54 protein-coding genes, 10 pseudogenes and 1 riboswitch (1 of these 65 cut by a window edge) are annotated in these 55,525 nt (G+C 60.8%); of the genes and pseudogenes, 31 read left to right on the top strand and 33 right to left on the bottom strand.

Annotated features, from left to right (window positions below; all coding sequences use genetic code 11):
• Positions 1–77: 77 nt before the first annotated feature.
• Both ATB98_RS23995 and ATB98_RS24000 read right to left on the bottom strand, forming a co-directional pair.
• Positions 78–494, bottom strand: a pseudogene (locus ATB98_RS23995) (transketolase); the annotation flags it as partial.
• Between the two features lie 51 nt (positions 495–545).
• Positions 546–1,565, bottom strand: a complete 1,020-nt coding sequence (locus ATB98_RS24000; protein WP_066878257.1) for a 1-aminocyclopropane-1-carboxylate deaminase — start codon at positions 1,563–1,565, stop codon at positions 546–548.
• Between the two features lie 144 nt (positions 1,566–1,709).
• Here ATB98_RS24000 and ATB98_RS24005 point away from each other — a divergent pair, with 144 nt between their 5' ends.
• Complete coding sequence (locus ATB98_RS24005) at positions 1,710–2,186, top strand: Lrp/AsnC family transcriptional regulator (protein ID WP_066878259.1); 477 nt, start codon at positions 1,710–1,712, stop codon at positions 2,184–2,186.
• Between the two features lie 339 nt (positions 2,187–2,525).
• On the opposite strand, the gene ATB98_RS24010 is transcribed toward ATB98_RS24005, so the two are convergent.
• From ATB98_RS24010 to ATB98_RS24045, 8 genes are all read right to left on the bottom strand, one after another.
• Positions 2,526–3,974, bottom strand: a complete 1,449-nt coding sequence (locus tag ATB98_RS24010) for a M20 family metallopeptidase (RefSeq protein WP_066878261.1) — start codon at positions 3,972–3,974, stop codon at positions 2,526–2,528.
• Positions 3,975–4,113: 139 nt separating this feature from the next.
• Positions 4,114–5,658, bottom strand: coding sequence for an ABC transporter substrate-binding protein (locus ATB98_RS24015; RefSeq protein WP_066878263.1), 1,545 nt, complete (start codon positions 5,656–5,658; stop codon positions 4,114–4,116).
• 24 nt (positions 5,659–5,682) lie between these two features.
• Positions 5,683–6,546, bottom strand: coding sequence for a serine hydrolase (locus ATB98_RS24020; protein ID WP_066878265.1), 864 nt, complete (start codon positions 6,544–6,546; stop codon positions 5,683–5,685).
• A 1-nt stretch (position 6,547) separates the two neighbouring features.
• Entirely contained in the window at positions 6,548–8,176 is a 1,629-nt protein-coding gene (locus ATB98_RS24025) for an ABC transporter ATP-binding protein (protein ID WP_066878267.1), read from the bottom strand.
• Complete coding sequence (locus tag ATB98_RS24030; protein ID WP_066878269.1) at positions 8,173–8,991, bottom strand: ABC transporter permease; 819 nt, start codon at positions 8,989–8,991, stop codon at positions 8,173–8,175. Before ATB98_RS24030 ends, ATB98_RS24025 begins: the two co-directional genes overlap by 4 nt.
• The gene (locus ATB98_RS24035) at positions 8,988–9,932 is read right to left on the bottom strand and encodes an ABC transporter permease (protein WP_066878271.1); all 945 of its coding nucleotides are present in this window, start codon (positions 9,930–9,932) and stop codon (positions 8,988–8,990) included. Before ATB98_RS24035 ends, ATB98_RS24030 begins: the two co-directional genes overlap by 4 nt.
• Positions 9,933–10,109: 177 nt before the next feature.
• The gene (locus tag ATB98_RS24040; protein ID WP_066878273.1) at positions 10,110–11,015 is read right to left on the bottom strand and encodes a LysR family transcriptional regulator; all 906 of its coding nucleotides are present in this window, start codon (positions 11,013–11,015) and stop codon (positions 10,110–10,112) included.
• A gap of 37 nt (positions 11,016–11,052) precedes the next feature.
• Positions 11,053–12,027, bottom strand: a complete 975-nt coding sequence (locus ATB98_RS24045; protein WP_174551916.1) for a LysR family transcriptional regulator — start codon at positions 12,025–12,027, stop codon at positions 11,053–11,055.
• A 40-nt stretch (positions 12,028–12,067) separates the two neighbouring features.
• Between ATB98_RS24045 and ATB98_RS24050 the strand changes: the two genes are divergently transcribed.
• Positions 12,068–13,435: an MmgE/PrpD family protein gene (locus tag ATB98_RS24050; RefSeq protein WP_066878277.1), complete on the top strand. Its 1,368-nt coding sequence runs from the start codon at positions 12,068–12,070 to the stop codon at positions 13,433–13,435.
• Positions 13,436–13,572: 137 nt separating this feature from the next.
• Here the strand turns inward: ATB98_RS24050 and virB11 are convergent, their stop codons facing one another.
• From virB11 to ATB98_RS28340, 13 genes are read right to left on the bottom strand one after another with little or no spacing between them, the layout of a single operon-like run.
• Positions 13,573–14,571, bottom strand: coding sequence for a P-type DNA transfer ATPase VirB11 (virB11, locus tag ATB98_RS24055; RefSeq protein ID WP_066878279.1), 999 nt, complete (start codon positions 14,569–14,571; stop codon positions 13,573–13,575).
• Between the two features lie 10 nt (positions 14,572–14,581).
• A complete protein-coding gene (virB10, locus tag ATB98_RS24060) occupies positions 14,582–15,754 on the bottom strand; it encodes a type IV secretion system protein VirB10 (RefSeq protein WP_066878281.1) in 1,173 nt (390 codons plus the stop codon).
• A gap of 9 nt (positions 15,755–15,763) precedes the next feature.
• Positions 15,764–16,615 carry a P-type conjugative transfer protein VirB9 gene (gene virB9, locus ATB98_RS24065; protein ID WP_066878283.1) on the bottom strand — a complete coding sequence of 284 codons (852 nt, stop codon included), beginning with the start codon at positions 16,613–16,615 and terminating at the stop codon, positions 15,764–15,766.
• Positions 16,615–17,286, bottom strand: a complete 672-nt coding sequence (locus ATB98_RS24070; protein ID WP_066878285.1) for a virB8 family protein — start codon at positions 17,284–17,286, stop codon at positions 16,615–16,617. Before ATB98_RS24070 ends, virB9 begins: the two co-directional genes overlap by 1 nt.
• 4 nt (positions 17,287–17,290) lie before the next feature.
• The gene (locus ATB98_RS24075; RefSeq protein WP_066878287.1) at positions 17,291–17,566 is read right to left on the bottom strand and encodes a hypothetical protein; all 276 of its coding nucleotides are present in this window, start codon (positions 17,564–17,566) and stop codon (positions 17,291–17,293) included.
• 37 nt (positions 17,567–17,603) lie between these two features.
• Positions 17,604–18,539 carry a type IV secretion system protein gene (locus ATB98_RS24080; RefSeq protein WP_066878289.1) on the bottom strand — a complete coding sequence of 312 codons (936 nt, stop codon included), beginning with the start codon at positions 18,537–18,539 and terminating at the stop codon, positions 17,604–17,606.
• 21 nt (positions 18,540–18,560) lie between these two features.
• Entirely contained in the window at positions 18,561–18,776 is a 216-nt protein-coding gene (locus ATB98_RS24085) for an EexN family lipoprotein (RefSeq protein WP_066878291.1), read from the bottom strand.
• A complete protein-coding gene (gene virB5 / locus ATB98_RS24090; protein ID WP_066878293.1) occupies positions 18,773–19,471 on the bottom strand; it encodes a P-type DNA transfer protein VirB5 in 699 nt (232 codons plus the stop codon). Before virB5 ends, ATB98_RS24085 begins: the two co-directional genes overlap by 4 nt.
• Positions 19,471–21,852 carry a VirB4 family type IV secretion/conjugal transfer ATPase gene (locus tag ATB98_RS24095; protein WP_066878295.1) on the bottom strand — a complete coding sequence of 794 codons (2,382 nt, stop codon included), beginning with the start codon at positions 21,850–21,852 and terminating at the stop codon, positions 19,471–19,473. The genes virB5 and ATB98_RS24095 overlap by 1 nt, the downstream gene beginning before the upstream one ends.
• Positions 21,845–22,186 (bottom strand): type IV secretion system protein VirB3, encoded by a 342-nt coding sequence (locus ATB98_RS24100; RefSeq protein WP_066878298.1) that lies wholly within the window; start codon positions 22,184–22,186, stop codon positions 21,845–21,847. The genes ATB98_RS24095 and ATB98_RS24100 overlap by 8 nt, the downstream gene beginning before the upstream one ends.
• A 4-nt stretch (positions 22,187–22,190) precedes the next feature.
• On the bottom strand, positions 22,191–22,490 hold the full coding sequence (locus ATB98_RS24105) for a TrbC/VirB2 family protein (protein WP_066878299.1): 300 nt from the start codon (positions 22,488–22,490) through the stop codon (positions 22,191–22,193).
• Positions 22,487–23,155 carry a lysozyme family protein gene (locus tag ATB98_RS24110; protein WP_066878301.1) on the bottom strand — a complete coding sequence of 223 codons (669 nt, stop codon included), beginning with the start codon at positions 23,153–23,155 and terminating at the stop codon, positions 22,487–22,489. Before ATB98_RS24110 ends, ATB98_RS24105 begins: the two co-directional genes overlap by 4 nt.
• A 3-nt stretch (positions 23,156–23,158) precedes the next feature.
• Complete coding sequence (locus tag ATB98_RS28340; RefSeq protein ID WP_084435768.1) at positions 23,159–23,677, bottom strand: hypothetical protein; 519 nt, start codon at positions 23,675–23,677, stop codon at positions 23,159–23,161.
• Between the two features lie 96 nt (positions 23,678–23,773).
• Between ATB98_RS28340 and rctA the strand changes: the two genes are divergently transcribed.
• Positions 23,774–24,142 carry a conjugative transfer repressor RctA gene (gene rctA, locus ATB98_RS24115; protein WP_066878303.1) on the top strand — a complete coding sequence of 123 codons (369 nt, stop codon included), beginning with the start codon at positions 23,774–23,776 and terminating at the stop codon, positions 24,140–24,142.
• 203 nt (positions 24,143–24,345) lie between these two features.
• Here rctA and ATB98_RS29215 read toward each other — a convergent pair.
• Positions 24,346–24,496: pseudogene (locus ATB98_RS29215) on the bottom strand (integrase); the annotation flags it as partial.
• Positions 24,497–24,670: 174 nt separating this feature from the next.
• Here ATB98_RS29215 and ATB98_RS24125 point away from each other — a divergent pair.
• The 3 genes and pseudogenes from ATB98_RS24125 to ATB98_RS24130 form a co-directional block, all read left to right on the top strand.
• Positions 24,671–24,877 carry a cold-shock protein gene (locus ATB98_RS24125; protein ID WP_066878305.1) on the top strand — a complete coding sequence of 69 codons (207 nt, stop codon included), beginning with the start codon at positions 24,671–24,673 and terminating at the stop codon, positions 24,875–24,877.
• Between the two features lie 552 nt (positions 24,878–25,429).
• Positions 25,430–25,501 (top strand): annotated as a pseudogene (locus ATB98_RS30465) (type II toxin-antitoxin system RelE/ParE family toxin); the annotation flags it as partial.
• Positions 25,501–25,869 (top strand): annotated as a pseudogene (locus ATB98_RS24130) (RES family NAD+ phosphorylase); the annotation flags it as partial. The pseudogenes ATB98_RS30465 and ATB98_RS24130, both read left to right, overlap by 1 nt.
• A gap of 151 nt (positions 25,870–26,020) precedes the next feature.
• On the opposite strand, the pseudogene ATB98_RS30205 reads toward ATB98_RS24130, so the two are convergent.
• From ATB98_RS30205 to ATB98_RS24145, 4 genes and pseudogenes are all read right to left on the bottom strand, one after another.
• Positions 26,021–26,284: pseudogene (locus tag ATB98_RS30205) on the bottom strand (integrase); the annotation flags it as partial.
• A 57-nt stretch (positions 26,285–26,341) separates the two neighbouring features.
• Positions 26,342–26,728, bottom strand: coding sequence for a type II toxin-antitoxin system VapC family toxin (locus ATB98_RS24135; protein ID WP_066878309.1), 387 nt, complete (start codon positions 26,726–26,728; stop codon positions 26,342–26,344).
• A complete protein-coding gene (locus ATB98_RS24140; protein WP_066878310.1) occupies positions 26,728–26,982 on the bottom strand; it encodes a type II toxin-antitoxin system VapB family antitoxin in 255 nt (84 codons plus the stop codon). Before ATB98_RS24140 ends, ATB98_RS24135 begins: the two co-directional genes overlap by 1 nt.
• Positions 26,983–27,145: 163 nt before the next feature.
• Positions 27,146–27,535, bottom strand: a pseudogene (locus ATB98_RS24145) (recombinase family protein); the annotation flags it as partial.
• 8 nt (positions 27,536–27,543) lie between these two features.
• Here ATB98_RS24145 and ATB98_RS24150 point away from each other — a divergent pair.
• From ATB98_RS24150 to ATB98_RS24225, 18 genes and pseudogenes are all read left to right on the top strand, one after another.
• Positions 27,544–27,823, top strand: a pseudogene (locus ATB98_RS24150) (chaperone NapD).
• Positions 27,798–28,108 (top strand): annotated as a pseudogene (locus ATB98_RS30470) (twin-arginine translocation signal domain-containing protein); the annotation flags it as partial. The pseudogenes ATB98_RS24150 and ATB98_RS30470, both read left to right, overlap by 26 nt.
• Positions 28,109–28,336: pseudogene (locus ATB98_RS30475) on the top strand (nitrate reductase cytochrome c-type subunit); the annotation flags it as partial. It lies immediately after the preceding pseudogene.
• 33 nt (positions 28,337–28,369) lie between these two features.
• Positions 28,370–29,044, top strand: a complete 675-nt coding sequence (locus ATB98_RS24160; RefSeq protein ID WP_157111073.1) for a NapC/NirT family cytochrome c — start codon at positions 28,370–28,372, stop codon at positions 29,042–29,044.
• A 152-nt stretch (positions 29,045–29,196) separates the two neighbouring features.
• Complete coding sequence (gene fixL, locus ATB98_RS24165; RefSeq protein WP_066878312.1) at positions 29,197–30,714, top strand: PAS domain-containing sensor histidine kinase; 1,518 nt, start codon at positions 29,197–29,199, stop codon at positions 30,712–30,714.
• Positions 30,707–31,321, top strand: coding sequence for a response regulator FixJ (gene fixJ / locus ATB98_RS24170; protein WP_066878314.1), 615 nt, complete (start codon positions 30,707–30,709; stop codon positions 31,319–31,321). The genes fixL and fixJ overlap by 8 nt, the downstream gene beginning before the upstream one ends.
• Before the next feature lie 97 nt (positions 31,322–31,418).
• Positions 31,419–31,766 (top strand): transcriptional regulator, encoded by a 348-nt coding sequence (locus tag ATB98_RS24175; RefSeq protein WP_066878316.1) that lies wholly within the window; start codon positions 31,419–31,421, stop codon positions 31,764–31,766.
• Positions 31,767–31,845: 79 nt separating this feature from the next.
• Complete coding sequence (locus tag ATB98_RS24180; RefSeq protein ID WP_066878318.1) at positions 31,846–32,484, top strand: helix-turn-helix domain-containing protein; 639 nt, start codon at positions 31,846–31,848, stop codon at positions 32,482–32,484.
• A gap of 81 nt (positions 32,485–32,565) precedes the next feature.
• Positions 32,566–32,721, top strand: a pseudogene (locus ATB98_RS30220) (pyridoxamine 5'-phosphate oxidase family protein); the annotation flags it as partial.
• Positions 32,722–33,018: 297 nt separating this feature from the next.
• Positions 33,019–34,638, top strand: coding sequence for a cytochrome-c oxidase, cbb3-type subunit I (gene ccoN / locus ATB98_RS24185; protein WP_066878321.1), 1,620 nt, complete (start codon positions 33,019–33,021; stop codon positions 34,636–34,638).
• Positions 34,639–34,649: 11 nt separating this feature from the next.
• Entirely contained in the window at positions 34,650–35,381 is a 732-nt protein-coding gene (gene ccoO / locus ATB98_RS24190; protein ID WP_066878325.1) for a cytochrome-c oxidase, cbb3-type subunit II, read from the top strand.
• An 11-nt stretch (positions 35,382–35,392) separates the two neighbouring features.
• A complete protein-coding gene (locus tag ATB98_RS24195; protein ID WP_066878326.1) occupies positions 35,393–35,545 on the top strand; it encodes a CcoQ/FixQ family Cbb3-type cytochrome c oxidase assembly chaperone in 153 nt (50 codons plus the stop codon).
• A 3-nt stretch (positions 35,546–35,548) separates the two neighbouring features.
• Positions 35,549–36,418, top strand: coding sequence for a cytochrome-c oxidase, cbb3-type subunit III (gene ccoP / locus ATB98_RS24200; RefSeq protein WP_066878327.1), 870 nt, complete (start codon positions 35,549–35,551; stop codon positions 36,416–36,418).
• Positions 36,419–36,665: 247 nt separating this feature from the next.
• Positions 36,666–38,234 (top strand): cytochrome c oxidase accessory protein CcoG, encoded by a 1,569-nt coding sequence (gene ccoG, locus ATB98_RS24205; protein ID WP_066878329.1) that lies wholly within the window; start codon positions 36,666–36,668, stop codon positions 38,232–38,234.
• A 6-nt stretch (positions 38,235–38,240) separates the two neighbouring features.
• Positions 38,241–38,732 carry a FixH family protein gene (locus ATB98_RS24210; RefSeq protein WP_066878331.1) on the top strand — a complete coding sequence of 164 codons (492 nt, stop codon included), beginning with the start codon at positions 38,241–38,243 and terminating at the stop codon, positions 38,730–38,732.
• Positions 38,729–41,014, top strand: a complete 2,286-nt coding sequence (locus ATB98_RS24215; RefSeq protein ID WP_066878333.1) for a cation-translocating P-type ATPase — start codon at positions 38,729–38,731, stop codon at positions 41,012–41,014. The genes ATB98_RS24210 and ATB98_RS24215 overlap by 4 nt, the downstream gene beginning before the upstream one ends.
• Positions 41,011–41,166, top strand: coding sequence for a cbb3-type cytochrome oxidase assembly protein CcoS (ccoS, locus tag ATB98_RS24220; protein WP_066878335.1), 156 nt, complete (start codon positions 41,011–41,013; stop codon positions 41,164–41,166). Before ATB98_RS24215 ends, ccoS begins: the two co-directional genes overlap by 4 nt.
• 83 nt (positions 41,167–41,249) lie before the next feature.
• Positions 41,250–41,924: a Crp/Fnr family transcriptional regulator gene (locus ATB98_RS24225; protein WP_066878337.1), complete on the top strand. Its 675-nt coding sequence runs from the start codon at positions 41,250–41,252 to the stop codon at positions 41,922–41,924.
• 539 nt (positions 41,925–42,463) lie between these two features.
• On the opposite strand, the gene ATB98_RS24235 is transcribed toward ATB98_RS24225, so the two are convergent.
• The 5 genes from ATB98_RS24235 to ATB98_RS24255 all read right to left on the bottom strand — a co-directional run bounded on the left by ATB98_RS24235 (position 42,464) and on the right by ATB98_RS24255 (position 47,668).
• Positions 42,464–43,060, bottom strand: a complete 597-nt coding sequence (locus ATB98_RS24235) for a mobile mystery protein B (RefSeq protein WP_066878341.1) — start codon at positions 43,058–43,060, stop codon at positions 42,464–42,466.
• Positions 43,057–43,518 (bottom strand): mobile mystery protein A, encoded by a 462-nt coding sequence (locus ATB98_RS24240; protein WP_066878381.1) that lies wholly within the window; start codon positions 43,516–43,518, stop codon positions 43,057–43,059. The genes ATB98_RS24235 and ATB98_RS24240 overlap by 4 nt, the downstream gene beginning before the upstream one ends.
• Before the next feature lie 348 nt (positions 43,519–43,866).
• Complete coding sequence (locus ATB98_RS24245) at positions 43,867–46,038, bottom strand: malate synthase G (protein ID WP_066878343.1); 2,172 nt, start codon at positions 46,036–46,038, stop codon at positions 43,867–43,869.
• A 209-nt stretch (positions 46,039–46,247) separates the two neighbouring features.
• Positions 46,248–46,670, bottom strand: a complete 423-nt coding sequence (locus ATB98_RS24250; protein ID WP_066878345.1) for a GlcG/HbpS family heme-binding protein — start codon at positions 46,668–46,670, stop codon at positions 46,248–46,250.
• 20 nt (positions 46,671–46,690) lie between these two features.
• Positions 46,691–47,668 carry a D-2-hydroxyacid dehydrogenase gene (locus ATB98_RS24255; protein WP_234782013.1) on the bottom strand — a complete coding sequence of 326 codons (978 nt, stop codon included), beginning with the start codon at positions 47,666–47,668 and terminating at the stop codon, positions 46,691–46,693.
• 119 nt (positions 47,669–47,787) lie between these two features.
• Positions 47,788–47,876: riboswitch (glycine riboswitch) on the top strand.
• Between the two features lie 130 nt (positions 47,877–48,006).
• Between ATB98_RS24255 and ATB98_RS24260 the strand changes: the two genes are divergently transcribed.
• The 7 genes from ATB98_RS24260 to ATB98_RS24290 all read left to right on the top strand — a co-directional run.
• Positions 48,007–49,254, top strand: coding sequence for a D-amino acid dehydrogenase (locus tag ATB98_RS24260; protein WP_066878349.1), 1,248 nt, complete (start codon positions 48,007–48,009; stop codon positions 49,252–49,254).
• A gap of 272 nt (positions 49,255–49,526) precedes the next feature.
• Positions 49,527–50,633, top strand: coding sequence for an LLM class flavin-dependent oxidoreductase (locus ATB98_RS24265; RefSeq protein ID WP_066878351.1), 1,107 nt, complete (start codon positions 49,527–49,529; stop codon positions 50,631–50,633).
• Positions 50,634–50,726: 93 nt separating this feature from the next.
• On the top strand, positions 50,727–51,899 hold the full coding sequence (locus ATB98_RS24270; protein ID WP_084435773.1) for an ABC transporter substrate-binding protein: 1,173 nt from the start codon (positions 50,727–50,729) through the stop codon (positions 51,897–51,899).
• 88 nt (positions 51,900–51,987) lie between these two features.
• A complete protein-coding gene (locus ATB98_RS24275; RefSeq protein ID WP_234782015.1) occupies positions 51,988–52,914 on the top strand; it encodes an ABC transporter permease in 927 nt (308 codons plus the stop codon).
• A 5-nt stretch (positions 52,915–52,919) separates the two neighbouring features.
• Positions 52,920–53,717 (top strand): ABC transporter permease, encoded by a 798-nt coding sequence (locus tag ATB98_RS24280; protein WP_066878355.1) that lies wholly within the window; start codon positions 52,920–52,922, stop codon positions 53,715–53,717.
• A gap of 1 nt (position 53,718) precedes the next feature.
• Positions 53,719–54,798 (top strand): ABC transporter ATP-binding protein, encoded by a 1,080-nt coding sequence (locus ATB98_RS24285; protein WP_066878357.1) that lies wholly within the window; start codon positions 53,719–53,721, stop codon positions 54,796–54,798.
• A gap of 24 nt (positions 54,799–54,822) precedes the next feature.
• A protein-coding gene (locus ATB98_RS24290; RefSeq protein ID WP_066878359.1) for a GMC family oxidoreductase crosses the window boundary here: on the top strand, positions 54,823–55,525 show its 5' end (the start). Its footprint extends 914 nt past the window's final position; the window shows 703 of its 1,617 coding nt (coding positions 1–703); its start codon is at positions 54,823–54,825; the stop codon falls past the right edge of the window.

Consider the following 55,525-nt stretch of genomic DNA (forward strand, 5'->3'; position numbering starts at 1 on the left):
CGCAAACGACCCATCCAGCGCTTCAAGCGCGGCGTTCACCAGATCACGCATCACCCGAAGCGGATGATTGGCCGGAACTCGGCGCGGACGAAATCCTGCACGATCGAGGCGAGCGCGGAGATGCCGACGCCGAGGCCGACGGAGCCGGTCGAGAAATCGACGTCGTCGATATCCTTGGTCCGGCTCGGATAGCTCTGCGCGCCGCCAAACCCACGGAAGTTCATGAGCTTCTCGCGCGTCTGCCGGCCCATCAGATATTGCATCGCATGAAAAACCGGCGACGCATGCGGCTTGACAGCGACGCGATCTTCCGGCCGGAGCGCCGAGAAATAGAGCGCGGTCATGATCGATACGACCGAGGCCGAACTCGCCTGGTGCCCGCCGGTCTTGATGCCGTCGGCCTTCGGCCGAATGTGGTTCGCGTGATGGATCATCCAGTGGGAGAGCCAGAGCAGGCGCTTTTCAATGATCTTGAGATGGCTGGTGTCGGTCATCGCCGTGTTCCGAAGGAGAAGGACGAAAGGGGACAGAATTCGGCCAAGGACTCAGCCGTCCTTGTAGTAGTAGCTGTAGCCGTTCAGCGCCGGCGCGCCGCCGAGATGGGCGTAGAGAACCCGAGACCCCTCCGGGAAGAAGCCCTTGCGCATCAGGTCGATCAGTCCCTGCATGGATTTGCCCTCGTAGACCGGATCGGTGATCATCGCCTCGGTGCGGGCCGCGAGCCGGATTGCCGCATTGGTTTCCTCCGACGGGACGCCATAGGCGGGATAGGCATAATCGGGATTGATGACGATCTCGTTCTCGCGGATCGCTCGGTGGAGGCCAACCAGTTCGGCGGTGGAATCGACGATGTTGCGCACCTGCGCGCGGGTCTGCTCGAGCGTCCCCGATGCATCGATGCCGATCACCTGCTCGGCCCGATCCTGTGCCGCGAAGCCCACGATCATGCCACCCTGGGTCGATCCGGTGACGACGCAGACGATGATATAGTCGAAGGTGAAGCCGAGCTCTTTCTCCTGTGCCGCGACTTCCTCTGCAAAGCCGACGTAGCCGAGTGCGCCGTATTTGTGTACCGAGGCTCCGGCTGGGATCGGATAGGGTTTGCCGCCGGTATCCTTCACCGACTGGATCGCATCCTCCCAGCTTTTGCGGACGCCAATGTCGAAGCCGTCGTCAACCAATCGGCTGTCCGCTCCCATCAGCCGCGTCATCAGGATATTGCCGACGCGATCATAGACCGCATCGTAATGCGGCACCCACTTCTCCTGGATGACAACGCATTTCATACCGATCTTGGCGGCGGTGGCAGCAACCATGCGGGTATGGTTTGATTGCACGCCGCCGATCGACACCAGCGTATCGGCGCCGGAGGCGATCGCATCCGGCACGATATATTCGAGCTTCCTGAGCTTGTTACCGCCCATGGCGAGGCCGGAATTGCAGTCCTCCCGCTTGGCGTAGATCTGCACCTTGCCGCCGAGAGCCGCCGTCAGCCGCGGCAGATGCTCGATCGGCGTCGGGCCAAAAGTGAGTGGGTAACGTTCGAACTTCTCAAGCAGTGACATCGATCAAGGCCTCCATGCCGATTTTCGAGGCCGGAGAATAGGAGAAAATACGTGAAAGGTGTTCTCTGAATTTGTTGCCGAATTTCTCTTATTGCCTTAGATTCTCGACACGACGAAGATAATCTTCAATAAATTGGTGAGACAATGAAAGAAACTTCCACAGCAGATTTTGACAAGATCGACCTCAAGATCCTGCGCGCCTTACAATCCGACGGCCGGCTGACAAATGCCGATCTGGCGCAGCGCGTGAATGTCAGTGCCGCGACCTGCCACAGGCGGACGCAACGGCTGTTCGACGAGGGCTACATCACCGGCGTGCGGGCCGAGGTCGCGCCCGCAGCAGTCGGGCTTGGCGCGTTGGTCATGGTTGGCGTGGTGCTCGATCGCTCTACGCCGGAGAGTTTCGCGGCATTTGAGGGCGCCGCGATGGAGTTGAAAGAAGTTCTGGATTGCAACCTGGTCGCCGGCGATTTCGACTATCTCCTGAAAATCCGCGTTCGCGACATGGCGGATTTCAACAAGTTGCATGGCGAGAAGCTGATCGCGCTGCCGGGCGTCCGGCAGACGCGAACCTTCTTCGTGATGAAGGAAGTCAAGGAAAGCGCGCGGTTGCCGTTCTGAACGATTAACGATAGGTGCGGTGTTGCTGATCCTTGCCGATCACGTTTCCGGCTCCCATGCTGAATATCGCTGAATTTTTCGGCCTGTTCGGGCTGACATTCGGGACTGGGCTGGCATTGAATCGAGTTCTCGCGCACGCGACTGACGATCATTCCGGGTTATTTGCACGACAATCTCGCTCCAGGGACCGGAGATGGCGAGAGTGATCAAGACGTTCCTCACGCGCCCCCTCGCAAACGACACAGTTCGGACCCAAACAGCCCGCCGAGATCGCCGCTTTCGTGCAGTCGATTGAGCATCCCTCGCCCTGAATCGAATCGAATCGCGGACCCTAGAAGTTCACCGGCTATGAACTGATGCGGGCATCACATCGTCGGGAATTGGGCACACATAGGCTTTTCCGCTGGTCTTTTCCTGCCATTCGGCTCTCGCCGCTGCCAGGAGGTCGGATGACGACATCAACGCGAGGCCCGTGGCCGCAAGCGCCTTGGCCGCATGCGCCATGGCCTTATGCGCGGCCGGGCTTTTTCCCTGTGCAACGACCTGCCAGGTATGGGGATTGGTGCCGATCGTCCAGGCTGGCGTCCAGCATTGCGCGGTCGGCGTCACCCAGCTGACATCGCCGACATCGGTTGATCCTGCCCGGAAATGCGATTTTCCTTCGAACTCCCGCAAACCCGTATGCAAGGGCATAGAGCCGTCGAGCTTGCCATTGGAGAACACGTCGCCCCTGATCTGATAAAGGCGGATGCTGCTGCTGATCGCTTCCTGCGTGAAGGTGTCCTGGATCTTTCTGGCGAAGGCAATGTCGGCCTCGTCGAAGGCTATCGGCCCGAGTGCGACCATGTTCTCGTGCATTGCCGTTTCGAGCGTGATGTTGGGAAGCAGGTTCGTCGAGGCCGTGTCGAACACGATCTCCACCTCGGTTTCGGTCATCATGGCTGCGCCGCGCGCAACCTTTTCCACTCGCCCGGCAAGCTCGAGCGCCTGCGGCATATCGGGCGCCCTGAGCAGATAGAGAACCTCGGCTTTGGCCTGTACGACGTTTGCGGCCGTGCCGCCGCTATCCGTGATCGCGTAGTGAACGCGGCAATCCTGCGGCATGTGTTCGCGCAGGAAATTGACACCGACATTCATGAGTTCGACAGCGTCGAGCGCGGAACGGCCGAGATGGGCGCTGTTGGCGGCATGTGCGGCGATGCCCCTGAAGCGATAGTAATATTCGAGAACGGCAAGATTGTTTGTCGAACGGACACCGTTGAACGGAGCTGGATGCCAGGTCAGGGCGGCATCGACGTCATCGAATGCGCCAGCGCGAACCATGAAGGTCTTGCCGGAACCGCCCTCCTCTCCCGGGCAGCCATAATAGCGCAGTGTGCCGGGCAGGTTGTTCTCCTTAATGTGGCGGGCAAGTGCAATCACCGCCATAAGCGATCCGACGCCAAGCAGATTGTGCCCGCAGCCATGGCCGGTCGCCCCCACCGTCACGGGGTGGGGCTCGGCCACGTTTGCCGTTTGGCTCATTCCAGCCAGGGCATCGTATTCACCGAGGAAAGCGATCACCGGTTTCCCGTAGCCGAATTCGCCGATGAAGGCGGTTTCCATGTCCGCGACGCCTCGGCGCACGGCAAAGCCGTTTTCCTCGAGCGTCCTTGCCAGCAGTTGCGACGAACGCCGCTCCTCGAACTTCAGCTCCGCGAAATCCCAGATACTATCGCTGAGAGCACTATAATCCGGCTTCATCTTTTCGATCGTCGCGGCAATCGAGTTGATCGCGTCGAGATTCATGGGCATTTCCTCGCTGTTCCCCCTGCCGCCGCAGGGACGAGTGGTACCGAACCCGGCAGGTCTGCCTGTCGGATCTCATGTCGGTTGTCGAAGCGGAATGGCCGCGCCCGAGGCGATCGGGCCGCGCGGCAACTCAGGCTCAATCGTCGAGCGAGACTTCCCAAAGGCGGGTATTCGATTGCCAGACGGGCTGGCCCTTCAGTTCCTTGGTGGCGCCCCAGACATCGACCGCGTCATAGAGGAAGATGCCCGGCATTTCCTTGAGCATCATCGTATGAAACTCATCGAAGATCGCCTGACGCTTCGTCCGGTCGGACTCCGCATAGGCGGCCTTCATCAACTCGACAGCTTTCGGATCGTCCCACATCAAGGAAGCGTTCTTGTCCTTGCTGCCGACATAGAAGCCGTACATCAAAGCCGGATCGAGCCGCGGCGCGACCGATTGCGAGATGACCTGATAGTTGCCGGACCGGCGGCGATCCACCTGCGTCGCATAGTCGAGCACCTCGATCTGCACATTGAGGCCCACCTGCTGCATCATGGCCTGCGCCATCACCGCGGCCGGGAAGCTTGGCACGTTGCTGCGCTTGTTGGCGATGATCGTAATCGGCTCGCCCTTGTAGCCAGCTTCCGTCAGCTCTTTCTTCGCGGCTTCGACGTCGTAGGGAAGACGCTCCTTCTGGACGGCGTCGAAATAGAGCGAGTCTTGCGAAATCATCGAACCATTCGCCGTGCCGGTGCCGTTTGATGCCGCCTCGACGAGCTGATCGAGATCGAGAGCCATCGCCATTGCGCGGCGAACGCCGGGCTTGCCGAGGACCGGATCGCGGGTCTGAATGTAGAACAGGTTCTTGCCGTTGTTGCGCGCCACGATCAATTGCAGGGTATCGCTTGCCTTGAATTCAGGAATGAGATCCGGTGAAATCTCCGCCGCATCGAGCACGCCCGACTGCAGGCCGGCCTTGACCGTCGACGCATCGGGAATAACCATGAATTTGATGCCGTCCACGAGCGGGCGCTTGGAGCCGACCATGCCGTCGGTTTTACCGTCGTTTTGAGGCGAGACATAGTCGTCGAACTTGGCGAGGTGGATGTATTCGCCCTTCTTCCATTCGTCCCATTTGAACGGGCCGGTGCCAATCGGCTTGATGAAGCTTCCGTCTGCGCCGACCGATTCCGGGGAGATCATGCCCGTGTAACCGCATTCGGGGCGCGACATCAGGCCGAGGAAAACTGCGGACGGCTTTTCCAACGTTATGATGACGGTCGAAGCGTCGGCTACCTTGACCTCCGTGATATGCACGTTGCGGCTGCCATCGAAATCCGCAAGGCAGGTCCATTTCGTTTCGGGCTTGAGATAGCGGTTCCAGTTCCACACGACGTCATCGGCGGTCATTTTCTTGCCGTTGTGGAATTTCACGTCGTCGCGCAGTTTGAAGCTGTAGGTCAGCCCATCTGCCGAGACTTCGAAGCTCTTTGCCAGCAGCGGCTTGACCTCGCCATTGTTGGCGTAGCCGACGAGCCCTTCGACGATGTGCAGAATGACGCCATCGGTATTGCCGTCGCGATTGACGCCCGGATTGTTGCTGCGCAGATCCGAGCTTTGAGCCACGACGATGTCGCGGGCGTTCGCCACACCGGTCATCGCCATCAACATGGTGCCTGCAAGAAGAAGCTTATGCATTGTTCTACCCTCTTTTATGTATTGTTAGGATTGGAGTTCATCCCAGCAGGCACGCGAAAGCCTGCCGATGGTTTCGAGCGCGACTGTGTAGCCGGGGGTTCCATCCGGCATCTCCTGCGGCACGCCGTCGGTATAGGCGGCGATGATGTAGAAGGGGGAACCGTCGCGATAGACGATACCCGCATTCATGCGGCCGCGCTTTCCAGTGCCGCCCTTATGAGCGACGACAGCCCCGAACGGCAGTCTCGATGGGATGGCATAGCGCAGGATCTGATTCCTCAGGGTCTGAAGCGCATAGGCGCACAGCGCCTGAGAGCAGCCGAGGCGGTCCGCCGCTTTCTGTGAATTCTGCGCGTCAAGAATGGTCTGCAATAGATAGACCTGATCGCGCGCGGTCGTCGTGGTGACGGCCTTCAACGAATGGTCGGGCGACAGCGCCAAGGGAGGGATCAGGAAACGATGGTTGGTGCCCGTCATGCCGATCGACTTGCAATAACTGTCGACCTCTTCGAGGGTCAGCCTTTCGAAGACCATCTTAGTGCAGACATTATCGCTCAGCACCATCATACCGGTGATGGCATCGCGCAGCGAGATGACGATACCCGGCGTCAGATAGCGGAACATGCCGCTCGCCACTTCCTCGGCGAAACGCTTTTCGTAGGTGATCCGTTCGTCCAGATCCAGGCGGCCGTGATGCGCGGCCTTCAAGGCTGCCATCATGATCGAGGTCTTTCGGGTGCTGGCGGAGGGTGTTTCCTCATCCGCGCCCCTGCCGACCGCTTCGCCGCTTGCCAGTGCGCGTACCATGAAGCGCGTTACGAAGGGCTGCGCATCGCAGATCGCGTTCAAACGCTCCGCGAGCTTTCCGGGTTCAATCACGGTCGTCATGTCAGTTCTCCAGGCGCCATTTTAGGGTCACGCCGCCCTGCGCATTGTGGTCGAGGGCGGGGATGGCCGAGAGAAGCCTTTGCGTATAGGCCTCCTTCGGGCTGTCGAAAACCGTATTGCGGTCGCCCTCTTCGATGATCCGGCCGTCCTGCATGACGACGACGCGATCGGCCACCTGTTCAACGACGCCGAGATCGTGGCTGATGAACAGGCAGGAAAACCCGTAGCGTTTTTGCAAATCGGACAGGAGTTCGAGCACCTGCGCCCGGACCGTCACGTCAAGCGCCGATACCGGCTCGTCGGCGATCAGGAATTTCGGGCGGCGCGCAATGGCACGGGCGATCGCCACGCGCTGGCGCTGGCCGCCCGAAAGCTCATGCGGGTATCGACCGGCATAATCGAACCCAAGGCCGACTTCCTCCAGTGTCTCCAGGGCGCGCTTCCGCTTTGCCGCAGCGTCAAGGTCGGGAAGGAGCCGCAGCGCTTCTTCCACAAGCGCGACTATGGTCATGCGCGGATTGAGCGAGGAATAAGGATCCTGAAACACCATTTGACAGTTCAGCCGATAGTCCATCCAGTCATCGTTGCGGCTGCGTCCGCCGAACCGGATATTGCCTTCGCTCTCCCGGACCAACCCGGCGATGGTGCGGCCGAGCGTGGTCTTGCCAGAACCCGAACCTCCCACCAGAGCAACGACCTCGCCCTCGTGGATATCGATGCTGACGCCATGCAGCGCTCGCTTTGGCGTTGTCTTCTTCATCAGTGACCGGCGACCGCCATAGTCGACGACGATATCGCGCGCCGAGACCATCGGCGCCTTGGTCCTATCGATCGTTCGCGTCGGTCCTCGAAACGGCAGGGAGGAAAGCAATTTCTTTGTATAGGCACGCTGCGGTGCGTCGAGCAGATCCGCGGTTCTCCCTTCTTCGACGATAACGCCCTTTTCCATGACGACGATGCGGTGCGTGTAGCGAGCAACCATCGGCAAATCGTGACTGATCAGCAGCACGGCAGTGCCCTCCGCCTGCGTCAGTTCCACCATCAATTCCATGACATCGCGCTGGATCACGGCATCGAGCGCGGTCGTCGGCTCGTCGGCGATCAAGAGCGCCGGTTTCAAGAGCATGACGGATGCCAGCATGATGCGCTGGCGCATGCCGCCCGAAAACTCATGCGGATAGGAAGTGAGCGCCCCGGCAGGATCGCGGATACCGACCCGGTTCAGCATGGCAAGGATCCGGCCCCGCCGTTCTTCCTGCGAAAGCTTCGTATGAAGCTGCAGTCCCTCCTCGAGCTGGCGACCGATGGTCATCGACGGATTGAGCGAGGTCATCGGTTCCTGGAAGACGACCCCGATTTCTCCTCCACGCAACCGACGCAATTGCGGGACCTTCATCGAGAGCGCGTCACGTCCCTTATAGGCGACCGAGCCGCCAATCACTCTGATGGGCGCCGGCAGTAGCGAGATCAGGGCGCGCGTTGCCAGCGTCTTGCCCGATCCGCTTTCCCCGACGATGCCAAAAATCTCGCCCGCCGCGATGTCAAAGCTGACGTTCTTGACGACCTCGACACCGGTCCTGGCGACCTGGAGCGACAGATTGCGGACGCTCAGAAGTGGTTCATTGGTCATTTCAGCCCCCTCATGCGCGGATCAAGTTTGTCCCGAAGAGCATCGCCCAGAAGATTGATACCGAGGAGCGTCAGGGCGATCGCAAGTCCGGGAAAGAGACCGAGCCAAACTGCCTGCTCGATGAACGGCCGCCCGGCGGCAAGCATGTTGCCCCAGGTCGGCGCCGGTGGCGGAACGCCGAGACCGAGAAAGCTGAGGGCACTTTCCGAAAGGATCGCCCAGCCGAACATCGAGGTCGCAAGCACGGTTATCGGGGCGACGCAGTTGGGAAGGATATGGCGGAACATGGTGTAGAGCTCGCCATTACCCATCACCTTGGAAGCCTCGATGAATTCCCGTTCGCGCAGCGACAGGACGGCGCCGCGAACGACACGAGCCATGGAGGGAGAATAGGCAATGCCCAGCGCGAAGATGATCCCATATTGGTTGGCGCCGAAGACGGCGAGCAATCCAAGCGCCAGAAGGATCCCCGGAAAGGCGAGAAGTGCATTATTGACAGCCATGATGACTGCATCGATCCAACCGCGGGCGTAACCGCTGACGAGGCCGATCAGCGTGCCGCAGACCGTTGCGAAGGTGACGGTCAAGGTGCCGATCCAGACGCTCGCCCGAGCGCCGACAAGCAGGCGGCTAAGAACGTCGCGACCGAATTCGTCGGTTCCGAGCCAGTGGGCGCTGCTCGGTGCTTCCAGCCGCGCCGTGAAGCCGAGCTTCATCGGATCATACGGGCTCCAGAAGAGGCCGAGGGCAGCCGAGAGGAGCAGTGCGGCAATCAGAATGCTGCCGATCAAGCCATTGAACGTGAAGTTTTTCATTCGGCGACAACCCGCGGATCGAACAAGGGATAGAGCAGGTCGACGACCAAATTGACCAGCACATAGGAAAGCGAAACGAACAGGAGACATCCCTGGATGACGGGGTAATCTCGAGCAAAAATGCTATCGACCATCAGACGACCGAGACCCGGGATGGTGAAGACCGTCTCGATGACGGCAATGCCGCCGAGCAGATTGCCAAGGATGAGGCCGATGACCGTCCAGGTCGGACCGAAGGCATTCTTGAAGGCGTGCCGCCAAAGGACGGCACTTTCGGATAGACCTTTCGCCCGGGCGTGGGTGATGTAGTCGAGACGCAGGACTTCCAGCGTCGAGGCGCGTGCCATGCGGATTAAGACACCCATCTCGTGAATGACCAGGGTCATAATCGGCAGCACGAGGTAGAGCAGACCACCGGTGAGATTGCTGCCGACCGAAACATAGCCCAGGACAGGCAACCAACTGAGTTTCAGACCAAACCACAGCAGCAAAAGGAGCCCGAGCCAGAATGTAGGGATCGACAGGAGGATTGTGGCCGTACCGACCAGCGCCAGGTCGGTCAGGCTGTTCTGCCGCCAGGCGGCGATGACGCCGGCCGGCACGGCGATGAGGCTCGCCAGAAGGACGGCGACGACGACGATTTCGGCGCTAACCAGGAAGCGCGACACGACGAGCGGCAGAACCGCCTCGTCATTGACGATAGAGCGGCCGAAATCACCCTGCACGACATTACCGGTCCAGATGAGGAACTGTTCCGGGAGCGATTTGTCGAGGCCCAGTTCGGAGTGCATCGCCGCGATCTGATCTGGCTGCGCCATGTCACCCAGCATGAGGGCCGCCGGATCGCCGGGTATGAAGCGGATCAGCGCGAAAACCGTCACCGAAACGAGCACGATCGTCGGCAATGCCATCAAAAGGCGGTTCAGAACGAATTTCAGCATTTTTGTTCCCCGCGAGTGGCAACGGACAGTACCCGGTGCCATCGGTTTCGTTGCGCAGACTATGATCGAATGAAGAAATATCCGCAATATTATGCAGTTTTGTCATAAGTCTATGCGGAATAACGCAGCAACCAAAGCGAGCGTGATTAAACCAAGAATCAGGCTAGTAAGCTGTTCTTAAAAACATTTCTGGGAAAGCTGAATCTGCCGCTTCAAGGCGTCGCTGAGCGCATGGGCGGCTATCGAGAGCGGAGTACCAATCGCCCTCGCCAATCCGAATTCCTGTGTCGTGCGCGGCACGAAAGGACGATGAACTACCGGCAGGTGGCGATAGAGATTCGCATAGAAACTGCTGATGATTGTAACGCCGAGGCCATGCGCGACGTAGGAACAGGCGGAACTATTGGTATGCGTCTCGATCTTGACGATCTGCTTGACGCCTGCCCGCTGGAATGTCTGGTCGAGTGCCATGCGGTTCGGCCGTTGGCGGCCAATTAGAATGAGCGGCACGTCCCGCAGATTCTTCACCGTGATTTCCTCCAGCTCCGCAAGCGGATGATCCTTCGGGACGACGCACACGTTTTCTCCGGTCGCGACGCGCTCGACCTCGATACCCGATCCGCTCTCGCCTTCCATGCGCAGAAAGCCGAAATCAATCACCCTCTGCTCGACCAGCTTGTTGATGGCGGTCGTCGTCTCGAAAAAGGTTTCGATCCGTACGCCGGGAAAATCGCGGATATAGTCGGCCAGCATTGCCGGCGCGAAATGCTCCCACATGCTGCTCGGCAGGCCGACGCGGACAATCTCCGGGCCGGCGGCACCGCTTCTCAGGTCCTCCGCGTGGCTCGACATGCGATCGACCGCCAGCAGTATGTTCTCGGCATGGCGAGCAAGAAGCAAGGCCTCGGGGGTTGGGACGAGACGGCCTTTGTCGCGCACGAAAAGCGACATCGAAAGATCCGCCTCGAGCTGCTGGAGCAGGCGGCTGACGCCGGACTGGCTGAGACCCATCGCCTTCGCAGTGGCAATCGTCGACCCCGTCGCCAGAAGTGTGCGCAGGACTTCCAGTTGCTTGATATTCATGCGCTTGCGGTCCCCCGGAACGGCACGAGCAGCGTCGTCATGCCCAGTCCGAAATGCTTTGAAGAAAAAGGCTGACGGCCCTGGGCAGCGGAGATTTCTCTCCGCTGATCAGAGCATAGGCAACCGGCAGCTCCGGTTCGAGCGGAATGAATCGCAGCGGGGGCGTGGCATATTCACGAGCGATGATCTCGCCGACCAGCGCAATGCCCAGCCCCTGCGCCGCAAGCGCACAGGCGCTCGCGACCGAATGCGCCTCGAGCAAGGGGCGTTGGCGGATGCCGGCCTTGTAGAACAAGGCCTCAAGCTCGTGGCGAACCGGTCGCTCCCTGTTCAGCATGATCAGATCCTGACCCTTCAGATCCCCGACCGACAATAGCTCGCTCCCCGCCTTGGGATGATCTTTATGCAGGGCGCAAATGATCCGCGACGACAGGACCTTCTCCTGTTTCAATCCCGGGCTCATCAATGGTAGACGCGCGAAACCGAGATCAGCCTCGCCGTCGGCCACCATCCGTTCTATGGCTAGATAACTGCCGGATGCGACTTCGACGCGCATCGGACCGTTCGCTGCGAGAAAGTTTTTCACCAGCTTCGGAATGCGCGTGGATGAAAGACTGGCAGGAAAGGCTAGCCGCAGCATGATCTCGCGCGATCGGCCGCTCTCGAGTTCCATCGCCGCGGTTTTCAAGGCGCGTAGCCGGTCGGAAATGGCACGGATTTCCGGGCCGAGCTGTAGCCCTTCACGGGTCGGTTGAAGCCTGTTCTTTTCCCGTTCGAAAAGCCGGACGCCGAGATAGTCCTCCAATTGCTGCAACAGCCGACTGGCATTAGATTGCGATATCCCGAGTTCGGCAGCGGCGGCGATCGTCGATCCGGTTGCGGCGATGGCGTCATAGGCCTCGATATGTTTCAAGCTGATCGCCGCACTGCTGTCGCGTGCCATTCCATCCCCGATATCGATAGTCCTATCCGCAAACCGCATAAGATTGCGAGCTTGCAGAAAGTTGAACATTTTCCGCGAAGAAACCAAACTCACGGAAGGACTTTCGTCAATGGCCACCATTCTCCGGAAGATCGCAGAACAGCTCCTGTCTCGAACGACGTTCTCAAACCTTGCCATGGACCGGGCAAGGGATGCTGCAGTGGACACCATCGGCTGCATGATCGCCGGCAGGAACGATGAAAGCGTCGCCGCACTCACTCGCGCCTTCGGCGCGGAAATCGCCCAAGGCGGTGAAGCGCGCCTCGTCACCGGCGGCTCCGCCTCGTCGTCGCTTGCCGCGCTCATCAACGCAACGGCGGCTCATGCACTTGATTTCGATGACAATTTCCATCCGGCGAGGGCGCACGCTTCCGCAGTGCTGGTCCCGGCGCTGCTGGCGGTTCTGACGAGCGGCAAGGTCACGAGCGGAAGACGATTTCTCGAGGCCTATCTGGCGGGGCTGGAAGCGCAGGCAGCGGTCGGTTTTGGCGTCAACCCCTCTCACTACAACAGGGGCTGGCACGCGACTGCGACGGTCGGGAGCATCGGGGCCGCGGCTGGCGTGGCACGGCTTCTAGGCGCCGACGAAGAGCGCATGGCTGCCGCCATGAGCCTCGCGACGAGCTTCGCCTGCGGCCCGAAAGGGCAATTCGGTACCACCGCCAAGCCGCTGCACGCGGGGATCGCCGCGCGCAATGCCGTGGATGCGGCGCGTATGGCCTTTGCGGGCATGAGCGGGAGACCGGATATTCTCGAGCGACCGCAAGGCTTCCTCGATCTTTTCGGGGGTGATGAGGCCAGCGGCTGGGAAGGTCTGACATTCGAGGAGAAGCATATCATCGAGAGCCGGGGAACGGTGACCAAGCGCCATCCCTGCTGCGCCTCGACCCACCGCGCGATTGACGCACTTCTGGATCTGAAGCAGGAGCATGAGCTTGCGGCAGATGACATTGCCCTGATCGAGACCAAAGTCGGCCTATCGGCTGCCCGCAACCTCGCCTATCCCGACCCCACGGACGAGATGCAGGCCCGCTTCTCGATGCAATATTGCCTCGCCACAGCTTTCATCAAAGGCTCCCTTAGCCTTTCGGATTTTACGCGACAGGAGATCGAGCGGCCGGAAATCCGGGAATTTATGCCACGCATCGAAATGCAGTCCTATTCGGCCGAAGAGGAGAGAGGCGTGGAGCGCCTCCCGCATATCGTCATGGTCACGATGCGCGACGGCCGCATTTACAGGAAGTCCCGCCTGCACGCGAAGGGATCGCTCGAAGCACCGATGAGTTATCACGAACGCAAAGCTAAGTTCACGGATTGCTTACGCTGGGCAGATCGGCCCAGTTCCGAAGCCTCTTTCCAACGGCTTTGCGCCCTGGCAGATTCTGAAACCCTGTCTTGTGACAACGCATTCTGGAACTTGATCTCAGATGGCCGCTGATCCTGAAAAAGGATTAACGTCGAACCCCTGATATCATCAGGCCTCCTGTGTCTGACGTGCGAGGGTTGCATGCGTGAAAGCTTTGCTTCGTCGTATACGTATTATGAATTCACCACGTTTCCATTGCGATGAGGCACCTATCTGTGTCTCGGCTCGAAAGAAATTTCCGTCACACGAAACCGCCCATCGATGCGTCTGCATTGCACGACAACGTCAATCGCGACCTTCAGAAGATCTCGAATATCATCCCGCTCCAGATCCCGACCGCCTTCCGATTCTTTCACGAGGAGGGTCAATTGCTCAAACGCCAGCTCCGCCGAGTCCGCATGCACAGTCGTGATCGAGCCCGGATGCCCGGAATTGACATTGCGGACGTAATAAAAAGCCGTCCCGTCGCGCAGTTCCTGTAGTAGGATTCGATCGGGACGCATACGCAGGCAGGATTCTAGGAGTTCCTTCGCGCCGACCTTGGCGCGCCCCTGCCCTCCCTTGGAATAGAGCAGCCGCACATGATTCGATTGCGGGATGACGAGCTCCGGCGTGTCTTCGATCGAAATGATCCGCTCACGATCCGGAATATGGCGAATGAGCGCTTTGGAGAGGGTGGTCTTGCCCGAACCCGTCGCCCCGGAAATTATGATGTTTTTGCGCGCCAGCACCGCCTCGCGCAGAAAGTCCGCATAGGCGCCCTTTCGATGCAGATCGATAAGTCTACAGTCCGCTGCGCCGATCCCATCGCTGGCGGGCGTCGCGTCAGCGAATAGCCCACCCTTCTCCAGGTCCTCCAGACTCAGCGTCACCGACGAGGGTTTTCGGATGGTGACGCTGACCATGTTCCTGGTCGTGGCAGGTGGGATGACGATTTGCACCCGTTCGTCCCCAGGCAGCGTTGCCGACAGGATCGGTCGGGTTTCATCGATGGATTGATGGGAAAAGCTGGCCACGGCCCGGGCAAGGCGTATCAGCTTTTCGAAGGTAAGCTCCGGCAGATCATGGGTACGCCAACCGCCGGCGCCTTCCGTCAGCACCTGCCCGGGCCGATTGACGATCACTTCGTAGAGCGACGGGTCATCGAGGAACGGCGCGAACGGCGAGAGCAGTTCACGAACGACCGTCGCGTCGGAACCTTCGGTCATCGCCCTTACCCTATTTCGTCACGAGCGTCGCTTGTGGGCGGAAATCCCCCAACACCGCCCGGTCCAGGACCTTGTTTCTCGGTTCGGTCACCCGCAATCCATAAACACCGGAAAAGTCGAGATCGCGGGCCACGAAGATCGAGACGAGTTCGCCCTGGTGCTTCGAGAGTGTCGGCGGAATATTGATCGATTGTTCGACTGCGATCGCTGCGGCCTGCTGACCGGCGCGTGTGGTGTTCTCAGCGTCAACGTCGCTGTTCTGCAGGCGGCTGCTGGCATAGCTTGTAGCGTCGCCGACGATGGAAAGGAGAAGCGCACTTCCGAACCGCTCCCACCAGTGGGTATCGACATAGCCGTCGACGCCCGCCCGGCCGAGCGCATCTGTCGCCGGCGAGGCCAATATGACGATGACGCCATTCGGAGTTTTCGCACGGTTCCAGAGCACGAAGAGCCGTTTTTGTCCACGCTGGATCCCGCCGCGGTATTCGCCGACCACTTGCGTGCCTTTCTCCATCAGCACGACCCGGCCATTGTCCGAGAGGACGTCACGGTTGATCACGCAGCTTGTGAAGCCGGGCTGATCGGATGCCATGGCAGTCTCCAGGACACAGGGTATCGAGGTTCCCATCGCAACGATGAAATTCCGATTGCCGAGCGTGCCGGCGCGCGAGCCCTCAAGCTTCGTCGGCCTGAGCAGCCCGTCGAACCGCTGTTCGTCGGCGTCGGCCGTATTCTGACCCATCATGTTTCCAGCGAGCGGCAGGAAATTGCTGTCCGTCGAGATGGCAGAATTTTGGGTGTCACGGCGCGACCTCGCGTTTCTCGCTTCGCCGCTGTAGGCCATGACGGGCGCCCGGCGCGCCGAGTCGAGCAGCGGATCTTCCGCCTTCACCTCTTCTGTGACGACGGGCGTCGGCAGCTTCACTTCCGGTAGCGGCTGCACCGGTTCCACTTTCTCCTTGGGCGGTTCGAAGTTCGTCGTCTGTCGGATGACGACCCGCTCCGGCTGGGGATTTTCCTGTCGTTTGCCTTCCCCGCTCATCGACCACAGGGCGAAGGCGACAAAGGCAACGACGGCCAGCGCCACCGCGCCGCGCTTCAGGACGGGATTGTTGTCGACTTTCCTGCCGGGAACCGTTTCGGCCCGCTCGCCGGGAACCCGGCTTTCGTCTTCCTGAATCATGACAACTCCCTACTGTGCCGTGACTTCGGTCTTCACGACACGCTCTACCAACGGCGAGGTCGTGTCGGTATCAGGATTGATGCCGAAGCGGTCGTAGGCTTCGTTGAAGACGCAGAGCACGTCCCCACCGCTCCGCAGAATGAACTTTCGACTGATCGCGTGGACGAGGACAAGGTTGCCGTCGACGGACTTCGGAACCAGGCTCTCGCTGCCGTCCGAGTTCTCGATGTAGATGGCTGGCATTTCCTGGTTGCCAATGAAGGCAAAGGTCGTGACCTTGCCATTGTCGTAGACCGATTGCGGCTCCAGCGCCTGCGCCCCTTGCGCCGAATAGCGCCAGTTCCGCGGTCCATAGGCCTCATGAATGGCCAGCACGCTGTCGGCTTCCTTCGCCTGGGCAGCGAGCGCGCGCGCCGCCGCGGCATGGCGCTGACGCTCGGCCTCATCGGCCGGATAGCGATACTTGACGTAAAAGTAGGTGTTCTGGCCCGCCTCCACGTTGCCATCCCGTACGGTCAGTTCCATCTGGTAGCTTCGGGTAGAACCATCGCGCCGGGTGGTCACGACGGAGATGTTGGTGACCGGCTGAATCTCCCGCGGTTTGAGAAACAGGATGTTGCCGGCGGGCGCCACCTCCCAGGCAACGCTGTTGCCGAGCGCGACATGCGCGATCTCCTCGTCAGCAGCGAACTCCACCTGTACCGAGGAGCGCAGCGAGCCGATGATGCGGGTGATGTTGTAGGGCTGGTAGTCGACGAAACGCACACGGCTGTCCTGCGATGCGCCGCGCGGAATTTCGAGGGCAAGCGCCATGGAGGCGGTGGCCGCAAGGAGGAGGGTGGCGATGAAGACAGTCCGCATCAGTTGATGGCCTCCGGATCGGCCCGGTATTCGCTGACCGCAAAACCGAGAGGGTTCACCAGCCGATCCGTCGACGACATCGGTGCGTTCACATAGGAGAAGGTGAGCGTCGCAACCCAATGGGTTGTCCGGACGTCTTCCCCGCGGGTGACCGTGCGCATGTACCGAACGGAGACGACATGCGGATTGATCAGCGAGATCGAGGCGACGCTGATGCGCGCGGTGGCATTCCGCCCATAGGTGTTCTGCGGCGACTCCGGATTGCTGCCGCGAAAGGTGGCCGAAAACCGGGCCTGCTCCGGCTGGGTGGACAGAAGCGCGACGGTGCGGAAATTCTCCTCCGCCTCGCTCCAGACATAGCCTTCCCGGGCACGGACGTATTTCGCGGCGAAATATTTGGTCACAGCCTCATCATAGGTGCCGGCCGTTGAGGTCAACGCCGAGACGACATCGACGATGCCCGTCGACTTGTCGACCCGCACGACGAACGGCTCCACCGTCTTCAGCGGGGTGAGGCCGGCGACGGCGAATATCGAAGCGCCCGCAAGAATGCCGCCTATGATGGCAACGGACCAGGCGATGCGCATCGAGCGTTCAACCTGGATCATGCGATCCTGATCGAAACGCCGCGCTTTCTCGAAATATGACTTGAGTTCGTCCCCGGAGACCATGGCGTCAACCCTTGCAAGAACGATAGGATGCATCGATGTCGAGATGGGCAAAGGCGGGAGGTTCCCTGCCCTCTTCGAAGTAAGCCATGGCGACCGACTGAGACGCTGCCGGCCGCGCATCGGCCTGTTTCTGGTTGAGGTTGCTATTGTCTTCCCAATGCCACATCGAGCGATTGAGAGGACGGCGCGAATAGCCGTCGCATTTCGGGAGAGGATAGGTCAGTGAAGCGCAACCGCTTAAGGCGGCGGCCATGCAAAGCAGCGGAATTGTTCTGATCATTCCGGGAGAGCCTTTTTTCTTGTTCGTGCGAAAAGCGTCATGATCCGGAGCCTTTCGAGCTGAAGGTTCGACCAACGGCGCGGACACCGCGTCCGGCCGCACGGACGGTATGGGATGCTGCCCAAGCGAGCGTGCTTTCGTGGGCGTCGCGTGCGGCGCCGTAGCCGTAGGTCAACGACGCCCCGCCGACGGCGAGCGCCGACGCGATGCCCGGAAGCTGGTAGAAGACATAGAGGGCGGCGAGGCAGATGGCGCAAAGCGCGATCGGCCGCATCAGCACGTCGCTGTATCCCTCGATCGCCGTGAAGGTTGTGTCGATGCAGGTTATCAGCAGCGAGCCGACGGCGACGACGAGAACCTGGAGGATTACGAAGTTCGCAAGCTGCCCGATCCAGGCCTCGGTGAAACGCCGCGTCGACTGGAACATGGCGAGCGCCACGAAGATCGGACCGATCGCGAGCACGATTGCCAACGCCAGCCTGGCATAGAGCGAGACGATGTAGCCTATGGCGGCGACAATGAAGCTTGCGCCGATCACGAGCATGCCGCTGGTGCCGCTGACGATGTCAATAGGCCAGGAGGCGCGCGCCCAGATCTCTTTGGCACACTGTTGCCCCTTGTCGAGCAGGCTGTCGAAGGTCGAGGCGCTCGGCGCCCTGCCGGTGTTCAGCGCCTGCGAGATTTCGCGTGGAAGCACGTCGAAGAAGATGTTGGTGACATAGGTCTGATATTCGCTGGCGTTCTCTACCAGCATCACGATCATGGCGAGCTTGATCGCGTGGAAGGCGAAATCGAGCATCGGTTCCTGAACCGAGCCGCGAAGAACGAGATAGCCATAGAGGACCACGTAAAGGGTGACCGCCGCCGTCAGGGGCCCCGAGGCCCACTCGGCAATGTTCGACGTTCCCGAGGAGATGAAGTTCTCGAGTGGTGCCTTGAACTGCCCGTCGATAAAGGCGAAGACTTGATACACGGTTTTGACTCCGAGCGTTTTTTACATTCGTTCAAGGCGGGCCCTGAAATCCGCGGCCGCAGCGTTTTGGCAATTTGGAGTTTTACCCAACTCACCCGAATTGCGGCGGCATTCGCCGATCACGTCGGCAAGCAGCGCTTTGTCGGCCATCAGTTCATCGACGGTATGGACGCGCTCGGCTTCCTGCGAGCAAGCGGCCAGAACGATGAGAAAAACAGAAAGAAAACGCAGCCTCATTGCAGTGCGGCTCCCATGGCATCCATGCGCTGGCGCCAGTCCTCGGCCTTGCGCTGCTCATCGACCTGAGCCTGCGCCTGCTGCACCATGCGCAAGCCTTCCATCCGCAACACATCGGTCTGTAGGAAGGCGTGCTCGGCCTGAAGCCGCGCCTGCAGGTCGGCGATGTCCTTGGCGTCGCTCGCCGTCGAGATTTTCTCGCGCAGCTGGTCGATACCGTCGATCCGCTTGGTCGCGGCGTCATAAATCTGCTGACCGAGGCTCATCTGGCCGGCGTTCTTGTTCTGGATGCGCGAAAGCTCCTGCGCGTAGAAGTCGTCGGTGCCCGTCCGATAGGTCGAATTGCTTTCAAGGAATTTCGACGCGGAGTCGTTGAAGACACCGGTGCCGTTGCCCTTGAACAGTCCCTCGATCGCGCTGAAGTCCGCCGGCAGCGCTTGGCGAATGGCCGGATCGTTCAAGACGCTCGCAACGTCCGCCATGTCGGTCAGCTTGTTGAGCGAACCGTAGAGCTGCTGCGCCTGCTCGATCTGCTGATTGAGCGCGTCGAGCTGTGCCTTCAACTGCGCGATGCTCTCGATCTGCTTGGCGATCGCGGTCTGGTCAATCACCGGGATCCCCTGCCCCACCGCACTGCCTGCGGAAAGGATCAGCGCAGCGGCGAGCGCCGCGCCGTGAAGTCGATAGGAAGCCATCAGCTCGCACTCCTTCTTTTCTGGAAAACGGGAAGCCAATCCTTGGGATCGTTGCCAACCTCGGCGCGGATCGCCTCAGCAAGCTCGACATTGGCGGTTCGGCCGGAGAGAATGGCGAGCTCGTCATCGAAGCCGCTGAGGTTGAGCTCGGCGACGACGCTGTTGTGGCCCTGCTTCAGGACGAACCGCCGGCTCTCGACCGAGAGCTCGCGTGCGACCAGCTCGAACTCGCGCTCCGTCAGCTTGAAGCCATCGACATAGTCGGCATGGTTGCCGCGGGCGTTCGGCAGGAAGATCTGCGTCGGGCATTGCTCGATGATCGTATGGGCGATCGGCGAGACGATTGCATCCCGTGGGCTCTGCGTCGCAAAGAGCATGAGTCCATTCTGCTTGCGGATCGTCTTCAGCTTGTTCTGGGCGAGGTCCCGGAACCCTTCGTCCTGGAGCGCCTTCCAGAACTCATCGATAACGATGATGATCCGTCGGCCGTCGATCAATTGCTCGACGCGATGGAAGAGGTAGGCCATCAGAGGCGCGCGGATTTCCTCATTGTCGAGAAAGTCGGTCATGTCGTAGCCGATAAACTTGCCGCCGACGCCGAATTCGCCGAAACCGATATCCTCGATGACGTTGTCAAACACCCAACCGAGCGGTCCGTCCCTTTCCCACCGCCGCAGCCTTGCCGCGATGCCTTCCGGGTCGGTGTTGTTGAGAAAGGTCCTGAGCGCGCCGATCGTCCGGCGCTCCGCCGGCAGGTCGGCGAGGCCGTCGATGGCGGCGGCGATGTCGCGGAGATCGGTCACGCTCAGCTCTCGCGTCGCCGAGCCGACAAGCTTGCCGACCCAGCGCGTCAGGAACACCTTGTTCTCCGGCGTGAGGTCGAGGGCCTTCAGGGGAGCGCAGCCCGTCGGCACACCGTTCTTGAGCGGCAGATAGGTGCCGCCGGCAGCGCGCACGTAGAGATCGGCCCCCCTGTCCTTGTCGAAGAACACGACGTGCGGGTCGTGCTTCTCGAGCTGCGACAGCATGAAATTTAAGAGCACGGTCTTGCCGGCGCCGGACGGCCCGCAGACGAAGGTATTGCCGAGATCGCCGTAATGGAAGTTGAAGTAGTACGGTGACCCCGACGCTGTCTTGAGCAGGGCGACTGCGGAGCCCCATTCATTGCTGTCCTTCTGGCCAAGCGGATAGGAGTGGAAGGGCGACAAAGCGGCGAAGTTCCGCGATGTGATCGCGCCAGACCTGGCGCGATAGCGGAAGTTGCCCGGCAGCTGCGCCCACCATGCCGCATCGAGACCGAGATCCTCGCGCGCGACGACAGCGCCGCCGCTGGTCAGGCTGGCGCGTGCCTTGGCGAGATTGTCGGTCAGTTCCTTTACTGAGGGGGCAAAGACGGACAGTGTCAGGTGGTGTTCGCCGAGCACGAACCAGTTGGACTCCAGATCGTCCATCGCCCCATCAAGCTCCTCGATCTGCGAGGCCGCCTTGTCGCCGCTGCTGACCATCTGGTTCTGCTTGCGGCCCATGATGACGCGGGCATCGGCCTTCGAGACGAAGGAGAAGGATTGCGCCAGGATGAGCTCGAAAGGACTGGTGAGCACGCTATCGAGCATGCCTGTCCTGGTGCGGGCCGGGTATTCCTTGAAACTGAGGATGCCGGCGTAGCGGCTTGTCGCTTCATGGCGGATCTCGACAGTCTCGCGACCGACGATGACCCGGTCCGAGTAGATCGCCGAGGCAAGGCGGCCCTCGGTCAGCGGGATCGGCTCGCGCCGGCCTCCGACGAGCTGATGCAGCACTTCGCTCGGCTCCGAGAACATGAGGTCATCGTGCTTGTAGAGGGACAACACGCGGGGCTCGAAGCGTTCCAACGCCGCAGTGATATCGATGACCTTGTCGCGAAGCTGCTTGAGGGCTTCCTCATCGAGTTCGGCCCCGGCCCGGCGCGCCCGGCGCAGGCGCGACAGCAGCTTTGCCGCCTTGTCCGCCGGATCGCGGGCCGGAGACCAGAGGATCGTCAGATAGAGGTCGTTGCGGAACAGGTCCGCGCCCACCATGCGGGCGCGATACTTATCGTTGAGCGCCGTCGAGAACGGTGTGGTGAACGTGCCCTCCGGATAGCTGTTGTCGCGACGGCGGATGAGATGGGTCCACAGGGCAAGCCGCTCGTCGGCGATGTTTCGGTAGAGGGTGTTGAGGTCGCGATGGAGGGCATTGAGGTCGAGAACATCCGCGGTCTCGAAGGAGACGCCTTCGAGCGCGATCATCACCATCAGCGCCCGGGAATCGAGCGCGATCGTTGCTTCGTCGACGTGGCGGACATAGGGGATGAAGGTCTCCGGACCGAGTTCGCGAGATCTGAGTGTGGTACGCTCAAGCAAATCCGAGGTCCCTTTCGTCGTATTTGCGGGCGAGCTTCAGGGGGCTAAGCGTTGCGCCGCCCCAATAGGCGTTGTTGCGGGACCGGCCGCGGGTCTCCACCCAGGCCAGCAGGATGCGGAACATGTTGTGGTCGTGCTTGACGAGCGCGCGAAACACCAGGTGGAAGACGACGCCGACGAGCGCATAGGCGATCGAGCCGGCGACGATGTAGAGGATGGTCGTGAGCATGATATTCATGCCCATGGCTTCCATCGTCACGCCGGCGATTATCGCCGGCCGGGTGCAGGCAATGAACAGCGTGTCTTCCTCGAGCGCCGGCCGTTGGTTCGCCATGGCGTCAGCTTCCGACAATGGTGTTGACGAGTTCGGTGGCGCCGAAGATGCCGCCGATGCCGATGATCCAGAACCCTGCGCGTCTCAGATCCATATAGCCGAACATCCAGGCGATGCAGATTACGATCACCGCGATGACCGCCAGCAGCTTGGCGATGTTGCCGGTCAGCATATCGACGATGTTCTGCAGCACGGTTTCGATGCCGGCGGCCTGCGCGAAGGCCGGCTCGACCAGGGCGGCAACGATGGCGACGGCCATCAAGGTGGAGGCGGCGACAGGGCGGATATGGGAACTGAAGGTCATTCACTCTGCTCCAATTGACTGTTCTGAAACACCAGGACGGAAGATCTCCGTCGCGAACCGAAAACATGCCAGGTCGGCGCGGACGCTGTGTGCTCGACAGGTGCATCATCGCTCTGGGCTCCGACCGCGACATCGGCAGCCGTTGTCTCCGGCCCCATGCCCTCTCCGCCATCGTCGATCGTGAGAGTCGCGAGGGTTTTGCCGAGCCGCTTCACTTCCTGCCGGACCTGCTCGTCGTACTGGACCATGGCGCCTACGGAGGGATCGTCCCACCCGTACCAGGATTGCAGCATCACCTGCTCGGCCCGCTCCGGATCGGCGCCAGCCTGGATGGCCAGCCGATAGTAGCGATCGAGCAGCGTCGCCGTGGCCTGAAGGTTGGGGCACGGATCGAAGGCGTCGGGGATCGAGAGTTTCAGCTTCCGGAGTTCCTCCATGCCGATGCCGCCGAGGCCGAGCTGGATATCCTGGCGCTCGGCTACCAGCGAGGTGGCGATCTCGATCGCTTCCGCCTTGGTCGCGGGCTGCTCCGGGAGCGGGGCGCCGCTGTTGATCCGGATGGCGAACGGCTCGAAGCGACATTCAAGACTGAAGACGCACGCGAGTGTCTCGGCCGCAACTATCGGCGCGCAAGTTTGCGCCAGATCGAGGAAGGAAACAGGCATGGCTCAGTACCACACCCTTTGTTTGCCGACGCCGTCGATGGTCACGTCGATGTAATGAGGCTGCGGGCGGACGTTCGGCCGCGTCGTCACATAGCGTTGGCACTCCCTGCGGCCTTCGTTCCACCGCCACGTTGCCGAGTTGATCCGATCATTGCCGGAATAGCATTCATCACCTGAGACGGTTTGTGGCGTGGTCGAGATGCAGCTCGCCTCTAACCCGCGATCTCCATACCGCGTCGTCAGGAGGTAGCCGTCGTTGCAGTAATAGGGCTCGTATACGGGGCGCGATGCGCGAAACCCGACACCGCTGCAGGTCGGAAAAGAGTGCCCTTTCGCAAGCGCGCGCCAGAGCTTCTCTAAGGGCGGCTGGCACTCTGTATACTGCGTCGGACCGCCACGATTGGAAAGGCACAGGATAACCTGGCATCCCCACTCGTCCGCTCGCGCTTTACCATCGAAAACAAGATAGAATGACGCTAAGCTGGCTGCAGCGACGACTGCCTGCATGAGAGACTTGTCCATGACCAATACCCTTTACCGACGCGAGTATGTGCGGAGCCCAGCAGGCCCTGTGGCTTCGCGACTCGTTTTACAATCATATATATGACAGTATAAGAGATGACAAGCGCACTCAACGCACATTGGCAGGGCCAGCTATTTGCGGCCTACGCCTTGCAGGAAGTTCTGGACAAACCGATCGACGGAGAGACGCCACAATCGCGGCTGAAGCAGCTCGGAATGATGACCGTTCTCTACATGATGCATCAGAACCACGAAAAGCTAACCCTCTCAAATATCGTCAAAAATACCGGATTGACGCGCAATGCCGTGGCGGAAACGGTCGACCCGCTCATCGAGCGTGGGATACTCACAGAGACAATTGTGAAGAACTCCATGGGTCGCGGAACTGCGCGGCAGTTCGAATTCTGTCCGGAGATTTTCGATCGACTAAGGTTGGGGGCTGAGCAGCGAAAGCCAGGCACTTAGTGGCGGCATTCTGACAGAAATATCCTGAGGGTGAAGGAACGGAGGCGTACTGTCGCCCTCGATATGCACAGCGCTCTACTTGACGTCATCGCGTTAGTCACCGCTGAACAGCGCCGCCTTTACCAACCAAAGACACCGGCGGCCGATTTGACGCCGATCCTCCATCCTCGGCGAATCCGCCGCCCGATCTTCAGCGGAAAACGCGTCTTGTGCGGTGACTGCTGCATCGCCTCGGGCAGCGGAATACCGCGGTTTGCCGCCTCGGTCAGGTAGCCCGATCTCAAGCCATGCGCCGAAAATAGCGCTGGATCGAGAGCTGCCTGCTTAGGCACGGGCCTTGAGGATCAGGTTGATAAAGGGAATAGATCGAGCGCCTCGCCGCGAGAATGGGCTCTAGCGGGGAGTGCCGGGAAAATCGCGACGGTCTTTGGTCTGCCCGTCGATGCCAGAACCGGCTATCAGTGCGGCTCAAAAGGGCCTTCAGTCGAGCCCGCGGCTCGGCAAGGCCAGTGCTAAGAGGAAGATGTTATGCCGACCGGTACAGTAAAGTGGTTCAACGCAACGAAGGGCTTTGGTTTCATTCAGGCGGATGACGGTAGCACCGATGTCTTCGTCCACATTTCCGCGGTGGAGCGGGCTGGCATGCGTGGCCTCAACGAAGGCCAGAAGATCACATATGAGCTGGTGAAGGATCGCAAGTCCGGCAAGGTGTCGGCGGAAAATTTGCAGGCCTAGTCCGGTTTCTCACACCACGCGATCTTTTGGAAGCGCCGGGATCGACTCGGCCTTTCCGTTTGGATGCGGCGACTGCGGTAACAGTGCTATACCTGCCCCCGCGGGGCGTAAACGCTCTTGAGTTTATTGCACTGCAACACCATTTTCTAAGGAGCGAAGCGATTCACCTCCTCCCGAACCGCTTCGGTTCGGCGGACGGCATTCCTCCTCCCCAGCTTTCCGTCATTTATTGAAGCCCGGCGCACCTCCTCCCGCGCCGGGTTTTTTTGGGTGCGCCAGGCATGGCGCGTAGGTGCGCAAGCACCTTTGGCCGGGGTGGTATCCGGCCGATGACTTGGAGGTGATAGTCCTCTACGGGCCCTGGTGATGGGAACCGTTAGCCGAACAGCAAGGGCGTCGCCGCGCGGAGGGGTCTGCTGTAAGCAAAGCGCCGGCCTGACGAACAGGACGCGCATAGGAGGCGTCCGCTTCCGGGCGAGGGGGCCCAAAGACCCGAAGCCCGGTATCACCGGAAGGTGCGGCCGAAGATGCGCCGGGTATGCCGGTAGAGATAGTCGCACGATCATGACTGCTGCAATTTTCTACGGCGCTCAGGACCATATCAGACATATGCTCACACGTATGAGGAAGCCAATCAGGGCTTTGCGCATCGCATCGATCCCTGCGTGCCCTGCTCCTACGATATCGATTGCGAGGACGTGGCCGACCTGACCACGGAGGAGGGGAGGAGTGCATTTTCCGTCCCGATGGAGGAGATGGCCTGCAGCTGGGCCACAGCCCTTGCGGAAGGGAGGCCGCCCGCCTCCTGGGCGATTTATGATCGGCTGAGCTCGCGTGGCACCGTCGGCATTCTGGTGCCGAGCTTTGCGCCGGCCGCTGAGGAGGATGATCGAAACCTTGTCCTATGGAAGTGGGGACCGGACCTCCCGCATCGGGTAATCGCGAACGACCCTAGCGGCCGACTACACAGAGATCGGCTGTCCTGGAGGTAACTGGCGCGGCGCGACCAGTTCTCATCCGGCTGAAGCGTTTGTGCGTCGTCAGGGCGGCAAGCGGGCGTGTAAGGAGCGACGTCGGTCGCGTGTATGCAGCTTTGGACCTCGAGTTTTTGTTCGACACAAGCCAGACTTCACCGCGCCCACCGGCGAAAAATTTCAACAGCAGCGGTTCTGCCTTCGGCCGGGGGACGGGGCGCCGGTTGCCAGCTGGCACCAGGCCTCGAGGTGAGCTACCTAGACCAGCCGAGGTCGGAAGCGAGTGCCCTCAGCGTGTTGTCGCCCGTAGCATCGCCAGCGAGGTGTTTCAGTGTCTCAACGTCGTAGTCGGTCGGCAGCGCGGCAAGCTGGTCGCACGGTCGAATGGCAGGTTGGCATGCAGAGCGTCAAGCTGTTCGGCGCGGCCATGCACCGCTTGGCTGTCCGAATCTTGGACATCCTGCTTGCCGCGGCTGCCGGGGTGCAACGCTCATGCCGCCTCGATGTCCGTGCGCGAAAAATCATCACCTTTGAAGAGCAGCGGTTCGTTGCGCGTCTTGGCGAGCGCATAGGAAAAGCAGTCGCCATAGTTCAGGCCCGCCGGATGTCGGCCCTTGCCGTAGCTGCGCCAGGCTCGCCTTGCAGCGGCGATCTGATCCGCGTCGACGGCGATGATCTCGACGCCGGCTTTGTGAAGCCAGAGATCTAGTTCTGCAGCCCCGGCTTCGCCCAGGCGCGCCTCGATGACTATGGCAATCTCGAGGACTGTCGCAGCCGACATGAAGCGTCGGGAAGCGTCGACGACTTTTTGTTCGTAGCTTTCTGCTTCCGGCTCGTTGAATGCGATCGCTACGACGGCGGAGGTGTCGATGATCATCAGCTGGGGAGTCCGTTTTCGTCATATCCCAAAATCTCGTCGGCGGTGCGGCTATCGAGCACCGGTAGCTTCGCCCAGCGTCTGCGGCTGGCGGCAAGCTCGTCGAGAAGAACGTCGCGATTTCCGGCGTTGGCGACGCGCCGAAGCCGTTCCTCCAGTGCCCGGCGGGTCGCCATGGTAATGGTTTCACCGGTTTTCTCTGCCAGTGCCTTGGCGAGGCGTTCCGTCTCGACGTCTTTGATGCTGAGGGCCATTCTTGGTTCCTTGGTTCCTAATCAGCTATATTCTACCTTGTCCCTGCGTTGGCGCAAGCGCGAGGAACTGGTCTTACCGCTGGTCGCCATGACACAGCATACGGAACGCCAATCTTAAAAGGCCCGAAGACTGGCGTGATCGGTCGCCTGATAAACCGTACCCTCACCGGCGAATAAGGCCAAACCGGCGGGCTTCGTCCAGCAGGTCCCGGACGGAGGAGGGCTGCCATTTTTTGCCGCGCGCACAGGCCGTTCTCCCATCTGGTCCAGTTGCGCGGCAATGTCGCGCAGCGACAGATCGGGATCGGCAATGGCGATCGCCGCCACCATCTTCATCAGATGGTCTTCGGGAGCGCGGCGAGGGGACCGGGCCAGGAGTCCTTTTTCCGCCAGCTTTTCTCGGACCCAGGCGATGAACGGCACGGCGGAGGCGCTCGACGGTCCAGTCGTGACCGCGGCGATTGAGCACCCGCACGACATTGTCCCAACTGTGCTGAGGGCGGAGTTGCCGCACCATCGGCAGCCACGTCTGCGCGGATGAAATGAGCTCGTCGCACGCGCATGTCTGATCCAAGCGCAACTTATCACATCTCCAGCGCGGTCATCGTCACGATCCCGCATATGGAGGAGCGCGTCGTCGCTCGGCTAGCCGACATGCCGAACGTCGAGGTTTACGCGCACGAGGCGGGAAAGATCGTAGTCGTGATCGAGGGAAAGAGCACGGGGACGCTTGGCGAAATCCTGTCGCGCATCTCTCTGCTGGATGGCGGCCAACATGGTTTTTGAGCATGTCGAAACTCAAGGAGATGATTGCCATGACCGGCGAACTGACGCGGCGTGATATCTTGAAGGCGCATGCGGCCGGCATCGCCGCCGCCACTGCGGGCATTGCGCTTCCCGCCGCGGCACAGCCCGTGCCGGGCGGTGTGGAAGCGCTGCAGATAAGTGGTCGAAAGCGCCGTGCCGCTTCTGCGGCACCGGCTGCGGCGTCATGGTCGGCGTCAAGGAGGGACAGGTCGTCGCCACCCATGGCGACATGCAGGCCGAGGTCAACCGTGGCCTCAACTGCATCAAGGGCTACTTCCTGTCGAAGATCATGTACGGGGCCGACCGGCTGAAGACGCCCAACCGCTGCCTCTCCTGCCACAAGCGAGAACTGACGCAGAAGTCAGGCGCGCCGATGATCAGCGTCACGCACTACATGACGCGGGAAGGGCAGATGCTCGCGGACGTTTCGCCTCGGCGCTATTTCTGCACGGCCTGCCATGTGCCGCAGGCCGACGTGCGCCCGCTCGTCGGCAACACCTTCCGGGACATGAGCGAGATGGGCGTCAAGCATGCGGGGAGCGAGTAGGCCATGGCTCGCATCAAGCGCCTTCTGCTCTGAGTGTGGAACATTCTGACCACGCCGGCCGCAACGCTCAGCCTCGCCTTCCTGATGCTCGGCGGCTTCGTCGGCGGCGTGATCTTCTGGGGCGCCTTCAACACCGCGTTGGAGCTTACCAACACCGAGGAGTTTTGCGTCTCCTGTCATGAGATGCGGACTAACGTCTATGAGGAGCTGACGCGCACGGTTCATTTTTCTAACCGCTCCGGCGTGCGGGCGAGCTGCCCGGATTGCCATGTTCCGCACGAATGGACGGATAAGATCGCTCGCAAGATGCAGGCCTCGAAGGAAGTCTGGGGCAAGATCTTCGGAACCATCAACACGCGCGAGAAATTCCTCGACCACCGGCTGGAGCTCGCCAAGCATGAATGGGCTCGGCTCAAGGCCAATGACAGCCTTGAATGCCGCAACTGTCACTCCTCGGTGGCGATGGACCTCTCGAAGCAGACGCAACGCGCCGCCGAGATCCATACCCGCTACCTGCTGCCCGGAAAGGCGACCTGCATCGATTGCCACAAGGGCATTGCGCACGAACTGCCGAACATGCAAGGCGTCGAGCCCGGCTGGAAGCTGCCGCCGGAACTGGAGGGAGAGACACTGCCCGCTGCTTCCGTGATCGATGAGCTTAGGAAGGCTATGAACGATGCCCACAGGATGGTAGCCTCTGAGAACTGACTTCAAGCCCTGCATTCATGGGACGATTTGTTCCATACTGGTTCGTTGGCCATCTTGCACAAAGATGGACTATAGAGGCACGAGAGTGCGGGAGCCGGCCGCGACCCGATCGCGACGAGAGCGCATAGTTTATTCCTGCAGTGGAAAAAGGAATGCAGTCAAAGAGCATCGTCGAGGGGACGCGTCTGGGGCGCTCGCTCATAAGATGGCAACTCGATCGCACCTCGGCCTACATACTCGCGACGGCGGCGGTGTCGAGCGTCGTTGCCCTGCGCATCGGGTTATGGCAGCTCTTGGGCGGTAGCGCCATTCTCTTTTCCTTCATCCCGGCGATCCTTCTCGTCGTCATGGCCGGCCGATCGGGCCTGGTCGCCTTTGCGGCCGGGCTGTCATTTGCCGCAGCGACCGCTCTTCAGCAAGGAGAGGGCGGCTCCCATCCGAGCGTCGTCGAGTTGATGTCCTTCGGAGTGGCGGTGCTTCTGACCATGGCTCTCGCGGAAGTGCTCCAGGCGGCCAGACGCGTCATCGCCAAGACAGAGGACGTCGTGAAGGCCCGCGATGCGCATCTGAGATCAATATTGGATACTGTTCCGGACGCCACGGTGGTCAGCGCCACCGATGGTACAATCGTGTCCTTCAACGCCGCTGCCGTGCGGCAGTTCGGATATGCGGAGGAGGAAGTCGTTGGCCAGAACCTGCGCATATTGATGCCGCAACCCTATCGTCACGAACACGACGGATACATGCAGCGATACCTGAGCACTGGCGAAAAGCGGATCATCGGCATCGACCGCGTCGTCTCCGGGCAACGGAAGGATGGATCGACGTTTCCGATGAAGCTCGCCGTGGGAGAGATGCGGTCAGGCGGAGAGAGGTTCTTCACAGGCTTCATCAGAGACCTCACGGAACGGGAGGAGTCCGCCGCGAGGCTCGAGCAAATCCAGGCTGAACTAGCGCGCCTTGCCCGGCTCAACGAGATGGGCGAGATGGCGTCGACGCTTGCCCACGAACTGAACCAGCCGTTGTCGGCGATCGCCAACTATTCGCATGGCTGTACGAGGCTGTTGCGTGACATGGACGACGCCGTCGCTACGCGAATGCGCGAGGCGCTGGAAGAGGTGGCGAGCCAGTCGCTGCGGGCCGGCCAGATCATCAAACATCTCAGGGAATTCGTCACGAAGGGCGAGACAGAAAAGGCGCCGGAAGACATTCGCAAGCTGGTGGAGGAGGCGGCTGCGCTGGCTCTGGTCGGCTCCCGCGAGCAGGGGGTCCGGACCGTGTTCGAATATCTGCCCGGTGCCGCAATGGTGATGGTGGACCGGATCCAGGTCCAGCAGGTCCTCATCAATCTGATGCGCAACGCGATCGAGGCGATGCGCCACGTCGACCGCCGAGAGCTGACGATCCGCACGATGCCGGCCGGTGCGGGGGAGGTTGCCGTCGTCGTCGAAGACACGGGCGGAGGCATTCCGGAGGAAATCTCCGGCCAGCTCTTCAAGCCATTCATCACGACCAAAGCAAGCGGAATGGGAATCGGACTGTCCATTTCGAAGCGGATCGTCGAGGCGCATGGCGGTGAGATGACCGTCTCGAAAAATGCGGCGGGTGGGGCTACTTTCCGATTCACGCTGCCGGCCTATGTAGATGAACGGATCGGTGCCAATGACTGACTATACGGTGCACATTGTCGACGACGAAGAGGCGGTCAGAAAGTCGCTAGCCTTCATGCTGACGATGAATGGCTTCGCGGTCAGAATCCATCAATCGGCCGAGGCCTTCCTCGCCTTCGCACCGGACGTCAGAAACGGGGTTCTCGTGACGGATCTGAGAATGCCGGACATGTCCGGCGTCGACCTCCTGCGCAACCTTGGCGATCGGAAGATCAAGATACCTTCAATCGTGATAACCGGGCACGGCGACGTGCCCATGGCGGTGGAGGCCATGAAAGCGGGGGCGGTGGACTTCATCGAGAAACCATTTGAGGACTCCGTGATCATTGAGGCCATCGAGAGAGCCTCGGCACATCTGGTCGTTCCGGATGCTGATACGGACGAGGTCAATGACATTCAGGCGAGGCTCGAGACGCTGAGTGAGAGAGAACGCCAGGTGCTCTCGGCCGTCGTGGCGGGCCTTCCCAACAAGTCGATCGCCTATGACCTGGACATCAGCCCACGCACCGTCGAGGTGCACCGCGCCAATGTGATGGCCAAGATGAAGGCGAAGAGCCTTCCCCATCTCGTGCGAATGGCTCTGGCCGCAGGTTTCGGTCCTTCCTGATCTGCTGAGTTGATCTCGCGCAATGCGTCGCATCGCCGCAAGCGCTTTAATGCTGGCACACGGCGGACAGACGCACGCCAGATGAGCGGGATTCAAATTGTTGGTTGGAAGAAGCATAGTCGTCGTTGCAGCGGATCAAGGCCTCCGGCGGTCCGTTGCATTCGCGCTGGAAGTCGAAGGATACCCGACCGAGTCCTACGACACCGTGCAGAAGGCTGAAGCCTCTAGCCGGGAAGCGCTCTGCACGATTCTCGACGATGAGATGTTGAAGTCAGAGCTCTTGGCGGCCACGCAATTGCTCAAGGATATTGGACGCCGGGCGATACTGCTGGTCGATGGCTTGTCGGCCCTTCAGCCACGTGCGGACTACGCGATCTTGACCAAACCGTTCACTGGCGCCGACCTGCTCGGCATGATCAACAGCCAGACCGAAGCGGCTAAGTAGTTTCCCTTAGTGATCTAACCGAATTTCTCCAGGTCACGCGAATTGGCAATCTGTCCCCACACATAACAGGGGATAAGACATGTACGCCGCTGCACAAATCCAACAACAGTCCTTCGAGCAGGCCGAACACCTTCCACAGGCCCAAGTTTCCAGGCCCCATCTTGTCGCCACCTACAAGGCGGGTCGTGAGATCTATGCCGAGGGCGATTTGAACGACAAGTTCTATCAGATTTCTGCAGGAGCCGTGCGCGTCTACCGGCTGCTTTCGGACGGACGTCGACAGGTCGTATCCTTTCACCTACCAGGCGAAATGTTCGGTTTCGAAGCGGGGTCCAACCATTCTTTCTTTGCCGAAGCCATCACCGAAACAACACTAGCCGTCTTCGGGCGCAGGCAGATGCAGGAGCGTTCGCGAGACCTTCTCGCGCTGGCGTTGACCGGCATGGCGCGAGCTCAGCAGCATCTTCTGGTGATCGGCAGGCAATGTGCCGTGGAGCGGATTGCCGCATTCCTCGTCGATCTTTGCGAACGTCAGGGAGGAGGCAGGCTGCTACGCTTGCCCATGTCGCGGCAGGATATAGCGGACTATCTCGGCCTGACGATCGAAACCGTGTCGCGCGTGGTGACGCAACTGAAGGAGCGCAGCGTCATCGCGCTAAGGGACGCGAGGACGATCGACATCGTGAAGCCGGACGCTCTGCGTTTGCTCTGCAACTGAGCCTGGCCGGGGCGCGCATCAGGCCCCCTCTGGCTCTCTGCCGGCGCCGGTCATTCGCGACTAGCGGAAGGAGCAACAGCCATGTTCGTTAGGGAAATGTCTCGCGAAGAATGCCAAGCGCTCGTCGCGGCCGGACGTCTGGCGCGATTGGCGTGCTGCAAGGACGGCCAGCCCTACATAGTGCCGATCACCTATGCGCACTCCGGCAACTGCCTCCACTGCTTTTCCATGCCGGGCCTCCTGCCGCAGACGAATTGCGCACCGACCGACGTTTCCATCCTCGTACGGCTATCTCCCGTTTATCCCGAATCTGCCCTACGAAATGCGAGCGTTGATGAGTGGCTCGCTCCCCGCCCACGTCTTGTCCTTCGCTGAGCTCTCGAAGCCATGCTTTTGGGGCGGCGGAAGCATGTGAAAGCGCTTGATCTGAATCAAGGTGCCTAGAACGCGACTCTGCCAATTCTCGAAAGACTTCGGCGGCTTGCGTGCAGGCGTACGGCAGTCAGCGATTAGAAAAGAGTTGGGGGTCCAACCATGAAACACACAGTCGAGATGGTCGTGCTTGCCGTCGGCGCCTTCCTGGCGCTGGTCGGCGCCGGCTTTGCCCAGGACCGCCTGTTCGGCGCGCATATGTGGGTGCTGTTCTTCGTGCTGCTTGGCGGCACCTTGGTGCTGATGCGCCGCGTTGACTTCCGTCCAGCCGTCGCGGGCCATCCGAGCCTTCGGAGCGAATACTTCGACGAGGTCGTCAAATACGGCGTCATCGCCACTGTGTTCTGGGGGGTGGTCGGCTTTCTCGTCGGCGACGTCGTCGCCCTGCAACTCGCCTTTCCCGATCTCAACGTCGAGCCTTGGTTCAACTTCGGACGCATGCGGCCGCTCCACACCTCGGCCGTGATCTTTGCATTCGGCGGCAACGCCCTGATCGCCACGTCCTTCTATGTGGTTCAACGCACGAGCCGCGCCCGCCTCTTCGGCGGCGATCTCGGCTGGTTCGTTTTCTGGGGCTACCAGCTCTTCATCGTCCTTGCGGCGACCGGTTACCTGCTCGGCATCACCCAGTCGCGCGAGTACGCGGAACCGGAATGGTATGTGGACCTCTGGCTGACCGTCGTATGGGTCGCCTATCTCGTCGTCTTCCTCGGCACGATCCTGAAGCGCAAGGAGCCGCACATCTATGTGGCGAACTGGTTCTATCTCGGATTCATCGTCACCATCGCGATGCTGCACGTGGTCAACAACCTTGCAGTGCCGGTCTCGTTCCTCGGCTCCAAAAGCTATTCGGCTTTCTCCGGGGTGCAGGACGCGTTGACGCAGTGGTGGTACGGCCACAACGCCGTCGGCTTCTTTCTGACGGCCGGATTCCTGGCGATGATGTACTACTTCATCCCCAAGCAGGTGAACCGCCCCGTCTATTCCTACCGCCTGTCGATCATCCACTTCTGGGCGCTGATCTTCATGTATATCTGGGCGGGTCCCCACCACCTGCACTACACGGCGCTGCCGGACTGGGCGCAGACGCTCGGCATGGTCTTCTCCGTCATGCTCTGGATGCCCTCCTGGGGCGGCATGATCAACGGCCTGATGACCCTCTCGGGCGCGTGGGACAAGGTCCGGACCGATCCCATCGTTCGCATGATGGTCATGGCAGTCGCCTTCTACGGCATGGCGACCTTCGAAGGACCGATGATGTCGATCAAGACGGTCAATTCGCTCAGCCACTACACCGACTGGACCATTGGTCATGTCCATTCCGGCGCGCTCGGCTGGAACGGCCTCATCACCTTCGGCGCCATCTACTATCTGGTGCCGAAACTCTGGAACCGCAAGCGGCTCTACAGCCTGCAGATGGTCAACTGGCACTTCTGGCTCGCGACCCTCGGCATCGTCGTCTATGCCGCGACCATGTGGGTTGCCGGCATCCAGCAGGGTCTGATGTGGCGCGAATATGACGACCAAGGCTTCCTCGTCTATTCCTTTGCGGAATCGGTCGCGGCGATGTTCCCCTACTATGTCATGCGTGCCGCCGGCGGTGCCCTGTTCCTCTCCGGCGCAGTCATCATGGCCTTCAACGTAACAATGACCATCCTTGGCCGCGTCCGCGATGAAGCAGCGACCCTGGATGCCGCGCCGATGCCGGCGCCCGCGGAATAGGAGGGCAGATCATGTCCATTCTCGATAAACACGCGCTACTCGAACGCAACGCCACGCTGCTCCTCGTCGGATCCCTGCTCGTCGTCTCCATCGGCGGGATCGTGGAAATCGCGCCGCTCTTCTATCTCGAAAACACCATCGAGAAGGTCGAGGGCATGAGGCCCTATTCGCCGCTGGAGCTCGCCGGGCGCGACATCTACATCCGTGAGGGCTGTTACGTCTGCCACAGCCAGATGATCCGCCCGTTCCGCGACGAGGTGGAACGATACGGCCACTACTCGCTGGCGGCGGAGTCAATGTACGACCATCCGTTCCAGTGGGGGTCGAAACGCACGGGGCCGGACCTCGCCCGCGTCGGCGACCGCTACTCCAATGAATGGCACGTTCAGCACATGATCGAGCCGCGCTCGGTCGTGCCGGAATCGGTGATGCCGAGCTATGCCTTCCTCAAGGAAACGCCGCTCGAGGTGAAGAACGTGGCCACGAACCTGAAGGCCAACAGGGCGGTCGGCGTGCCCTATACGGCAGAGATGATCGACAACGCGGCCGCGGACTTGAAGGCTCAGGCCGACCCGAATGCCGACGCTTCCGGCGTCGAGTCCCGCTATCCCAAGGCCAAGCTCGGCGACTTCGACGGTGATCCGAAGAAGCTTACGGAGATGGACGCGCTCATCGCCTACCTCCAGATGCTGGGCACGCTCGTCGACTTCTCCACCTATGACGACACAACCGGATATCGCTGAGGGGAACGCACATGGAAACCTACACGGCCATGCGCCATTTCGCCGATAGCTGGGGACTGCTAGCCTTGACCCTCTTTTTCCTCGGCGTCGTCCTATTCATTTTCCGGCCGGGCGCCAAGAAGGCCGCCGCTCAGGCCTCTGCCATCCCCCTGAAGGAGGACTGATCCATGGCGGACGAGCACAAGCATGTTGACGAGGTCAGCGGCGTAGAGACCACAGGGCACGAATGGGACGGCATCCGGGAACTCAACAATCCGATGCCGCGCTGGTGGCTCTACAGCTTCTATGCGACTATTATCTGGGCGATTGGATATGCAATCGCCTATCCTTCATGGCCGATGCTGACTGAGGCGACCAGGGGCGTGCTCGGCTATTCCAGCCGAGCTGAAGTCACTGCGGAGCTGTCCGACGCCAAGGCAGCGCAGGCCGGCAACGTAGAGCGCATCGCCTCCGACAAGATCGAGGACATCATGGCGGATCCGGAACTGAGGCAGTTCGCGATCTCGGCCGGCGCGTCCGCCTTCAAAGTGAACTGTGCGCAATGCCACGGCTCAGGCGCGGCCGGTGGCAAGGGGTTCCCGAACCTGAATGACGACGAGTGGCTCTGGGGCGGCAAGCCCGAGGAGATCTACCAAACGATCGCGCATGGCATCCGCCACGCGGGAGACGGCGAGACCCGCGTTTCGGAAATGCCGGCCTTCGGCGACATGTTGGCGCCCGAAGAGATCCGCGCGACCGCAGCCTATGTGGCGAGCCTTACCGGAACACCATCAAGCCCGGCGCTCGTGGAGCCGGGCAAGCAGGTCTTCGCCGATAATTGCGCCTCTTGCCATGGTGCGGATGCGAAGGGCAGCCGCGAATTCGGCGCGCCCAACCTCGCCGACGCGATCTGGCTGAAAGGCGAGGGTGAGCAGGCGATCATAGACCAGATGCGATTGCCGAAGCATGGCGTCATGCCCGCCTGGCTGCAGCGCATCGGTGATCCGGTGGTGAAAGAGCTGGCGATCTTCGTCCATTCCCTGGGCGGCGGCGAATAGCAAGCGCGAAATCCAGGCGGCCGCGCGAACGCAGTGCGGCCGCCGGAGCAAAACGGCGATTCGAAACGACCGCCGCGATAGTTCGATCCATTCAAATGGTCTGACACACGGTCGAGCTATTTCGGAGAGGGTCGCTCTCACTGCCGGTGGCGGCGCCCCCCCGCCAACTTGACGCAGATCAAGGCGCGCAACCGCCACATGGCGCAAAACCGCGTCTGAGAATCGAATTCTAATCGGGACTGTCCAAATGCTTCACCAGCCCGCCCATAAAGCTGGCTCCGTCGAGCGGCTCGAAGCCGAGCCCGTCAATGCCGCGCGTCAACGCAGGCCGCTCTACGAGAAGCGGCGGAAGATTTTCCCCAAACGAGCCGAGGGCCGCTTCCGCCGGTTCAAATGGCTGGTGATGCTGGTGACGCTCAGCATCTACTATCTGACGCCCTGGATCCGATGGGACCGAGGTGCGCATGCGCCCGACCAGGCTGTTCTGATCGATCTAGGGGCGCGGCGGTTCTATTTCTTCTTTATCGAGATCTGGCCGCAGGAGTTCTTTTTCGTCGCCGGGCTTCTCGTCATGGCGGGCTTCGGCCTCTTTCTGGTAACCTCGGCGGTCGGGCGCGCGTGGTGCGGCTACGCCTGTCCGCAAACGGTCTGGGTAGATCTCTTTCTGGTAATTGAGCGCTTCATCGAGGGCGACCGCAATGCGCGCATGCGCCTCGATGCCGGGCCATGGACGCTCGACAAGATTCGCAAGCGGGTTGCCAAGCATTCGATCTGGCTGGTGATCGGCGTTGTGACGGGCGGCGCCTGGATATTCTACTTCGCCGACGCTCCCACGCTCCTCAAGAGCTTCGTCGCTCTTCAGGCGGCGCCGGCGGCCTACATGACCGTGGCGACCCTTACCGCCACCACCTACGTGTTTGGCGGTCTCATGCGCGAGCAGGTCTGCACCTATATGTGCCCCTGGCCGCGCATACAGGCTGCGATGCTCGATGAAAACTCGCTGGTCGTCACCTATAAGGACTGGCGCGGCGAGACCCGTTCACGGCATGCCAAGAAGGCCGCCGCAGCCGGCGAGGCGGTCGGCGACTGCGTCGACTGCAATGCCTGCGTTGCGGTTTGTCCGATGGGGATCGATATCCGTGACGGCCAGCAACTTGAATGCATCACCTGTGCGCTCTGCATCGATGCCTGCGACGGCGTCATGGACAAGCTCGGCCGCGAACGCGGTTTGATCTCCTATGCGACCCTCAGCGACTATGCCGCCAACATGGCTCTTGCCACTAATGGTGGTGCGACTGCGATCGACACCCGGCGCGTGCGCGGCGCCAACGGCGCCTTCGTTGACGGCATCAGGCATTTCGATTGGCGGATCATCTTCCGCCCGCGTGTCCTTGTCTATTTCGGCATCTGGGTGCTCGTTGGCCTCGGCCTGCTCTACGCGCTCGTCTCACGCGACAGGCTGGAGTTGAACGTTCTGCATGATCGCAATCCGCAATATGTGGTCGAGTCCGACGGATCCGTCCGCAACGGCTACATGATCAAGCTGCTCAATATGATCCCCGAGCAGCGGCGCATTACGCTCACGCTCGAAGGGATGCCGTCGGCGCAGATGCGGATTGCAGGCCAGGGCGACGGTCGCAGCTTTCTAGTTGCCATCGATCCGGACAAGGTCACGTCGCTCAAGGTGTTCGTCACAATACCGAAAGCAAAGCTTCCGGAGGCCGAGCAAGGCTTCTCTTTCAAAGCCGAAGACCCCTCCAGCCACGAGCGAGATGTCTACCGCGCGAATTTCAATCAACCCGCAGCAGCAAAGTGAGCCGCTATGATCAGCCAACACAGTGAACCGCGTCGCTTCACCGGATGGCATATGGTGGCGGTGATGGCGCTGTTCTTCGGCACCATCATTTCCGTGAACTTCGTCATGGCCTGGAATGCCAGCCGAAGCTGGAGCGGCCTCGTCGTCGAGAACGCCTACGTCGCCAGCCAGCAGTTCAATGGCAAGGTGGCCGAGACACGCGCCTTTGCGGCTAGCGGCATCAAGGGCGAGCTCACGGCCGAGAACGGTCTCCGCTACGTATTGACCCGCGGGGGGGAGCCGGAGCAGGCGGTCGATCAGGTTGTCGCAGTGCTCAAGCGGCCCGTCGAGGCTCATGAGGATGTTCGCGTCGAGCTCGTTCGCGACGGTGAGGGTGTGTTCGTTTCCACGCAGGTGCTCAAACCGGGGCAGTGGATCGCGGACGTGACGTCGAAGGCGGGCGGAGCGCTCGTCTACCGTCAGGCCATTCGTTTCATCGTAGCGGGAGAGGGCCAATGAGCTGCTGTGCCACGGCCGTCGGCGCCACCCTTGTTGCCGAAGCGGCGGGGCAGGGGCTGCCCCCTTCCGAGGAGCTTTGGCTCGCAAGCCGGGCGCTTGGCAACGGTTTGCGCCAGACGGATCTCAGCGTGCCGGGCGTTCACTGCGGCGCATGCATCACAACGCTCGAGACGGCGTTGCGGGCGAGACCCGAAGTCGAGCTGGCGCGCGTCAATCTTTCCTCCCGACGCGTTTCGATCATTTGGCAGGAGGAAGTTGCCGGCAAACGCAGCGATCCGCGAGAACTCGTGCGCGCCATCGGCGAGCGCGGCTACGAGGCGCATCTCTTCACCCCTGGCGAGGAAGAGGGCGATGTCCTCCTGACGCAGTTGATCCGTGCGGTCGCAGTTTCGGGCTTTGCTGCGGCCAATATCATGCTGCTTTCCGTATCCGTCTGGTCGGGCGCAAACGCGGCAACACGCGATCTCTTTCATTGGATTTCAGCCATGATCGCGGGGCCGGCGCTGATCTACGCGGGCCGCTTTTTCTATCAGTCCGCCTGGAATGCGCTGCGTCATGGACGGACCAACATGGATGTGCCAATCGCCCTTGCGGTCACACTCTCCTATGGCATGTCGCTCTACGAGACGATTGGCCATGGAGAGCATGCCTGGTTCGACGCGTCCGTCACTCTTCTGTTCTTCTTGCTCATCGGTCGGACGCTCGACCATATGATGCGCGGCCGCGCCCGTTCCGCGATCAGCGGCCTCGCGCGGCTGTCGCCGCGTGGCGCGACGATCCTCAACTCCGACGGTTCGCGCGAATACCGCGCCACAAGCGAGATCGAGGCTGGCGAGCGCCTGATGATCGCTGCCGGCGAGCGAATACCGGTCGACGGACGCGTGGTTTCGGGCACCAGTGATCTCGACCGCGCCGTCGTTAACGGGGAGAGCGCGCCGGTCTCGGTCGGCGCCGGCGATACCGTCGAGGCCGGTACTCTCAACCTTACAGGCCCGCTGGTGCTCGAGGCGACCGCGAGCGCACGCAATTCCTTCCTGGCCGAGATCATGGCGCTGATGGAGGCGGCCGAAGGTGGACGAGCCCGCTATCGCCGAATTGCCGACCGTGCCGCGAGATATTATTCGCCGGTTGTCCATCTGCTTGCCCTTTTGACCTTCATTGGCTGGATGATCATCGAAGGGGATGTCCGCCATGCGATGCTGATCGCCGTTGCGGTCCTCATCATTACATGCCCCTGTGCTCTTGGGCTTGCAGTGCCTGTTGTTCAGGTGGTTGCGGCCGGGCGGCTCTTTCAGGGCGGAGTCATGGTCAAGGACGGCTCTGCCATCGAGCGGATCGCCGAAATCGACGCGGTGCTGCTCGACAAGACCGGGACGCTGACTGTCGGCAGGCCGCAACTGGTGAACGCGGCGGAGATTGCGCCCGATGCCCTCGCCATGGCCGCTGCGCTTGCCGTGCACTCGAGGCACCCGATCGCAACGGCGATCCAGGACGCCGCAGCGCGAGTGTCGCCGCTCGAGGCCGAGATCCGGGAGATTCCCGGCGCGGGGATCGAGGCTAAGACGTCGGGCGGTGTTTACCGGCTCGGCAGCCGGAACTTTGCGACTGGTGAGCCGGGTTCAGGAAGCGGGCAATCGGAGGCGGTCCTCTCTCTTGATCGGCGAGAGCTTGCATGCTTTCGCTTCGAGGATCGTCTCCGTCCGGCAACCGCGCGCGCGATAGACCAAATCGGCGAAATGGGACTGACGGTCGGAATATTGTCCGGCGACCGCAAGTCGGTCGTACAGGCACTCGCGAAGCAATTGGAGATCACAAACTGGAAGGGCGAATTGTCGCCTCGCGACAAGGTCCAAATCTGCGCTGACGCCTCTGACAGCGGTCGCAGGGCACTGATGGTCGGCGACGGCATCAATGACGCGCCGGCGTTGCGTGCGGCTCATGTTTCGATGGCGCCGGCGACTGCGGCCGACGTGGGCCGGCAGGCGGCGGATTTCGTGTTCATGCATCAGCCGTTGATCGCCGTCCCCTTCGCGATCGAGACGTCGCGCCGGGCGGGCCGATTGATCCGCCAGAATTTCGCGCTGGCAATCGCCTACAACCTGATCGCAGTGCCGATTGCGATCCTCGGCTATGCCACGCCGCTCGTCGCGGCGATCGCGATGTCCACTTCATCGCTGATCGTTGTCGCCAATGCCTTGCGTCTGGCGGGAACTGACTCAGCAAATGCATTTGGCGGCAGGGAGCCGAGTCCGGTACCGCAGCCGTCAGGGGGCGAACGATGAATACGCTCGTCTATCTCATTCCCATCGCATTGGTTCTCGGCGGCCTCGGGCTCGTCGCGTTCCTCTGGGCGCTGAAGAGCGGCCAATATGAAGATCTGGAAGGTGCTTCCTGGCGCGTCCTCGACGAGGACGATGGCAGACCGCAAACCTGACGGCATTCACTTGTTTGACCGGTGTCAACAACCCTTGCCGTCCAGAAGGCTAGACTGACGTGATCTCTGTTGAGGCTTATGCAATGAACACGCTGCAATTGACTTCTAGGGAGAGGGCCACCCTCATCCGCTCCCGCTTCTTCGCGCGGCTGCCGCAGTCCACTGTCGAGGACGTTCTCAAGAGTGCGTCGGTGTCTGCATACGAAGAGCGTGACGTCCTGTTCCGGCAGGACGAAAATGTCGACGATGTTTTCTTGGTGCTTTCCGGGCTGGTTCGGCTTTGTCGCATGGGAAAGGACGGGCGCGAAGCGGATGTGGCTTTATTCCCGGAAGGTGAGATGTTTGCAGAGACTGCGATGTTTCTAAAGCAACGCGCGACGGCGAGCGCGGTTGCTGCCGAAAGATCGGTCATTGTCCGCCTGAACGGCGGCAAGCTTCAACAGCTTGCTGCGACGGATCACGAAGTTGCGCAGGCGTTGATCGAGCACCTCTGCTACCGCGGCAAGATGACGGAAGATTTACTCGCAGAAGATCGCTTGCTCACCGCCACGCAACGCGTCGCGAACTTCATTCTCAGTCATTGTCCCAAGGACTCGACTAGTTTCCGCCTGCCTTTTCAGAAGAATGTCCTCGCGGGCAAGCTCGGCCTCGCTCCGGAAGCCCTCTCCCGCGCCTTTTCGACGCTACGCCAGTCGGGAGTGATGGTAAGGGGTCGACTGATTGAGATCCACGACCGGCCCGCGCTCGAACGGTTCTGACTGGCGGTTGGATCTGGCTGTGAGCCGCTGTTGGAACGTTAGGAGCATGGTTGACTTGCATCAAAGCTATACGAGGTATCGGAGGATAGACATGTCTTCGGTTCTACCTGAATTTCGAATTTCGCCTCGATGATCACTTCGTTCTCTCCACTCTCCTGATCCTGCGATCCTGCTGAAGCCAGGGCCGACGAATACCGTCCTGGCCACATGCGGAGCGTCGCTTGGCATTCGACGGGCTGCGATTATGCCTCTCGCGGAGGTGATGGGTTATGTTCTGGCTGTATCGTTCTGCGTCGCCGTGGCCGACTGCATCCAGGCAAACATGATTGCATCCGCCACAAAAAAGTTGCTGGCGGCGGGCCGGTTGCTTTATTCGGCCGTCCGGCTTTGGAGCATTCCATTCATGGCGAGTGCGAAGTCGGTCCGACAATTGTTCGTTCGCGTATTGCTAACCACCATGGTAAACTCGCACCGACCGCCTCGTACGACCATGCCGGGTCAGTTCCGATTCGAACGCACGTGACGCAGCGAAACAGCACTTAATTGCGCGCGAATTCCAGCAGCGGCCCGATGTCATAATTGTCCGCTGCGCGTAGTGCTGCGACGTAGCGTGCGCGCAGTTCACCGACGTCGGCTAGACTACCGCCGCCCCAACTGAAAGGCTCTCCTCCAAGGCGCTGAATCAGAAGATCAGCCGCGAGTCGCGCGTGCCGACCGTTTCCATTCGGAAACGGGTGAATACCGACCAGCCGATGGTGGAACCGGATCGCGATCTCCTCCGGCGGAAAAGTTTCATGCTCGATCCAATAGCGGGTGTCGCCCAATAGACTCGTGAGCTCCATTCCGATGCGGTAGGCCTGAGCTCCAATGTTGCGCTCCGTCATCCGGAACGTACCGGCCCATCGCCAAACGTCGCCAAACATTCGCTTATGCAGTGTCCGCATGAAGTCTTCAGTGAGCATCTGCTCAAGGGGCAAACGCCGGCGGCCGCGCGCCCAGGTCGCACCCTCGACGATGTTTTCCTGCTCGGCCTCGTTGAGGTCGCTGCGGTGGGTGATCCAGGTTTGTAGTAGGCCCTCTCGCTCGTGCGGCTCAAGCGGCGTTGCGTCATCAGGCTCTTGGAAGAGATCCGTCATGTTTCGTTCCAGAGATCGCGTTCAGAGAGCTTGTCGCGAATGTAGGCTTGGACGCGAGCTTCGAAATCTGCATTCTCCGTCCCTTGAGCTTCCAACCGCATCGTGTGCGCGACGCGCTGCAGCTCGCGTATAGCGATCTTGCGTGCCCGAGCCTCGACGACAGCTTGAAGCGAGCTGTTTGGAACGAGGGCGTAGACAAGCGTGCAATCGAGAGCCTCGGCGGCCCGGCGCAGCGTATTGAGCTGGATCGTCCCTGCTGCTTCTGACTTCTCAATCGATTCGATGGTTTGGGGCCGAACGCCGATGCGCGCACCGAGCTGCGCACCCGTCATGCCGAGAGCGTCGCGCAGAGCGCGTACCCATCCCTTCGGGGGCGCCCTGAACCGATCAATGGGCTGTAGCGCCTGAAGCCTTTCGTCGAGGCGCAGGCGGGCTCTCTTGTGAGTATCGCTCTTCATAGAACTCTCAGACTGTAGCGTGATTTCGAGCATCACGATATCAGCCTACAGGCTGAACTTCAACATACTGCTTTCAGGTTACAACCTGATTACGGGGTGCAGTATCAGCCTGTGGTCTGATCGCAAGGGTAAGTTCAGCTGAAAAACAACGACGGGTCCACGGTTCGATTCCCTTCAACTGCGCCGGACGTCCAAATGACGGGGCCTCAGGTTCCGCTCCCTTCAAGGCGAGGGATCGAAAACTCACCCTCGGAGGGCCGCAAAGGGATGGAAAGCGGAGTTCAGGCCCCGCTCGCTCTGGTTTGAACTCAGTTGCGGATTAATTAAGGGTGCAGTTGTCGTATCAGGTTATCCGGCGAGCCTCGCCTTCAACACCAACCGGCGGCGATGCAGGACCGGTTCGGTGTAGCCGTTCGGTTGTTCGCGCCCCTTGAGCACCAGATCCAGCGCCGCCTGGAAGGCGATCGAATCGCCTAAATGGCTGGCCATTGGCGCGTAGCCCGGATCGCGGGCATTCTGCCGATCGACGATTTCCGCCATCCGTTTCATCGTCTCGACGACCTGCGCCTCGCTGACGATGCCGTGGTGCAGCCAGTTGGCCATGTGCTGTGCCGAGATGCGCAGCGTCGCGCGGTCTTCCATCAGGCCGACATAGTTGATGTCGGGAACCTTCGAGCAGCCGATGCCCTGGTCGACCCAGCGCACGACATAGCCGAGGATGCCTTGCGCGTTGTTGTCGAGCTCGCGCTGGATTTCCTCTTCCGTCCAGTTCGGCCGCGCCGCCACCGGCACTGAGAGAATATCGGCAAGCTTTGCACGCGGCCGGCTCTTGAGGCCCGCCTGCACCTCGGCGACGTTGACGCGGTGATAATGGGTCGCATGCAGCGTCGCCGCCGTCGGCGAGGGGACCCAGGCGGTGTTGGCGCCGGCCTTCGGATGGGCGATCTTCTGCTCCAGCATCGCGGCCATCAGATCGGGCATCGCCCACATGCCCTTGCCGATCTGGGCATGGCCGGACAACCCGCATTCGAGGCCGATGTCGACGTTCCAGTTCTCATAGGCCGAAATCCAGGCCGCCTGCTTCATGTCGCCCTTGCGGATCATCGGACCGGCTTCCATCGAGGTATGGATCTCGTCGCCGGTGCGGTCGAGGAAGCCGGTGTTGATGAACACGACCCGCTCGCTCGCGGCGTGGATGCATTCCTTGAGGTTGACGGTGGTGCGCCGTTCCTCGTCCATGATGCCCATCTTGATGGTGTTGGCCGAAAGCCCAAGTGCGGCCTCGACGCGGGAGAAGATCTCGCAGGCGAAGGCCACTTCCTCGGGGCCATGCATCTTCGGCTTGACGACATACATGGAGCCCATGCGAGAATTTGCCCGCCGGCCATTCGGGCCGATGTCGTGCAGCGCGATCAGCGCCGTCACCATGGCATCCATCAGGCCTTCCGGAACCTCGCGGCCGTCCCGGTCGAGGATCGCCGGATTGGTCATCAGATGCCCGACATTGCGCACCAGCATCAGCGAGCGGCCGGGAAGCGTCAGCGATGTGCCGTCAGGCCTGGTGAAGGCGCGGTCGGGATTCAGCTCGCGGGTGAAAGTGCGGCCGCCCTTGGTGACCTCTTCCGCAAGGTCGCCCTTCATCAGCCCCAGCCAGTTGCGATAGACGACGATCTTGTCCTCGGCATCGACCGCGGCAACGGAATCCTCGCAGTCCATGATCGTGGTGATCGCCGATTCGAGGATGACGTCGGAGATACCCGCCGCATCGGCCTGGCCGATCGGCGTCGTCGCATCGAGGACGATGACGACGTGGAGGTTGTTCTGAGTCAGGGCGATCTCCGAAGGCGCCCCGGCCGAGCCGGAATAGCCAGCGAACTGAGCCGGATTGCGAAGTGCCGTCCTGGCACCGCTCGTCAAGGTCAGCGACAGAGCACCCCCAGCGATCGCCAGCCCACCGACCTCGCTCCAGCGGCCCGCGGCGAGCGGAACGCTCGCGTCGAGAAAATCCCGTGCCCAGGCGATGACCTTGGCGCCGCGCGTCGGATTGTAGCTTTTGCCGCGCTCGGCCCCGTCCGCGTCGGGAATGGCGTCGGTGCCGTAGAGCGCATCATAGAGCGAACCCCAGCGCGCATTGGCGGCGTTCAGCGCATAGCGGGCATTCATCACCGGCACGACCAGCTGCGGGCCGGCAATGGTGGCAATCTCGGCATCGACATTGGCCGTCGACACGGAGAAATCCGGTCCTTCCGGCAGGAGATAGCCGATTTCCTTCAGGAAAGCCTGGTAGGCATCGAGGTCGACCGGGGCGCCATGCTCGCGATACCAGGCATCGAGCTTCGCCTGGAGCTCGTCGCGCCTGGCGAGAAGGGCACGGTTCTTCGGCGCGAGGTCGTGGACGAGCGCCGACAGGGCGGCAAAGAAATGATCCGGGTCGATCCCGGTGCCCGGTATGGCCTCCTTGAGGAGAAAATCGTAAAATCTTTTTTCAATTGCCAGACCATTCGTTTCAACGTCGGCCATCGGAATCCTCACTTACGTCGTATTGGACAGAATTTTGCAGCGAACTTCGCTGCGCTGCGGTGACCTGAGTCATGTTTATCGATTGAGCGAAAATGTCCCTTCTCGTGAGAGAGAAATCACGCACTTTTGGTGCGCGCGGATGAGTCTCACAGACGAGGCTGCGCAGCGGTGCTGCTCATGCGCCGAAAGCTGGCACCGCGGAAACCTGCCTACACCGAGTCCGCTCCGATGACAGTGAGAGCAGCCCTCGCAACTTCGAAATCTTGCTCCCCCGTGCCCGACCCGACTCCGATAGCGCCAGCCAGCTTTCCCGAAAAGCGGATCGGAAGACCTCCCGGGAGGTGGGTCACGCCCCCGTGAGACGCGATGCCAGCCGCAAGGCCGAAGTCGGCGGTCATACTCCCGGTCGGGCTGTTGATCGAGGCGGCAGTGCGCGCCTTCGCTCTGGCAGTGTGCATGCTGAGATATTTCGCGCCGTCCATCTTGAAGTGGACGATGACCTCGCCGCTGACATCGACGATGCAGATGCACTGCGGGACGTTGATGGAATTCGCCTTCTCAAGGGCCGCCTGGAGCGCCGCAAGCGCACCGCTATGGCTGAGAGCTACTGTTTCTCTAAAAAACTTGCTCATGCGATTATCCATTTCCTTTGCTAGTAGCCTGCGTCTGCGCTGACTTCGTTGACGAGTTTCAATCCGGCGCTGTCGCGCCGGACGTTTTCTGCAAAAATCTCCAGGCAACGGTCGATGTAGCCATCGGCGTCGTCGCAGGAGATGTGGGGAAATATGAGCAGGTTTGGAACGTCCCAGAGCGGGCTGCTCTCGGGTAGCGGCTCCTGCTCGAAGACGTCGAGCGCGGCTCCTCCAAGATGACCGCTGTTCAGCGCATCGACCAGCGCGGCATTATCGAGCACGCCGGCGCGGGCGATGTTGAAGACTGAGGCGCCTGGCTTCATCAGGCCGATCTCTGTTGCTCCGATCACACCGCGGGTCTCAGGTGTCAGCGGGCAGCTTAGAACGAGGCAATCGACGCGCGGCAGCAGATCGTGGAGCGCACTTGCGGCATGGGTTTCATCGGCAAATTCGCTTGGTCTGCCTGAACGGCTGACCCCAATGATCCTGGGTCCGAATGGCTTGAGACGTTCGGCGATTGCGCTGCCGAGCGCGCCGAACCCGTAGATCAACACGGTCTTTTTGCTGATCCTGGCCGAAAGCCTGCTGTCCCAGCGGCGATCACGTTGATTTCCAAGATGCCGCGGCACTTCCTCGCACAGCATGAGGACTGTCATTGCTCCGAAGACGCCTCCCTTCTCGGCGTGGACGCCGCTGCTGTTGGTAAGGGCGGCTCCATCGGGCAGCCAATCGAGGGGCATGTACTTCTCGACGCCTGCACTGGTGCAGTGAACGATGCGTACCGATCTGGCGTAGTTTCTGATGCGTTGGGGATCGAAGCCGGAGCCGATGAAGTATCTTGCGCGGCCAAGCTGTTCGAGATCGGGGTCAGTCTGCGAAAAGACGGTTACGTCAGCGTCGCGGGCCGCTTCTCCAAGCGCTCGCAACACCGCCGCCTCCGTCACGAAATACGGCGATTCCTCGCCCACTTTGTTCTCGACGTAAACTGAGAATCTCACAATTCGGCCTCCCGGGCTGGTTCCGCCCCTCCAAGCAAAACCCGTGCCACACTGCCGAAAAAAAGCCGGAAGCGGGGGGTTGCGGCGAAATGTCTTCTGTGCCTACCCTAAGGGCGTTCGCAGGCCTTGCGGGAGAGATGTCGATCGCCGACACGCCGACGGAGCAACCCCCCAGGAAACTCTCAGGCAGAAAGACCGTCAGGCTGAACAATCTGGAGAGAGGCACCTGGTGCCCACCGAAGGGGACCTCCCGGCAAGGGGGGGAAGCTCTCAGGTAAAAAGACAGATTGGGGGCCGGGGACTGGCAAACGTCCCGGAACCAAACTGTCGGAGCATTCATGTCACATATCGTTGTTTTGGGCGCTGGCATCACCGGCGTCACGACCGCTTACGCCCTCTTGCAAAGGGGACATCGCGTCACTGTCATCGATCGGCATCGCTACCCCGCGATGGAAACCTCCTACGCCAACGGCGGCCAGCTGTCGGCAAGCAACGCCGAAGTCTGGAACCACTGGTCTACAGTGGGAAAAGGCCTCGGCTGGATGCTCAAGAAGGATGCTCCGCTGCTGATGAATCCCTCTCCCAGTTGGCACAAGTATTCATGGATGATGCAGTTCGTCGGCAGCATTTCAGGCTACGAAAACAATACCGTCGCAACGACAAAGCTTGCGATCGAAGCCCGCAAGTACATGTTCTCGATCGCCGAGAAGGAGAACATTGATTTCGACCTGGAAAAACGAGGAATTCTCCACGTCTACTACGACCGCAAGAGCTTCGACCACGCGGCACGCGTGAACGAGTTGTTGAAGCGGGGCGGACTGGATCGTCGCGCCGTCACGCCCTCTGAGATCCAGGGCATTGAACCGAGTCTCGTCGGCGATTTCTCCGGCGGGTTCTTCACCCCTTCCGATTCGACAGGCGACATTCACAAGTTCACCAACGGGCTCGCAAAGGCCTGCTCCAGGCTCGGCGCGCAGTTCATGGTGGAGACCGAAGTGGTGGGGCTCAAGGCGGGAAAAACCGTCCGTGTTCACTTCAGGCACACCGACCAGGGAAGCGGCGAACCGAGCGTGCTCGACGCAGATGGGGTGGTTATCTGCGCCGGAGTCGCAAGCCGGAACTTTGCCGGGGCGCTGGGCGACCGGGTGAACGTCTATCCGGTCAAGGGCTATTCGATCACCGTCCACCTCGACGATGAATCCAGCCAGTCCGGCGCTCCCTGGGTGAGTCTCCTCGACGACAAGGCCAAGATCGTGACAAGCCGCCTCGGCAACGATCGTTTCCGTGTTGCGGGCACTGCCGAGTTCAACGGGTTGAACCGGGATATCCGATCGGACCGGATCAAGCCCCTCGTCGACTGGGTTCGGACGTTGTTCCCGAAGGTATCGACATCCAAGGTCGTGCCTTGGAGCGGCTTGAGACCCATGATGCCCGACATGATGCCCAGAGTTCAGCGCGGTGCGCGACCGGGAGTGTTCTACAACACCGGCCATGGACACCTTGGTTGGACGCTGTCGTGCGCGACGGCCGAAATGCTCGCGGAAACAGTTGATCAACACTACAGCGACCCCAAGAAATCCGCCTGAGAGCACATTTCCGAAGCGAGTAGGGCTGGCGTGTTTCGCGCCAGCCCTATTTTTTGTTTTCGCCCGGTGCAACGTTTGCTGGAGGATTCTCAAACCGCGGTGAGACGCGGAATTCGCGAATCTCAACCGTGAGACTCCCAACTGCAGCCGCCACCTTTTTGAGATTCAACGTAAGTGTTTGATCTCACGGGGGAAAACACAACTGGCACGCTGCTTGCTCCTCTGCTGTCGAGGATCGGATTGGCCGATCTCTAAATCAGAGGAGACTCTCAATGGACCTCGGTCTTTTCATGATGCCGCTCCACGACCAGCGGCGGAACTTCACGGAACTCCTGAAGCAGGATCGGGAAGCCGTCATTCTTGCCGACCGGCTTAACTTCTCCGAAGTCTGGGTGGGCGAACACATTTCCTGCTCCTGCGAACCGATCGCCGATCCGCTGCAGTTTTTCGCCTCGCTCATTCACGCCACGAAGCAGATCAAATTCGCGACTGGCGTTCTCAATCTTCCCCAACATCACCCGGCCCGACTCGCCGGCCAGATCGCGCAGTTCGACCACTTGTCGGAAGGGCGCTATATCATGGGTGTAGGCCCGGGCGGCCTCGTGACGGACATGGAACTCTTCGGCACGCAGGATAAGAACCGGGCCGAGATGACGACCGAGTCGATCGCCATCATGCACAAGATCTGGGCCTCGGAAGCTCCGTATGACATCCGGGGCAAATACTGGGATGTCGTCGTGAAGGACACTATCATTCCTAGCCTGGGCTTCGGGCCGATGCTGAAACCCTATCAGAAGCCTTATCCGGAACTCGCGATCTCCGTCATGAGCCCATCTTCGTCGAGCGCCCGTCAGGCCGGCGAACAGGGCTGGAGCATCGTCTCTGCGAACTTTACGCCCGTTGCGAACGTGAAGACCCACTGGGATCAGTACGTTATCGGATGTGAAAAGGCTGGAAGGCGCCCCGACAGGAACAAATGGCGCATCGCCCGTTCGATCCTCGTGACCGACACCGATCAGGAGGCCGCCGACTACTTGGCGAACGAGACGTCGTCCTACCGCTGGTATTACGAATACATCGTCGAGGACATGAAGGCCTTCAAATTGCTCGGCGTCCTGAAGCCCAGCATGAACACGCTCGACAGTGACATCACGGTCCAGAACTGCCTTGACTGGATGGTCATGTCCGGCTCGCCCAAGACGGTCCTCGACAAGCTCGTCGCGTTCGTCGACGAGGTCGGCGGTCCGTTCGGCGAGCTGCTGATGACGCAAAAGGACTGGGACCAGCCGGCCATCCACAAGCGCTCAATGGAGCTGTTGGCCACGGAAGTGATGCCGCGTCTGCGTCAGCACTGCGGAACCTTGCAAGCGGCCGAATAGCCACGGCTTTCGGTGCGCGGCTCGGCTGCGCACCGCAACTCGAAGGACAAGATACGGGATCGAACTTCAACCTCCAACTGGGAGAGCTAAAGAATGAAAAAGGGGCGCAATGACGTTGGCGTGCAGAAGGCGCGCACTGCCGATCTTCTCGAAGACATCATGCTGGATCGACGCAACTTCTTGTTCGGCACAGCGGCAATCGCCGCTGGCGCAACGCTCGGCGCTTGGGTGCCGCAAGCCCGTGCAGAAGTCGGCGGCAACCTCGAGATCATGGCTTGGGAAGGCTACACGCTCGAGAAGGAAACGGAAGCATGGCGGAAACAGCACAACATGGGTGTCCGCGCCGCTATCATGAGCACCCAGGACGATGTGACCGCCAAGATTGTCGGTGACAACGCCGTCCGGCTTGATCTCGCCGAATACTCGAACGGCTATAATGCGATCTACAAAGAGCTCGAGGTTCTCAAACCGGTCGACGTTTCAAACGTCCCCAACTACAACAAGGACGACATCTACCCGCCCTTCTACCAGGGCGACATGTGGTATTGGGACGGCACCCAGTGGGCTATCCCGTGGGCATGGGGTCTCGATACGATCGTCGTGAATCCCGAGCTCGCCGGCGTCGAGGTGAAGAGCTACACGGATCTTCTCAAGCCGGAACTGACCGGCAAACTGGCCTTCCTCGACAATCCGCTGACGGTCTGGCCGCAAATCGCGAAAGTTACCGGTTACGGCGAGAAATTCCCCAACCTGACCAAGGACGAACTCGCTGACTGCTTCGAAAAGCTGAAGCCCTACCGCGACCAGACGAAGGTGTTCGCGTCTTCGAACGGCGACGTCATCTCGCTTTTCGCCTCGGGTGAGATCGCGGCGTGCTTCTGCGTCTGGAGTGCCGTGCCGCTCGAAACCGCCAAGCAGAACGTCAAGACTGTCGCCGTGTATCCGACCGAAGGCGGAGCTGTCTGGGCAGACGCCTGGTTCATTCCCAAGACTTCGGAGAATATCGAGTCCGCCTATGCATACGTGAACCAGGCGCTCGAACCGGAAGTCCAGGCCTCCGTCTGCAAGACCGCGGTGTGCAGCACCGTGTCAAGGAAGGCCCCCGCACTCATGGATGAGACGACAAGGGCTCTGTTCGACTACGACAATTTCGACGAACAATTCAAGAAGATGAAGATCTACGGCCAGCCGCCGCGGACGTCGGAGCAATACGCCACCTACGATGATTGGCTCCAGGTTTGGGCAGACTTCCGCCAGGGCTTCTGACAGCTCTCAGTCGTCTGGCGGCCCGACGGCTCGGGCCGCCGCTGAACCATTAGAGGACCGCTGCCTGCATGGCTATGCGGAGGGAATTATGGCTATGGCAACTACAACCGACTACATCGAGAGCGCGAAGAAGGTGAGGCGGCCCTTGCCCTGGCCATTCGCTGCGCCAAAAGGCTTCGGCCTCGCGGCCTTGCCCCTGGCATTCTTGCTTTTCTTCTTCGTGTTGCCGGTGATCATTCTCTTTGTCACCAGCTTCTTCACGGCAAGATCCTTCGTGATCGAACCCGTGTGGAACATTCAGAACTACGTCAAGATACTCTGGGCAGCGGGATTCTGGCAGGCGACATGGGTCGGGTTGAAGAACGGGGTGTTCACCGCGTTTTTCTCGGTGGTGCTTAGTTTTCCCGTGGCCTACTACCTGGTCTATCGCGCCAGGACCAACGTCATCCTCTACCTGGTGCTTTTGTCCTGGTTCTCGAGCTATCTCGTCAGGGTGTATGCCTGGCGGACGATCCTCGGCACGAACGGTGTCATCAATTCGTTTCTCTTGAGCACGGGGATAATCGACAAGCCTCTCGAAATCATCCTCTTCAGCCCGTTCGCTTCGGTGATCACGCTGATACACATCATGCTTCCGTTCGCGCTTCTGATCCTCGTGTCGGCGATGCGGGACGTCAAAAAGGAATACCTCGAGGCGGCGCGCGACCTGGGGGCGTCCGGACCTGCGGTTCTCTACAAGGTGATTCTGCCGATGACCTACAAGGGCATCGTCGGCTCGTTCATGTTCAGCTTCATCCTGGCCGCCGGCGACTACGTCACGCCGCAGCTCCTTGGCGGCCGCGAAGGGGTGACCAGCGGCTTGCTGATTGCGAACCAGTTTCGCAGTTCGGGCAACTGGCCGCTGGGTTCGGCCATGGCATTCGTGATGATGGCAACCTTCATCATCGTCTACATCGTCTTCGTACAAATTCTCCGACTGGCCCGAGTGGCGCCCGGTCGGCGCTATCACGGGTGAGCGACATGCTGCGGGCCTATCTCTCGACGTACCTTTTCTTCCTCTTCGCGCCGATCGCGATGATCGTGCTGTTCAGCTTCCACAGCACCCCGGGGCTTGTCTTTCCGATGGAGGGCTTCAGCCTCAGGTGGTACTCGGAACTGTTCGCCAACGGCAATTTCGTCGCGTCATTGTGGAATAGCGTGAAGGTGGGCATCTTCACCTCCATCGTGACAACGATCCTCGGCACCCTGGCCGCACTTGCCCTCATTCGCATGCGCGGCTCCTTCCGCCGAGTTTTCGAACTCCTGAACTTCATGCCGATCGGCCTGCCCGGCTTGTTCCTTGGCATCGCCCTGGTGACGTTGTTCGCCGAGATCGGGCTTCCCCGATCTCTGGTCACCGTCACGATCGCGCATGTGCTCTTCACCTTGCCGTTCTTCGTCGAAACGATGAGATCCCGCATCACCTATTTCGACGCATCCCTCGAAGAGGCCGCGCGGGATCTCGGGGCGAGCCAGTTCCAGACCTTCAGGCTCGTCACCATCCCGATCCTGCTGCCGACAATCGTCGGCGCGGCGATCCTGACATTCGCGCTCTCATTCGACGAATTCATCATTACGGTCTTCGTCAGCGGCAACGACACGACGCTCCCGCTGTTCATCTGGTCCATGCTGAGAAGGACCGTCGATCCGTCGATCAATGCCGCAAGCGTACTGGCCCTGGCCCTGTCGATCCTGGTCCTGGCTGCCGGCGGATTGTCCATGTGGATGCAGCGCAAACGCGCGGTCGCCGCCCGCGTGGCGGAACTCGAAGGGGAATGACATGAACAAGAATATCGTAGAACTCAACAACATTACGAAGAAGTGGGGCGCCTTCACCGCCCTGGACAATATCAGTTTGAGCGTCAGGCAAGGAGAAATCCTCACGCTGCTCGGACCGAGCGGCTGTGGCAAGTCGACGCTCATGCGCATCGCCGCGGGTTTCGAAAGCCCCTCCACGGGAAGCGTCCTGATCGGCGGCAAGGACGTCACTTCGGTTCCGCCGGAACGTCGCCCGGTCAACATGGTGTTCCAACGATATGCGCTGTTCCCGCATCTCGATGTCTTCGACAACGTCGCGTTCGGACTCCGGCTGAAGGGCCTTCCTGCGGAGAGAATTAACTCCGAAGTCAACGCGATGCTCGATCTCGTCCAGCTTCAGGACTTCAAGAACCGTTGGATCGGAGAGATCAGCGGCGGACAAGCGCAGCGCGTCGCCCTCGCGAGAGCTCTGGTGAACAAGCCGCAAGTGCTACTGCTGGACGAGCCATTGGCCGCACTCGACCTCAAGATCCGCCATCACATGCTCGAGGAGCTCAAGCGCATCCACACGGAGACGGGCACCACCTTCATCTATGTCACCCACGACCAGGATGAAGCGATGATTCTCTCCGATCGCGTGGTGCTTATGAACAAGGGAACGATCGAACAGATCGGCACGCCGGACGAAATGTACGGCGCACCCAAGACATTGTTCTGCGCGAAATTCTTCGGAGAGACCAATCTTGTGACCGGAAGTGTCCGTGACAGTGACTCTCAAGGTGCGGTGGTGGAGCTGCCTATCGGCGCCGCAGAGCTGGGCGGCCGGAATCTCCGGAAGGGTTCGACTGTGCATGTCTCGATCCGCCCGGAAGCGATCAACATTGCACCTGCGGTCGAGGGGCAAACGCGAGCCAACAGTGCCGCCGGACAGGTGGAGGACGTCACCTTCATTGGGAGCCGCGTCGTCTACAAGGTACGGCACAAGGATGGGATGCTTTTGAAGTGCCAGGAACCGCGCGGCGCCGCTGGTATCCGCTTCGCCGTCGGCAGCCAGGTCTGCCTCGCATGGGAACCGGCCTCGGTCGTCGTCCTAACCGACTAATTGCAGTTTCAGATTGGAAGCAACATGTACGACTATATCGTTGTTGGGGGCGGTTCGGCGGGCTGCACGATCGCGTCGCGGCTCAGCGAGAGTTCCGACACCCGCGTCCTGCTTCTCGAGCAGGGTTCCAGTGACTGGAACCCATATATCCACATGCCGGTGACGTACTACAAGACGTCCAAGGGCGACATGCTGACCCGCTACAAGATTGAGCCGCAGGTCCACCAGGGAGGGATCACCCCGGAGTTCGTGCAGGGCAGGGTGCTTGGCGGCGGCAGCTCGGTCAACGCCATGGTCTACATTCGCGGATGTCCCGAAGACTACGACACCTGGGCGCGCGAGGGAGCCTACGGCTGGGCATATCGGGATGTGCTCCCCTACTTCAGGAAGGCCGAGGACAACGAGCGCTTCAGCGGCGAAACGCACGGGGTCGGTGGACCTCTCGGCGTCTCGGATCAGCGCCATACCCACTACCTAACGAAGGCTTGGGTCAGGGCCGCGCAGGAGCTCGGCATCAACTTTAATGCCGACTTCAACTCCGGATCGCAGGCGGGCGTCGGCCTTTATCAGGTGACGATGCGAAACGGTCTGCGGTGCAGTGCGGCGGCTGCCTATATCCGGCCTGCCCGCAAGCGTAAGAACCTCACCGTTCACACGAAGTCCAAGGGGCTCAAGATCTTGGTCGAGAACGGCCGTGCCGTCGGGATCGAATACTTGCGCGACGGCA

Origin of the sequence: Sinorhizobium saheli (genome assembly GCF_001651875.1) — a bacterium.
Lineage (GTDB): Bacteria > Pseudomonadota > Alphaproteobacteria > Rhizobiales > Rhizobiaceae > Sinorhizobium > Sinorhizobium saheli.

Excerpts from the sequence above, each read along its gene's own strand:
- ATB98_RS24000 (WP_066878257.1), bottom strand. The coding sequence starts at position 1,565 with ATGTCACTGCTTGAGAAGTTCGAACGTTACCCACTCACTTTTGGCCCG.
- ATB98_RS24005 (WP_066878259.1), top strand. The coding sequence starts at position 1,710 with ATGAAAGAAACTTCCACAGCAGATTTTGACAAGATCGACCTCAAGATC.
- ATB98_RS24010 (WP_066878261.1), bottom strand. The coding sequence starts at position 3,974 with ATGAATCTCGACGCGATCAACTCGATTGCCGCGACGATCGAAAAGATG.
- ATB98_RS24015 (WP_066878263.1), bottom strand. The coding sequence starts at position 5,658 with ATGCATAAGCTTCTTCTTGCAGGCACCATGTTGATGGCGATGACCGGT.
- ATB98_RS24020 (WP_066878265.1), bottom strand. The coding sequence starts at position 6,546 with ATGACGACCGTGATTGAACCCGGAAAGCTCGCGGAGCGTTTGAACGCG.
- ATB98_RS24025 (WP_066878267.1), bottom strand. The coding sequence starts at position 8,176 with ATGACCAATGAACCACTTCTGAGCGTCCGCAATCTGTCGCTCCAGGTC.
- ATB98_RS24030 (WP_066878269.1), bottom strand. The coding sequence starts at position 8,991 with ATGAAAAACTTCACGTTCAATGGCTTGATCGGCAGCATTCTGATTGCC.
- ATB98_RS24035 (WP_066878271.1), bottom strand. The coding sequence starts at position 9,932 with ATGCTGAAATTCGTTCTGAACCGCCTTTTGATGGCATTGCCGACGATC.
- ATB98_RS24040 (WP_066878273.1), bottom strand. The coding sequence starts at position 11,015 with ATGAATATCAAGCAACTGGAAGTCCTGCGCACACTTCTGGCGACGGGG.
- ATB98_RS24045 (WP_174551916.1), bottom strand. The coding sequence starts at position 12,027 with ATGTTCAACTTTCTGCAAGCTCGCAATCTTATGCGGTTTGCGGATAGG.
- ATB98_RS24050 (WP_066878277.1), top strand. The coding sequence starts at position 12,068 with ATGGCCACCATTCTCCGGAAGATCGCAGAACAGCTCCTGTCTCGAACG.
- virB11 (WP_066878279.1), bottom strand. The coding sequence starts at position 14,571 with ATGACCGAAGGTTCCGACGCGACGGTCGTTCGTGAACTGCTCTCGCCG.
- virB10 (WP_066878281.1), bottom strand. The coding sequence starts at position 15,754 with ATGATTCAGGAAGACGAAAGCCGGGTTCCCGGCGAGCGGGCCGAAACG.
- virB9 (WP_066878283.1), bottom strand. The coding sequence starts at position 16,615 with ATGCGGACTGTCTTCATCGCCACCCTCCTCCTTGCGGCCACCGCCTCC.
- ATB98_RS24070 (WP_066878285.1), bottom strand. The coding sequence starts at position 17,286 with ATGGTCTCCGGGGACGAACTCAAGTCATATTTCGAGAAAGCGCGGCGT.
- ATB98_RS24075 (WP_066878287.1), bottom strand. The coding sequence starts at position 17,566 with ATGATCAGAACAATTCCGCTGCTTTGCATGGCCGCCGCCTTAAGCGGT.
- ATB98_RS24085 (WP_066878291.1), bottom strand. The coding sequence starts at position 18,776 with ATGAGGCTGCGTTTTCTTTCTGTTTTTCTCATCGTTCTGGCCGCTTGC.
- virB5 (WP_066878293.1), bottom strand. The coding sequence starts at position 19,471 with ATGGCTTCCTATCGACTTCACGGCGCGGCGCTCGCCGCTGCGCTGATC.
- ATB98_RS24100 (WP_066878298.1), bottom strand. The coding sequence starts at position 22,186 with ATGGCGAACCAACGGCCGGCGCTCGAGGAAGACACGCTGTTCATTGCC.
- ATB98_RS24105 (WP_066878299.1), bottom strand. The coding sequence starts at position 22,490 with ATGACCTTCAGTTCCCATATCCGCCCTGTCGCCGCCTCCACCTTGATG.
- ATB98_RS24110 (WP_066878301.1), bottom strand. The coding sequence starts at position 23,155 with ATGCCTGTTTCCTTCCTCGATCTGGCGCAAACTTGCGCGCCGATAGTT.
- ATB98_RS28340 (WP_084435768.1), bottom strand. The coding sequence starts at position 23,677 with ATGGACAAGTCTCTCATGCAGGCAGTCGTCGCTGCAGCCAGCTTAGCG.
- rctA (WP_066878303.1), top strand. The coding sequence starts at position 23,774 with ATGACAAGCGCACTCAACGCACATTGGCAGGGCCAGCTATTTGCGGCC.
- ATB98_RS24125 (WP_066878305.1), top strand. The coding sequence starts at position 24,671 with ATGCCGACCGGTACAGTAAAGTGGTTCAACGCAACGAAGGGCTTTGGT.
- ATB98_RS24135 (WP_066878309.1), bottom strand. The coding sequence starts at position 26,728 with ATGATCATCGACACCTCCGCCGTCGTAGCGATCGCATTCAACGAGCCG.
- ATB98_RS24140 (WP_066878310.1), bottom strand. The coding sequence starts at position 26,982 with ATGGCCCTCAGCATCAAAGACGTCGAGACGGAACGCCTCGCCAAGGCA.
- fixL (WP_066878312.1), top strand. The coding sequence starts at position 29,197 with ATGCAGTCAAAGAGCATCGTCGAGGGGACGCGTCTGGGGCGCTCGCTC.
- fixJ (WP_066878314.1), top strand. The coding sequence starts at position 30,707 with ATGACTGACTATACGGTGCACATTGTCGACGACGAAGAGGCGGTCAGA.
- ATB98_RS24180 (WP_066878318.1), top strand. The coding sequence starts at position 31,846 with ATGTACGCCGCTGCACAAATCCAACAACAGTCCTTCGAGCAGGCCGAA.
- ccoN (WP_066878321.1), top strand. The coding sequence starts at position 33,019 with ATGAAACACACAGTCGAGATGGTCGTGCTTGCCGTCGGCGCCTTCCTG.
- ccoO (WP_066878325.1), top strand. The coding sequence starts at position 34,650 with ATGTCCATTCTCGATAAACACGCGCTACTCGAACGCAACGCCACGCTG.
- ATB98_RS24195 (WP_066878326.1), top strand. The coding sequence starts at position 35,393 with ATGGAAACCTACACGGCCATGCGCCATTTCGCCGATAGCTGGGGACTG.
- ccoP (WP_066878327.1), top strand. The coding sequence starts at position 35,549 with ATGGCGGACGAGCACAAGCATGTTGACGAGGTCAGCGGCGTAGAGACC.
- ccoG (WP_066878329.1), top strand. The coding sequence starts at position 36,666 with ATGCTTCACCAGCCCGCCCATAAAGCTGGCTCCGTCGAGCGGCTCGAA.
- ATB98_RS24210 (WP_066878331.1), top strand. The coding sequence starts at position 38,241 with ATGATCAGCCAACACAGTGAACCGCGTCGCTTCACCGGATGGCATATG.
- ATB98_RS24215 (WP_066878333.1), top strand. The coding sequence starts at position 38,729 with ATGAGCTGCTGTGCCACGGCCGTCGGCGCCACCCTTGTTGCCGAAGCG.
- ccoS (WP_066878335.1), top strand. The coding sequence starts at position 41,011 with ATGAATACGCTCGTCTATCTCATTCCCATCGCATTGGTTCTCGGCGGC.
- ATB98_RS24225 (WP_066878337.1), top strand. The coding sequence starts at position 41,250 with ATGAACACGCTGCAATTGACTTCTAGGGAGAGGGCCACCCTCATCCGC.
- ATB98_RS24235 (WP_066878341.1), bottom strand. The coding sequence starts at position 43,060 with ATGACGGATCTCTTCCAAGAGCCTGATGACGCAACGCCGCTTGAGCCG.
- ATB98_RS24240 (WP_066878381.1), bottom strand. The coding sequence starts at position 43,518 with ATGAAGAGCGATACTCACAAGAGAGCCCGCCTGCGCCTCGACGAAAGG.
- ATB98_RS24245 (WP_066878343.1), bottom strand. The coding sequence starts at position 46,038 with ATGGCCGACGTTGAAACGAATGGTCTGGCAATTGAAAAAAGATTTTAC.
- ATB98_RS24250 (WP_066878345.1), bottom strand. The coding sequence starts at position 46,670 with ATGAGCAAGTTTTTTAGAGAAACAGTAGCTCTCAGCCATAGCGGTGCG.
- ATB98_RS24260 (WP_066878349.1), top strand. The coding sequence starts at position 48,007 with ATGTCACATATCGTTGTTTTGGGCGCTGGCATCACCGGCGTCACGACC.
- ATB98_RS24265 (WP_066878351.1), top strand. The coding sequence starts at position 49,527 with ATGGACCTCGGTCTTTTCATGATGCCGCTCCACGACCAGCGGCGGAAC.
- ATB98_RS24270 (WP_084435773.1), top strand. The coding sequence starts at position 50,727 with ATGAAAAAGGGGCGCAATGACGTTGGCGTGCAGAAGGCGCGCACTGCC.
- ATB98_RS24275 (WP_234782015.1), top strand. The coding sequence starts at position 51,988 with ATGGCTATGGCAACTACAACCGACTACATCGAGAGCGCGAAGAAGGTG.
- ATB98_RS24280 (WP_066878355.1), top strand. The coding sequence starts at position 52,920 with ATGCTGCGGGCCTATCTCTCGACGTACCTTTTCTTCCTCTTCGCGCCG.
- ATB98_RS24285 (WP_066878357.1), top strand. The coding sequence starts at position 53,719 with ATGAACAAGAATATCGTAGAACTCAACAACATTACGAAGAAGTGGGGC.